The organism is Mesorhizobium sp. B2-8-3 (assembly GCF_006440815.1).
GTDB lineage: Bacteria > Pseudomonadota > Alphaproteobacteria > Rhizobiales > Rhizobiaceae > Mesorhizobium.
In genome coordinates, this window is record NZ_VFTW01000012.1 from 56,068 (window position 1) to 112,959 (window position 56,892).

Annotated in this window: 52 protein-coding genes and 1 other RNA gene; 12 read left to right on the forward strand and 41 right to left on the reverse strand. The window is 64.4% G+C overall.

The genetic code is table 11. The features are described 5' to 3' along the window. The first annotated feature begins 1 nt into the window (after position 1). From FJ418_RS18675 to FJ418_RS18685, 3 genes are all read left to right on the forward strand, one after another. Entirely contained in the window at positions 2-586 is a 585-nt protein-coding gene (locus FJ418_RS18675) for an SCO family protein (protein ID WP_140868034.1), read from the forward strand. Then, positions 586-1,458, forward strand: coding sequence for a 50S ribosomal protein L11 methyltransferase (locus tag FJ418_RS18680; protein ID WP_140868189.1), 873 nt, complete (start codon positions 586-588; stop codon positions 1,456-1,458). Before FJ418_RS18675 ends, FJ418_RS18680 begins: the two co-directional genes overlap by 1 nt. Before the next feature lie 99 nt (positions 1,459-1,557). Then, positions 1,558-3,402 carry an aminopeptidase P family protein gene (locus FJ418_RS18685; RefSeq protein WP_140868037.1) on the forward strand — a complete coding sequence of 615 codons (1,845 nt, stop codon included), beginning with the start codon at positions 1,558-1,560 and terminating at the stop codon, positions 3,400-3,402. 125 nt (positions 3,403-3,527) lie between these two features. Here FJ418_RS18685 and FJ418_RS18690 read toward each other — a convergent pair whose 3' ends face one another. From FJ418_RS18690 to FJ418_RS18740, 11 genes are all read right to left on the reverse strand, one after another. Continuing rightward, a complete protein-coding gene (locus FJ418_RS18690) occupies positions 3,528-3,824 on the reverse strand; it encodes an AzlD family protein (RefSeq protein ID WP_140644085.1) in 297 nt (98 codons plus the stop codon). After that, on the reverse strand, positions 3,821-4,549 hold the full coding sequence (locus FJ418_RS18695; protein ID WP_140868040.1) for an AzlC family ABC transporter permease: 729 nt from the start codon (positions 4,547-4,549) through the stop codon (positions 3,821-3,823). The genes FJ418_RS18690 and FJ418_RS18695 overlap by 4 nt, the downstream gene beginning before the upstream one ends. Positions 4,550-4,773: 224 nt before the next feature. Beyond that, on the reverse strand, positions 4,774-6,168 hold the full coding sequence (locus FJ418_RS18700) for a glutamine synthetase family protein (protein ID WP_140868043.1): 1,395 nt from the start codon (positions 6,166-6,168) through the stop codon (positions 4,774-4,776). A gap of 29 nt (positions 6,169-6,197) precedes the next feature. Further along, positions 6,198-7,295: a branched-chain amino acid ABC transporter permease gene (locus FJ418_RS18705; RefSeq protein WP_246683112.1), complete on the reverse strand. Its 1,098-nt coding sequence runs from the start codon at positions 7,293-7,295 to the stop codon at positions 6,198-6,200. Between the two features lies 1 nt (position 7,296). Beyond that, on the reverse strand, positions 7,297-8,196 hold the full coding sequence (locus tag FJ418_RS18710) for a branched-chain amino acid ABC transporter permease (RefSeq protein ID WP_140868046.1): 900 nt from the start codon (positions 8,194-8,196) through the stop codon (positions 7,297-7,299). Positions 8,197-8,203: 7 nt separating this feature from the next. Next, a complete protein-coding gene (locus tag FJ418_RS18715; RefSeq protein ID WP_140868049.1) occupies positions 8,204-8,908 on the reverse strand; it encodes an ABC transporter ATP-binding protein in 705 nt (234 codons plus the stop codon). A gap of 15 nt (positions 8,909-8,923) precedes the next feature. Next, complete coding sequence (locus tag FJ418_RS18720; RefSeq protein WP_181166989.1) at positions 8,924-10,078, reverse strand: ABC transporter substrate-binding protein; 1,155 nt, start codon at positions 10,076-10,078, stop codon at positions 8,924-8,926. 19 nt (positions 10,079-10,097) lie between these two features. Then, the gene (locus FJ418_RS18725; protein ID WP_140868055.1) at positions 10,098-10,844 is read right to left on the reverse strand and encodes an ABC transporter ATP-binding protein; all 747 of its coding nucleotides are present in this window, start codon (positions 10,842-10,844) and stop codon (positions 10,098-10,100) included. Positions 10,845-10,975: 131 nt separating this feature from the next. Next, entirely contained in the window at positions 10,976-11,560 is a 585-nt protein-coding gene (locus FJ418_RS18730; RefSeq protein ID WP_140868058.1) for an XRE family transcriptional regulator, read from the reverse strand. Between the two features lie 71 nt (positions 11,561-11,631). Further along, the gene (locus FJ418_RS18735) at positions 11,632-12,429 is read right to left on the reverse strand and encodes an N-formylglutamate amidohydrolase (RefSeq protein WP_181166990.1); all 798 of its coding nucleotides are present in this window, start codon (positions 12,427-12,429) and stop codon (positions 11,632-11,634) included. Positions 12,430-12,448: 19 nt separating this feature from the next. After that, positions 12,449-13,858 (reverse strand): aldehyde dehydrogenase family protein, encoded by a 1,410-nt coding sequence (locus FJ418_RS18740; RefSeq protein ID WP_140868063.1) that lies wholly within the window; start codon positions 13,856-13,858, stop codon positions 12,449-12,451. A 171-nt stretch (positions 13,859-14,029) separates the two neighbouring features. On the opposite strand from FJ418_RS18740, the gene FJ418_RS18745 reads away from it, so the two are divergent. Beyond that, entirely contained in the window at positions 14,030-14,788 is a 759-nt protein-coding gene (locus FJ418_RS18745) for an SDR family oxidoreductase (RefSeq protein ID WP_140856597.1), read from the forward strand. A 26-nt stretch (positions 14,789-14,814) separates the two neighbouring features. On the opposite strand, the gene FJ418_RS18750 is transcribed toward FJ418_RS18745, so the two are convergent. The 21 genes from FJ418_RS18750 to mraZ form a co-directional block, all read right to left on the reverse strand. Continuing rightward, the gene (locus FJ418_RS18750) at positions 14,815-15,507 is read right to left on the reverse strand and encodes a TIGR02453 family protein (RefSeq protein WP_140856599.1); all 693 of its coding nucleotides are present in this window, start codon (positions 15,505-15,507) and stop codon (positions 14,815-14,817) included. Beyond that, positions 15,507-17,714, reverse strand: a complete 2,208-nt coding sequence (ligA, locus tag FJ418_RS18755) for an NAD-dependent DNA ligase LigA (RefSeq protein ID WP_140868066.1) — start codon at positions 17,712-17,714, stop codon at positions 15,507-15,509. The genes FJ418_RS18750 and ligA overlap by 1 nt, the downstream gene beginning before the upstream one ends. Before the next feature lie 132 nt (positions 17,715-17,846). Then, entirely contained in the window at positions 17,847-19,520 is a 1,674-nt protein-coding gene (gene recN, locus FJ418_RS18760) for a DNA repair protein RecN (protein ID WP_140868069.1), read from the reverse strand. 8 nt (positions 19,521-19,528) lie between these two features. Next, positions 19,529-20,398: an outer membrane protein assembly factor BamD gene (locus FJ418_RS18765; protein ID WP_140705943.1), complete on the reverse strand. Its 870-nt coding sequence runs from the start codon at positions 20,396-20,398 to the stop codon at positions 19,529-19,531. A gap of 201 nt (positions 20,399-20,599) precedes the next feature. Next, complete coding sequence (gene lpxC / locus FJ418_RS18770; RefSeq protein WP_140644063.1) at positions 20,600-21,547, reverse strand: UDP-3-O-acyl-N-acetylglucosamine deacetylase; 948 nt, start codon at positions 21,545-21,547, stop codon at positions 20,600-20,602. 375 nt (positions 21,548-21,922) lie between these two features. After that, entirely contained in the window at positions 21,923-23,584 is a 1,662-nt protein-coding gene (gene ftsZ, locus FJ418_RS18775; protein WP_140856605.1) for a cell division protein FtsZ, read from the reverse strand. A gap of 67 nt (positions 23,585-23,651) precedes the next feature. Beyond that, positions 23,652-24,959, reverse strand: coding sequence for a cell division protein FtsA (ftsA, locus tag FJ418_RS18780; protein WP_140644059.1), 1,308 nt, complete (start codon positions 24,957-24,959; stop codon positions 23,652-23,654). After that, entirely contained in the window at positions 24,956-25,900 is a 945-nt protein-coding gene (locus FJ418_RS18785; RefSeq protein WP_140784089.1) for a cell division protein FtsQ/DivIB, read from the reverse strand. The genes ftsA and FJ418_RS18785 overlap by 4 nt, the downstream gene beginning before the upstream one ends. Beyond that, a complete protein-coding gene (locus tag FJ418_RS18790) occupies positions 25,888-26,814 on the reverse strand; it encodes a D-alanine--D-alanine ligase (RefSeq protein ID WP_140868072.1) in 927 nt (308 codons plus the stop codon). The genes FJ418_RS18785 and FJ418_RS18790 overlap by 13 nt, the downstream gene beginning before the upstream one ends. A gap of 312 nt (positions 26,815-27,126) precedes the next feature. Continuing rightward, positions 27,127-28,092, reverse strand: coding sequence for a UDP-N-acetylmuramate dehydrogenase (gene murB / locus FJ418_RS18795; protein WP_140868075.1), 966 nt, complete (start codon positions 28,090-28,092; stop codon positions 27,127-27,129). After that, on the reverse strand, positions 28,089-29,495 hold the full coding sequence (gene murC / locus FJ418_RS18800) for a UDP-N-acetylmuramate--L-alanine ligase (protein WP_140856612.1): 1,407 nt from the start codon (positions 29,493-29,495) through the stop codon (positions 28,089-28,091). Before murC ends, murB begins: the two co-directional genes overlap by 4 nt. Beyond that, entirely contained in the window at positions 29,492-30,616 is a 1,125-nt protein-coding gene (gene murG / locus FJ418_RS18805; RefSeq protein ID WP_140856614.1) for an undecaprenyldiphospho-muramoylpentapeptide beta-N-acetylglucosaminyltransferase, read from the reverse strand. The genes murC and murG overlap by 4 nt, the downstream gene beginning before the upstream one ends. Before the next feature lie 6 nt (positions 30,617-30,622). After that, a complete protein-coding gene (gene ftsW, locus FJ418_RS18810; RefSeq protein ID WP_140644047.1) occupies positions 30,623-31,774 on the reverse strand; it encodes a putative lipid II flippase FtsW in 1,152 nt (383 codons plus the stop codon). Continuing rightward, on the reverse strand, positions 31,774-33,177 hold the full coding sequence (gene murD, locus FJ418_RS18815; RefSeq protein WP_140868078.1) for a UDP-N-acetylmuramoyl-L-alanine--D-glutamate ligase: 1,404 nt from the start codon (positions 33,175-33,177) through the stop codon (positions 31,774-31,776). The genes ftsW and murD overlap by 1 nt, the downstream gene beginning before the upstream one ends. A gap of 9 nt (positions 33,178-33,186) precedes the next feature. Next, positions 33,187-34,269: a phospho-N-acetylmuramoyl-pentapeptide-transferase gene (gene mraY / locus FJ418_RS18820; protein ID WP_140784095.1), complete on the reverse strand. Its 1,083-nt coding sequence runs from the start codon at positions 34,267-34,269 to the stop codon at positions 33,187-33,189. Between the two features lie 27 nt (positions 34,270-34,296). After that, positions 34,297-35,730 (reverse strand): UDP-N-acetylmuramoylalanyl-D-glutamyl-2,6-diaminopimelate--D-alanyl-D-alanine ligase, encoded by a 1,434-nt coding sequence (locus FJ418_RS18825; RefSeq protein ID WP_140868080.1) that lies wholly within the window; start codon positions 35,728-35,730, stop codon positions 34,297-34,299. Further along, entirely contained in the window at positions 35,727-37,181 is a 1,455-nt protein-coding gene (locus tag FJ418_RS18830; protein ID WP_140868083.1) for a UDP-N-acetylmuramoyl-L-alanyl-D-glutamate--2,6-diaminopimelate ligase, read from the reverse strand. The genes FJ418_RS18825 and FJ418_RS18830 overlap by 4 nt, the downstream gene beginning before the upstream one ends. Positions 37,182-37,235: 54 nt before the next feature. Next, positions 37,236-38,960, reverse strand: a complete 1,725-nt coding sequence (locus FJ418_RS18835) for a penicillin-binding protein 2 (protein ID WP_140868086.1) — start codon at positions 38,958-38,960, stop codon at positions 37,236-37,238. Further along, positions 38,957-39,352, reverse strand: coding sequence for a hypothetical protein (locus FJ418_RS18840; RefSeq protein ID WP_140657445.1), 396 nt, complete (start codon positions 39,350-39,352; stop codon positions 38,957-38,959). The genes FJ418_RS18835 and FJ418_RS18840 overlap by 4 nt, the downstream gene beginning before the upstream one ends. Positions 39,353-39,356: 4 nt before the next feature. Next, complete coding sequence (rsmH, locus tag FJ418_RS18845; protein WP_140784098.1) at positions 39,357-40,373, reverse strand: 16S rRNA (cytosine(1402)-N(4))-methyltransferase RsmH; 1,017 nt, start codon at positions 40,371-40,373, stop codon at positions 39,357-39,359. Then, the gene (mraZ, locus tag FJ418_RS18850) at positions 40,370-40,828 is read right to left on the reverse strand and encodes a division/cell wall cluster transcriptional repressor MraZ (RefSeq protein WP_140644023.1); all 459 of its coding nucleotides are present in this window, start codon (positions 40,826-40,828) and stop codon (positions 40,370-40,372) included. Before mraZ ends, rsmH begins: the two co-directional genes overlap by 4 nt. 396 nt (positions 40,829-41,224) lie before the next feature. Between mraZ and FJ418_RS18855 the strand changes: the two genes are divergently transcribed. Next, complete coding sequence (locus tag FJ418_RS18855; RefSeq protein WP_140868089.1) at positions 41,225-42,340, forward strand: cystathionine gamma-lyase; 1,116 nt, start codon at positions 41,225-41,227, stop codon at positions 42,338-42,340. Between the two features lie 9 nt (positions 42,341-42,349). Here FJ418_RS18855 and FJ418_RS18860 read toward each other — a convergent pair whose 3' ends face one another. The 7 genes from FJ418_RS18860 to FJ418_RS18890 all read right to left on the reverse strand — a co-directional run bounded on the left by FJ418_RS18860 (position 42,350) and on the right by FJ418_RS18890 (position 46,318). Next, positions 42,350-42,643 (reverse strand): type II toxin-antitoxin system RelE/ParE family toxin, encoded by a 294-nt coding sequence (locus FJ418_RS18860; RefSeq protein WP_140868093.1) that lies wholly within the window; start codon positions 42,641-42,643, stop codon positions 42,350-42,352. Further along, positions 42,640-42,924, reverse strand: coding sequence for a type II toxin-antitoxin system ParD family antitoxin (locus FJ418_RS18865; RefSeq protein ID WP_140630896.1), 285 nt, complete (start codon positions 42,922-42,924; stop codon positions 42,640-42,642). The genes FJ418_RS18860 and FJ418_RS18865 overlap by 4 nt, the downstream gene beginning before the upstream one ends. A gap of 153 nt (positions 42,925-43,077) precedes the next feature. Then, positions 43,078-43,474, reverse strand: an RNA gene (gene rnpB / locus FJ418_RS18870) — RNase P RNA component class A. Between the two features lie 125 nt (positions 43,475-43,599). Continuing rightward, positions 43,600-44,304 (reverse strand): transglycosylase SLT domain-containing protein, encoded by a 705-nt coding sequence (locus tag FJ418_RS18875; protein WP_140868196.1) that lies wholly within the window; start codon positions 44,302-44,304, stop codon positions 43,600-43,602. Positions 44,305-44,480: 176 nt separating this feature from the next. Next, on the reverse strand, positions 44,481-45,257 hold the full coding sequence (locus tag FJ418_RS18880) for an N-acetylmuramoyl-L-alanine amidase (protein WP_140644013.1): 777 nt from the start codon (positions 45,255-45,257) through the stop codon (positions 44,481-44,483). Beyond that, positions 45,254-45,973: a DnaJ family molecular chaperone gene (locus FJ418_RS18885; RefSeq protein ID WP_140644011.1), complete on the reverse strand. Its 720-nt coding sequence runs from the start codon at positions 45,971-45,973 to the stop codon at positions 45,254-45,256. The genes FJ418_RS18880 and FJ418_RS18885 overlap by 4 nt, the downstream gene beginning before the upstream one ends. A 132-nt stretch (positions 45,974-46,105) precedes the next feature. Further along, positions 46,106-46,318 (reverse strand): hypothetical protein, encoded by a 213-nt coding sequence (locus tag FJ418_RS18890; RefSeq protein ID WP_027168700.1) that lies wholly within the window; start codon positions 46,316-46,318, stop codon positions 46,106-46,108. A gap of 176 nt (positions 46,319-46,494) precedes the next feature. Here FJ418_RS18890 and FJ418_RS18895 point away from each other — a divergent pair, with 176 nt between their 5' ends. After that, positions 46,495-50,142: a hydantoinase B/oxoprolinase family protein gene (locus FJ418_RS18895; protein WP_140868096.1), complete on the forward strand. Its 3,648-nt coding sequence runs from the start codon at positions 46,495-46,497 to the stop codon at positions 50,140-50,142. A gap of 765 nt (positions 50,143-50,907) precedes the next feature. On the opposite strand, the gene FJ418_RS31970 is transcribed toward FJ418_RS18895, so the two are convergent. Further along, entirely contained in the window at positions 50,908-51,063 is a 156-nt protein-coding gene (locus FJ418_RS31970; RefSeq protein ID WP_181166991.1) for a hypothetical protein, read from the reverse strand. A gap of 316 nt (positions 51,064-51,379) precedes the next feature. On the opposite strand from FJ418_RS31970, the gene FJ418_RS32580 reads away from it, so the two are divergent. The 5 genes from FJ418_RS32580 to FJ418_RS18915 all read left to right on the forward strand — a co-directional run bounded on the left by FJ418_RS32580 (position 51,380) and on the right by FJ418_RS18915 (position 54,316). Beyond that, a complete protein-coding gene (locus FJ418_RS32580) occupies positions 51,380-51,511 on the forward strand; it encodes a hypothetical protein (RefSeq protein WP_281407577.1) in 132 nt (43 codons plus the stop codon). A gap of 127 nt (positions 51,512-51,638) precedes the next feature. Beyond that, positions 51,639-52,937 carry a DUF3419 family protein gene (locus FJ418_RS18900; RefSeq protein ID WP_140868099.1) on the forward strand — a complete coding sequence of 433 codons (1,299 nt, stop codon included), beginning with the start codon at positions 51,639-51,641 and terminating at the stop codon, positions 52,935-52,937. Continuing rightward, positions 52,934-53,599 (forward strand): class I SAM-dependent methyltransferase, encoded by a 666-nt coding sequence (locus tag FJ418_RS18905; RefSeq protein WP_140868102.1) that lies wholly within the window; start codon positions 52,934-52,936, stop codon positions 53,597-53,599. Before FJ418_RS18900 ends, FJ418_RS18905 begins: the two co-directional genes overlap by 4 nt. Positions 53,600-53,702: 103 nt before the next feature. Next, entirely contained in the window at positions 53,703-53,999 is a 297-nt protein-coding gene (locus FJ418_RS18910; protein ID WP_140784107.1) for a type II toxin-antitoxin system RelE/ParE family toxin, read from the forward strand. An 8-nt stretch (positions 54,000-54,007) separates the two neighbouring features. Further along, a complete protein-coding gene (locus FJ418_RS18915) occupies positions 54,008-54,316 on the forward strand; it encodes a HigA family addiction module antitoxin (protein ID WP_140657469.1) in 309 nt (102 codons plus the stop codon). A gap of 25 nt (positions 54,317-54,341) precedes the next feature. Here FJ418_RS18915 and FJ418_RS18920 read toward each other — a convergent pair whose 3' ends face one another. Beyond that, entirely contained in the window at positions 54,342-55,724 is a 1,383-nt protein-coding gene (locus tag FJ418_RS18920; protein ID WP_140868105.1) for a serine hydrolase, read from the reverse strand. Positions 55,725-55,956: 232 nt separating this feature from the next. Here FJ418_RS18920 and FJ418_RS18925 point away from each other — a divergent pair, with 232 nt between their 5' ends. Next, complete coding sequence (locus tag FJ418_RS18925) at positions 55,957-56,748, forward strand: GH25 family lysozyme (protein ID WP_140868108.1); 792 nt, start codon at positions 55,957-55,959, stop codon at positions 56,746-56,748. Positions 56,749-56,892: the final 144 nt, after the last annotated feature.

A 56,892-nucleotide genomic window follows, 5' to 3' on the forward strand; every position in this document is an offset into this window, starting at 1 on the left:
GATGATGCGTTCAATCCTGGTCGGCATTCTCGTCCTGATGGCGGCGGGTATCGGCTGGCTGACATTCGACTGGTACCGGGGCCATTATGGCGGCGAGCCCTTCGGCGCGCCCTTCACGCTGGTCGACCAGAAAGGCGCGCCGATCACCGAAGCGGCGTTCAGAGGGCACCCGAGCGTCGTGTTCTTCGGCTTCACCCATTGCCCGGAAGTCTGCCCGACGACCCTGTTCGAGCTGGCCGGCTGGCTGAAGACGATGGGCGACAGCGGCAAGAACCTCAACGCCTATTTCGTCACCGTCGATCCGGAGCGTGACACGCCGCAGACGATGAACACCTATGTCAGCAACTTCTCCGACCGCATCACCGGCATCACCGGCGATCCGGACAAGTTGCATGCCATGGCCAAGGCCTTCGGCATCTACTGGAAGAAGGTCGACACAGGCGACGGCGACTACACGATGGACCATACGGCTTCGGTGCTGCTGCTCAATGCCAAGGGCGATTTCGCCGGCACCATCGCCTATGGCGAGAGCGCCGACACCGCTGTCGCCAAGCTGAAGCGGCTGGCAGCGGGCGGGCAAACATGATGAGCCAGACCCGGCTCCATCTCACTGCCAACAAGGTCGAGGCCGACCGCATCTTCGCGGCGCTCGACGCCGCTTTCGAGGATGACGGCCTGCCGATCGCCGTGCTGGAGCTCGACGAGGACAACGACATCCACGAAGTTTCGCTCTATGCCGATGGCGACGTCGATCCCGTCGAAGCGCGGGTCAAGGATCTCCTCGCCGGTCTCGGACTGCCGAAGCCCGTCGCGCGCGAGGTCCTTCCCGACGTGGACTGGGTGTCGCGCTCGCTGGAAGGCTTGAAGCCGGTGTGCGCCGGCCGCTTCCTGGTCCACGGCTCGCACGACCGCGCCAAGCGCCACGCCGGCGACCTCGCCATTGAGATCGAGGCCGGCCTTGCCTTCGGCACCGGCCATCACGGCACCACCGCCGGCTGCCTCGAAATGCTGGAGCAGGTGGTGCTGCGCGAGCGGCCGCGCAACGCGCTCGACCTCGGCACCGGCAGCGCGGTGCTCGCCATCGCGCTCGCCAAGCTCGCGCACATCCCGGTGCTGGCGACCGACATCGATCCGGTCGCCATCCGCGTCGCCGCCGCCAATGCCCGCCTCAACCATGTCAAGGCGCTGGTCGAGACGGTGACGGCGCCCGGCTTCCACAATCCGATCTTCGCCAGGCGCGCGCCTTTCGACCTCATCGTCGCCAACATCCTGGCCCGGCCGCTTATGCGGCTGGCGCCGGAGATGGCCAAGCATATCAGGCTCGGCGGTTCGCTCGTGCTCTCCGGCATCCTCGACCGGCAGCGCGACGCGGTGATCTCGGCCTATGTCGGCCAAGCCTTCCGCCACGTCCGCACGCTGCATCGCGAGGGCTGGGTGACCATCCACCTCAAGCGCTGAGCCTGGCAAAATCTAGCCTGTCTGGCCCTGCCGAAATCGATTCCGGTTTGAAGGTCTATGCGCTACGCTCTCGGCTCGCATTCGAGGGAGACGCCAAAAATGTTCCAGACCTTTGATTCCGCTGGCGATCCGGCCGTCGGCAAGCCGCGCGTGGCGCTGCTGCGGCGATGGCTGTCCGAGAACGGCCTCGACGGCTTCATGGTCCCCCGCGCCGACGAGCATCAGGGCGAATATGTCGCCGACCGCTCGGCGCGGCTGAAATGGCTGACCGGCTTTTCCGGTTCGGCCGGTGTCGCCATCGTGCTCCGCGACCGCGCCTTCATCTTCGTCGACGGCCGCTACACGCTGCAGGTGCGCAACGAGGTCGACCTTTCGATCTTCACCATCGAAAGCGTCATCGACAATCCGCCGGCCGCCTGGATCAAGGACAATCTCGGCAAGGGCGCGAGGCTCGGCTTCGACCCCTGGCTGCACACGATCGGCGAGATCAAGGCGCTCAAGGCATCGGCCGAGCAGTCCGGCGCTACTCTGGTGCCGCTCGACAAGAATCCCATCGACATCATCTGGAAGGACCAGCCGCAGCCGCCGCGCGCGCCTGTCGAGATCCATCCGCAAAACCTCGCCGGTGAGCTCGCCAAGGACAAGCTGGCTCGGCTGGCGGGCGCGATCGGAAAGGACGGCGCCACCCACGCAGTGCTGACCGATCCCTCTTCGATAGCCTGGGCCTTCAACATCCGTGGCGGCGACGTGCCCCATACGCCGCTGGCACTCGGCTTCGCCATCCTCGCCGCCGACGGCAAGCATCAGATCTTCATGGACCAGCGTAAATTCCCTCGCCAGGTCGCGGCCTACCTCACGCAGTTGGCTGACCTGCACGATCCAGGCGAATTCGAAGCCGCGATCATCGAGCTCGCCAAGGGCGGCGCGAAAATCGCGCTCGATCCTGTGCTGGCGGCGGACAAGCTGAGGATGCTGGTCGAGGACAATGGCGGCACCGTCGTGTTGGCCGCCGACCCGGCGCGCATACCGCGTGCCACCAAGAACCAGGCCGAGATCGCCGGCAGCCGCGCCGCGCATCGCCGCGACGGCGCCGCGGTCGCCAAGCTGCTCTGCTGGCTGGATCGCCAGAAGCCCGGCTCGCTGGACGAGATCGCCGTCGTCACCAAGCTCGAGGAAGTGCGCCGCCAGACCGGCGAGGAAACGCAGATGCCGCTGCGCGACGTCTCCTTCGACACGATTTCCGGCGCCGGCCCGAACGGCGCGATCATGCATTACCGCGTCTCGCGCGCCACCAGCCGCAAGCTTGAAAGCGGCGAACTGTTCCTGCTCGATTCCGGCGGCCAGTATCAGGACGGCACCACCGACATCACCCGCACCGTGCCGATCGGCCAGCCGACCGAGGAGATGCGCGAACGCTTCACCCTCGTGCTGAAGGGCATGATCGGCATCTCGACGCTGCGTTTCCCTGCCGGCACGCGCGGCTCGGAGATCGACGCCGTCGCCCGCGTGGCGCTGTGGAAGCATGGCTGCGACTTCGCCCACGGCACCGGCCACGGCGTCGGTTCCTACCTTGCCGTGCATGAAGGGCCGCAGCGCATCGCCCGCACCGGCACCGAAAAACTGCTGGCCGGCATGATGCTGTCCAACGAGCCGGGCTATTACAAGGAAGGTGCCTACGGCATCCGCATCGAGAACCTGATCCTGGTGACGCCTGCGGAGCAGATCGAAGGCGGCGACACCGCCATGCACGGCTTCGAGACGCTGACCCTGGCGCCGATCGACAAGCGGCTCATCCGCAGCGACCTGCTGCACCGGGACGAGCTGCAATGGCTCGACCGGTATCACGCCTGGGTTCTGGCCGAGATCGGCCCGATGGTCGACGGCGAAACGCTGGCCTGGCTGGAAAAAGCCACCGCGCCGCTGCCGCACGACGCGAAGATTTGAGAACAGCCTCTCTCTCCCCCGTTCACCGGGAGAAATGCCCGGTTCACCCTCCGTAGCTGCAGCGCCGCTGCTGCGGAGGACGGCCAGCGCAATGAGGGGCAGCGCCAACCATTCAGGATGGAAAGCTAACCCATAAACTGGCGCGCGATAATCAACACCGCCGCGCCGGCCAAAAACATCGCCATCAGGCCGCCACGCAGCGATACCAGCACGGTGACGATCAGCGCCGCCCATTCGGCCGGTCCGGCATGCAGCAGTTCCGGCGCGACGAGCGTCGTCAGCACCGCCGCCGGCACGGCGTTGAGCCCGGCCTCGACGCGCGGATGGATGGTCTCGAAGCGCGAGATGACGAGATGGCCGCCGACACGGGTCAGATAGGTGGCGACGGCGCCGGCGAGGATGATCCAGAAGGTGGTGCTCATGGCCGCTTGCCCACGCCGCTGTGGTGTGGCGGCAGGATCACCGCCAGAAGGACGCCGGCGACCGCGCCGATCGAGACATGCCAGGGCGAGCCGACGGTTTTGTAGGCGATGATCGAGGCGACGGCGCTGGCGGCGACGACGGGCGCCCAGAGCGGCCGCTTGCGGAAGCCAAGCACCAGGCCGAGGAAATAGATCGGCAGCAGGAAATCGATGCCCAGCGCATGCGTATCCGGGATCATCTTGCCGAACACAGCACCCAAGCCGCTTTCGATCACCCAGAACACGTAGACCGGCAGGCCGAGACCCAGATACCAGACGAAACCGACGGGACGGCCGGACTCGGCCCTTGCCTCCGCGATGGCATATTGCGGGTCGGTCAGGATGAAGTAGCCGAGCGCCTGCTGCAGCACGGGCCAATGCGCGATGCGCCTGCCGATGCCGGCCGAGTAGAGCACATGGCGGAAATTCACCGCGAAGATCGACAGCACGATCAGCCATGGCGCGACATGCTGGCCGAACAATTCGATGCCGACCATCTGGCTGGCGCCGCCATAGATCATGGCGCTCATCAGAAAAGCTTCGAGCACGGAGAAACCATTGTCGACGGCGATCGCGCCGAACAGGATCGCGAACGGCGCCGAGGCGACGACGACCGGCATCGACAATCGCACGCCGTCCCAGAAATCGCCGCCGGTCCTGCCTCCGGAGATTGCTTCCGCCGCCATCAGCCGCTCCTTAAGCATGTCGCCCAGAAGTGCGCAGCGGTTCTGGGACAACGACATGCATCAACCAAAGACTTAACGCGCGCCGCCTGAATCCGCTCAACGAGACGCGCTTTAAGAGCGGCCTCATTTAGGGAGCGTCGCCTTGCTTGTCACACCAATTCGCTTGACCCAGCGATCAGCGGAACTGATCGCCGGGTTGCCAATCGCCGGAAATTCCTGAGCGTTCAGCTGACGAAATAGCGCTGCCATTCGAAGTCGGTGATGTGCGAGGCTTGCCAGGCATCGAACGCCGCCTGCTCGGCGTGGCGGCTCTCGGCGTAATTGTCGCGGAAAGCCTCGCCGAAAGCTTCGGCGCAGAAGTCGGATGCGGCGAAGGCTTCGATAGAAGCGTTAAGCGTGCGCGGCAGCTTCGGCTTGTCGAGATTGGCCAGATTGGATGTCACCGGCACCTCAAGCGGCAGGTCCTTTTCGATGCCTTCGCAGCCCGCCGCCAGGATCGCGGCGATCGACAGGTAAGGATTGACGTCGGCGCCCGGCGCGCGGTGCTCCAGCCGGCAGGCTGCGTCGTTCGGCGTGGTGATGGCGCGGATCGGCGCGGTGCGGTTTTCGAAACCCCAGGCGACGTCTTCCGGCGACCACGCGCCGCGGTCGAAGCGGCGATAGGAATTGACCGTCGGCCGGAAGAAAATATGCGTCTCCTGCATGCGGTTGAGCACGCCGGCGAGGAATTTTTCGGCGACCGGCGTCAAGCGGTTGGGGCCGGCCGCGAAGGCCGGCTTGCCGTCCCGCCACAGGCTGACATGGTGGTGCGCGCCGCAGGCGCTTTCCTTGCCGGGCGGCTGGAAGCGCGTCATGAAAGTCGCGACCAGCCCGCGCTCGGCGCATAGCTCGCGCAGATGCAGCTTGGCCCGCATCGCGGCATCCGCCGCTTCCAGCGCGCTCGTCGGCGTCAGCGCGTATTCATACATGCCGTAGCCATATTCGGTGACCAGCGAAGCGATGCCGATGCCGATGCTTTTCATGCGCGTGATGAACTCGGCGGCGAAATCCTGGTAGTCGCCGCTGCGCACGAGATCGTAGTTGATCAGCGAATGGCCCCACGGCTTCAGCTCGCGGTAGCGGCCGGCGCGCATCAGGTCGTGGTCGGCGTGGAAAATGCCGAACTCGTATTCGAGCGCGAATTTCGGCTCGTAACCGAGCGCTCGCGCACGCTCCTCGACGCGGGCCAGAACGCCGCGCGGATCATACGGGCAGACGGAACCGTCGAGCATGTAGGAGCGCGTGATGGCCGAGGCGAATTTCGGTTTCCAGCCATGCTGCACCACCGTGTCCGGATCGATGAGCCCCTTTATGTTTGGAAAGCCGTTCTCCTCATTGGCGCTCGGCGAGGCGAAGGCGACGTCGCCCATCGGCTGGCCGTCGCCATGGGTGACGCAATAGAGGATGGCGTTGATCGACTCGCCATAGGTCGAAAGCTTCAGCGGCGCGATCTTGGAGCGCACGACGCCTGACGTGTCGACCGTGTGCACCTCGACGAACTCGACGCCGCGCGACGCGAGCTCGGCCTGCAGCGCTTCGAGCTTCGGCGCATACTCCGCCACCCTGTCCTCAAATTCCACGTTCAACCCTCCACCAGGAAATGACGACGCTATTTGGCGCTGCGCCGGAAAAGAAGCGACAGCAGCTCGTCGAGCTCGTGCCGTCCGCTGATGCCGCTCGGCCGGAATGCCATGCAGAGCACGATGACCACGCCGAGCGCCACGCCCGAGAGCCCCAGCAGCTGCGGCATTTGGATGCCGGCGATGGTCACGCCGGACTCGATGCTGCGGATGAATTCCAGCCCGATCGAAAGCACGATGACGCCGGTCACCGCCCCGGTCACCGTTGCCATGCCGCCAAGGATCAGCATCGCCAGCGTGTTGAAGATCATCTGGAAATAGAACAGCTTCGGACTGATCGTGCCGGCGAAATAGGCGTAAAGCACGCCAGCGAGGCCGCAGATCAGTGCCGACAGCACCCACGACATCAGCCGCAGCTTTTTCGCGTCGATCCCGAGTGCCGCCGCTGCCTGCGGGCTTTGCGCGCTGGCTCGCAGCTGCAGGCCCCAGCGGCTGTCCTTGAACAGCCGCGCCGCCACGATCGCCACCACCGCGAAGACCAGCATCCACGGCAGGCCGACGACTTTCGGAATGCCGAAGAAGGCCTGGTTGCCTTTGAACAGATCAGTCCAGTTGAGGAACACCGAGTGGATGATGATCAGCAGCGCCAGGCTGACGATGGTCGCCGCGACTCCCGACAGCCGGCTGATCACCTTGCCGCTGACCAGCGCCACGATGCCGACGACCAAGAGCGCGATGAGCGCCGACGAAACCGGATCGAGCTCCAGCGTCGCAAAGCCGAACGGCGCGTTGGGGATCGACAGCTTCTTCATGGCAAGCGGCGTCGACAGGATGGCGACGCCATAGGCGCCGAGCCCGACAAAGGCGCTGTGGCCGAGATTGGCGATGTTGGAATTGCCCATGAACACTTGCAGCCCAACCACCACGATCAGGTTCACGAAGGCGCCGAGCGCCAGGAAGGTGTAGTAGGTCGGCGCGAAATTCAGCACCAGCAGGCCGATCGCCAGCACCGGCAGCGCCGTCACCAGCCCGCCGATCAGCGAGCGGAGGACCGCGTTGCCGGGCCGCGCGGTGGCGGCCGGCGCAGCCATCTGGTCGACAGCCTGCGAGAGTTCGGAGCCTGTCACGTCAGATCTCCTTATCGCCGAGTTCGATGCGCTGGCCGAGCAGGCCTTCCGGACGGTAGACGAGCAGAGCGACGATGATTGCGTAGGTAAGCGCGTCCCTGAAGCCCGCATATTCCTGCGGCAAGGCAACGAGCAGGCCAACTTCGATGAAACCGAGCAGCATGCCGCCCACCGCCGCGCCCGGCAGCGAGCCGAAGCCGCCGATGACGCAGGCGACGAAGGCCTTCAGCACCAGGCCGAAGCCGAGATCCGGCGAGACGCTGCCGCGCCGCGCCAGGATGAAGACGGCGGCGATGCCCGCCAGCGCGCCTGAAATCGCGAAGGCCGTGGCGATCACCCGGTTTGCCTTGATCCCCATCAGCCGCACCGTGGCGAAATCGCGCGAGGCGGCGCGGATGGCGAGGCCGAGCGTCGAGCGGTTGAGGAAGAGCACCAGGGCAAGGATGGTCAGGCCCGACACGATCAGTTCCATCACCTGCAGCGACGACACGGCGAACGGGCCGAAGAACCACATCTGGTTCAAGCCGTTGAGGATCGAGACCGACTGCGGCTTGGGCGAGATCAAAAGCATGAAAAGGTTCTGCACCACGATCGAAACGCCGAAGGCGGTGAGCAGCCCGGTCGTGGTCGGCGCGTAGCGCACCGGACGGAAGGCGACGCGCTCGAACACGACCGCCGCCAGCGCCGCCATGCCCACGGCAAGCAGCACCGCCACGTAGGGCGAGGTCAGCCCGAGCGCCGCGGCCAGGAACACGCTGTAGGCCGAGACGCCGATGATCTCGCCATGCGCGAAATTCACCAGGCCCATGATCGAGAAGACGACGGCCAACCCGAGCGCCACCAGCGAATATTCCGCCCCAAAGGCGAGCGCGTTCAGAAGCTGCTGCAGAGCGTAGTCCATGTCGCCGCTACCCGCCGATATAGAGGTTGAACAGGCCGTGCTCGTCGGCGAGCCTGGCCGGCGGTCCGTCATAGCGCAGCGTGCCCGAGCTCACGACATAGACGCGGTCGGCGAAGCGCAGCGCCTGCTTGGCGTTCTGCTCGACCACCAGCAGCGTCAATCCTTGCGCCTTGAGTTCGCCGATGAAATCGAAGATGCGCGCCACGATCTTCGGCGCGAGCCCCAGCGACGGCTCGTCGAGCAAAAGCAGCTTCGGCCGCGACATCAGCGAACGGGCGATCGCCAGCATCTGCTGCTCGCCGCCCGACAGCGTGCCGGCTGCCTGGCCGTAGCGTTCGGAAAGCACCGGGAACAGCGCCAGGTACCGCTCGATGTCCTGGCGCACACCAGCGGGGTCACGCCTTGTCGCCGCCCCCAGCCGCAGGTTCTCGCCGACGCTCAGGTTGGAGAAGATGTGCCGGCCTTCCGGCGTCGAGGTCAGTCCGGCGCGGATGCGGTCCTCGGTACGGACATGCGAGATGTCCTTGCCGTCGAGGACGATGCGGCCCGAAGCCGGCGTGACCAGGCCTGTCAGCGCGTTGATGGTCGAGCTCTTGCCGGCGCCATTGGGACCGAGCAGGGCGACAAGTTCGCCCTGCCCGACCTCGAGCGACAGCTCGCGCACCGCCGCGACGGCGCCGTAGCGCACGACGAGCTTCTCGACCTTCAGCACGTGTCCCTGCCCTGCCTAGTTCAGCGCCGGAACGAAGGTCGGCGGCGCGTCGGTGATCAGCACCCGCTTGCCGTCGGCAAAGCCCATCACCGGAACGGCCTTGACCGGATAGCCCTTCTTCTCGGCAAAGGAGATCGTCGGCGCCGTCGTGCCCGGATAGCCGCCTGGTGCGCGGATCGCCTCGCGCAGGGCTGCGGGCTCGACGGTGCCGGCTTTCTTCGCCGCTTCATAGCTGATCTGCACCATGTCGGCGCCAAGCGCGTCGAAGATGCCGTTGATCTTGTAGCCGTCGGCCTTGCACTGGGCGAGGAACTTGTCGATCGGACCGTCGACGCCGGTCGCGCCATGGGTCGCGAACATGACCTTTTCCAGCGACTTCGGATCGCCGACGGTGCCTTCCAGCGACTTGTCGTCGAAGGCGTCGCAACCGGCCACCCAGCCGTCATAGCCGTTGGCGCGCAGTTGCCGGATCAGGATGCCGACATCGGGCAGCACGGCGCAGATATGGATCGCGTCCGGCTTCTGCGGCAGCGCCTTGATGCTGGCGATCTGCGGCGACCAGTCGGTGGTGCCATAGGAATAGTTGAACTTGCCGACAACCTTGCCGCCGAGATGCTCGAACACCTCGCCGAACCACTCCGGCAGTTTCTCCGAGTACGAACCGGCATCGGGCGACACCATCAGCGCCACGGTGCGCGCGCCCTTGCCGTAAAGCGCGTTGGCGGTGGCCGAGGCGTTGATCGGATCGGGCACGGCGCCGGCGATGAAATTGTCGAGACCGGCCTGCTGCATCTCGAGCTGCGTGTTCGGCGCCGAGAACACGGTGGCTCCGTAAGGCTGAGCGGTCTGCGCCATCGGGATCAGCGCATCCGGAAACGGCACACCGGTGATGATCTGCGCGCCGGCATCGAGGAACTTCTGTCCGAGCGAGACCGAAAGCTGCGGATCGGAGCGGTTGTCCTCGATCATCAGTTCGACCTTGGGATCGGTCGCGCCCGCAGCCTTGTTCAGCCTGTCGGCCATGCAGCGCGCACCCTCGGCCTCGCTGTAGGGCGCGTAGGCGCCGGTCATGGCGACCGCAAGCCCGATCTTGAGATCGGCCGCGCCCGCGTGCCCTGCCTGCAACAGCCCGGCGGTCAGCACCGCGGCTCCCAGCAAAATCTTTTCCATTCTACCCTCCTTCCTCTCACTACGGTTGTTCTTCCGGGCCTTCAGCCATCTCCGACTGCCCGACATAGACCTCGATGACGCGCTGATCGCGCCACACGTCTTCCGTCTCGCCCGAAGCGATCACCTGCCCCTGGTCCATCACGCAAAGCCGGTCGCAGAGCCGGTTGATGAAGCGCAGGTCGTGGTCGATGACGATGGTCGCGCAGCCGGCGTCGCGGCGGATGCCTTCGATCGCGACCGCCAGCGTTTCCGACTCGGCGTCGTTGAGGCCGGCCGCCGGTTCGTCGAGCAGCAAGAGCGACGGCCCCAGCGCCAGCGCGCGGGCGATCTCGAGCCGGCGCTGGCTGCCATAGGGAAGCGTGCCGGCCGGGCTGTCGGCGAAGCCCGCCAGCTCATATTGCTGCAGCAACTGGTCGACGCCGATCCGAGCGGCGGCGTCGGGGCGCACGGCGCGGCAGGTGATATGCGCGACCTCGACGTTCTGGCGTACAGTCAAATCCTTGAACAGCCTGATGGTCTGGAAGGTGCGGCCGACCCCTGCCCGCGCGCAATGCTCCGGGCCTCGCCCGGTGATCTCCTCGCCCGCCAGGCGCACGCTGCCACTGTCCGGCTTGAGCACGCCCGAGATGGCGTTGACGAGCGTCGACTTGCCGGCGCCGTTCGGACCGATGAGGCCGAGGATCTCGCCGGCCTCGCAGGTCAGCGAGGCGTTGCGCAGAGCCTGCACGCCTCCGAATGTCTTGCTGACCGCCTCAACCGACAGCATCGGTCATCTCTCCCATTGCCGGCCGCTGGCTGTTCTCCTGTCGGCCGTCAAAAGGATGCTAGTCCCCTGACTTTTCCAGAACAAGCATTTTTTTCCATTTTAGAAAAATTCTTGAAGTCCCGGCCCGTCGATCAGGCGCCTGCTCCCGGCGGCAGCCCGTCGCGCGGCACGGTGTTCGACATCAGCATGATGACCGGCTCGTCGCCGAGCGCGACATAGGCGTGCTGCATCTCGCCGTCGAACAGGATGCTGTCGCCGGGCTGCAGCACAGTCGGGTCGTAGTGGAGCGTATGCAGTTGCAGGCTGCCGCTCAGCACATGGATGAACTCTTCGCCCGAGTGGCTGCGCCAGCCGCCGTTTTCCTCGAAGTTCCTGGCACGCAGCGTGACGCGCCAGAAAATATTGGTCTTGTCGCGGAAATCGCTGCACAAGACCTCGAATTCCATCGCGTTGCCTTCATGCAGAATGCCGCTGCCGGCGCGCGTGATCGAGCGGCGCGCCTGCGGTCCGGACTTCGGACTGAACAGGAACGAGGCCACCGGCACATGCAGCACGCCGGCGATCATCAGCGCGATGTCGACGGTCAGCCTGGCCTTGCCGTTCTCCAGCTTCGACAGCTGCGAAACGGAAAGGCCGGAGCGCTCGCTGAGATCGCGCAAGGTGATGTTCTGCTGCTTGCGCGCGTCGCGGATCTTGCTGCCCACATTGCCTTGCATCGTCCACGCCCTTGGCTGTCGTGTTTCCAATTCGACAAGCTCTAGCGTTCCGCTATTTGAGCGTCCAGCCTTTAGACGGTTACGGCTGATTGCGGCCATAGGGACATCGCGACGGTGGAAAAGGCATCTTCGAGAAGACGGCTGATGCGTTCGAAAGTTTCCGGATCGGCAAGCAGGTCGTTGCGCACTTCGAGGTAGAGGCAGGGCCGACCCTGCTGCAGCCCATGCCGGTTCAGCGTGTAGCCGACGGCCTGGCGCCAGTCGTAAGGTTCGTTGTCGCCGACCCCGAAGCCTGCTGCCGCGCCCTGGGTCCTGAGCGTTTTCAGCACCGAATTGACGAAGGGCGACTGTTCCCGCCACAGCACGCCGATATCGACATTGCGCTTCACCCCGCCCATCACCGGCGTGAAGGAATGCACAGAGATCAGCGCCCGGCAGCCTGCGGCGGCATCGATGATCGCCCGCTCGACCGGCGCCCAGGCGACGAGCTTGCGCAGCCTCGCATCCGCGGCATCGACCGCCAGATTGCCCGGCACCGGGATGCCGCCGAGATCCGGCCGCATGAAATCCCACTCATCCGCGGGCCGGTTGTAGTCGAGGAACAGCCGCGAATAGCGCGCGATCACGGCCGGCGCCCGCAGCGTTTGCGAGAGCCGCCGCGTCAGCGCATCGACGCCGATGTCGACCGCGAAATGCGTGTCGAGATAAGGTCCTGCCAGGCCAAGATCGCGCCACGGCGCCGGCACGGCGTTGCCGGCATGCTCGGCGATCAAAAGATAAGGGTTGGCCGCTTCCGGCAGCAACCGTTCCACGCCGGCGGCGGCAAGCGCCGCTACAGCCGCATCGCCAAGCTTTTCAAGGTCCCGCACGGCCGGATGCCGTTGGCGATCAGGCGATGATGGAGCGGACATGGTACGCCTTCGCCGCCGTCGCCTCGATCAGGCCGGCACGTCCGTTGGTGCGCCCGAGACCGGAATTCTTGATGCCACCCCAGGGCAGGTAAAGGTCGGCATGGTCGCAGCGGTTGAGATAGACCGTGCCGGCCTCGACCTCGTCGAGCAGCGCCACGCCGCGCTCGACGTCGCGCGTCCAGATCGAGGCGCTGAGACCGTAGTCGCTGTCGTTCATCAGCCGTATCGCTTCGTCGTCGCCGCTGACCGCCTGAACGCAGGCCACCGGCCCGAACAGCTCGTCGCGCATGATCTGCATGCCATGATCGACGCCGGTAAGCACTTCGGGCGCGACATAGGCGGTCCCGAGCCTTGCCGCCTTGAGTGCGCCATCCTGCGGCATCAGGCGCTTCGCCCCTGCCCGCACCGCGCTTTCGGTAAGGCCGCGGATGGTGTCGGCCGCAATCGCGCGCACCACCGGACCGACCATCGGTTTTTCGCCGATCGGATGGCCGATGGACCATTTCGCCGTCTCGGCGACCAGCGCCTCGACGAAACGGTCATGGATCGACCGGTCGACATAGATACGCTCGACCGAGCAGCAGGACTGGCCGGCATTGGAATAGGTTCCCTCGGCAATCAGCGGAACCGCCGCTTCGAGATCGGCGTCGGAGCGCACATAGGTCGGATCCTTGCCGCCGAGCTCGAGATGCACCTGGGTGAAGGTGCCGGCGGCGGCCGCATGCACGCGGCGGCCGCCATTGACCGAACCGATGAAATTGACGGCGTTGAAGACGCCGGAGGCGATCAGCCGCTCGGCGTCCGGATGGTCGAGATGCAGGCTCTGGAAGACGCCTTCCGGTCCGCCTGCGGCGCGGAACGCCTCTTCGGCCAACTCCGCGATCAGCGGCGTCTGCGGCGAATGCTTGAAGATCACCACATTGCCAGCCGCAAGCGGCGACGTGACCAGATAGCCGAGCATGGCTGTCGGGTAGTTCCAGGCGCAGATCGACAGATGCAGGCCGCCGGCCATCGGCTTGGCGTAGCGGCGGATATTCTCGTCCGACGGAAAGGGCATGTCGGCCAGCGTGTCGGGCGCGGCACCAGCAAGTAGCTCGCCGATCAGCGCCAGGCGCGGCGTCTCGTCGGCCTGCCACAAGGGCCTACCGATCTGCCATGCCACCGCCTCGGCGAGCGGGGCGGCGCGCGCCTTCATCTCCTCGCCGAAGCGCAGAAGGATCGCCAGCCGCTCAGCCAGCGGCGTGCGCCGCCAAGCCGGCAGCGCCGCGCGAGCCCGGGCGACGGCCGCCGCGATCGCGGCGCCGTCTGCATAGGGACGCGTGGCGTAGATCGAGCCGTCGACAGGAGAGGTCACCGAAAAAGTCCGCGCGCCGGAATGCAGGTTCATGGTCTTGAAATCCACCCGATAGGAGAGCCGTCAATCGCCGCACGATATCGCGATTTTCCATTTTGGCAAATTTTTTCGAATACGGCTTGATGGATTTTTGGCTCGCCCCTATTGTCCGGCTGTCGCGTCCTGGCGCAAAACGCGTCTCTGGCGCCAACAAGAGAGGGACAGATGGTCGTCTATGATTTCACCGGCAGGCATGCGGTCGTCACCGGAGCGGGCGGCGGCATGGGCGAAGCGATCGCGCTGGCGCTGCTCGATGCCGGCGCCTCCGTCACCGCCATCGATATCAAGCCACGCCCAGCCTCGCTTGCCGCCTATGACGACAGGTTGACCTTCGCGCAGGGTGATTTGACCGACGCCGCTTTCGTCGAACAGGTCATCGGCACCGCCGGCCGCGAGCGCGGCGGCATCGACTATCTCGCCAATGTCGCCGGTGTGCTGTGGTTCGGCCGCGACAAGTCTGCGCTCGATATGGACCTCGATGTCTGGGACCAGGTCTTCAACATCAATTTGAAATCCTTCGTGCACACCGCACGCGCCGTCGTTCCTTACATGCGTTCCGGCGGCCGCGGCGGCGCCATGGTGCATTTCTCCACCATCCAGTGGTATCGCGGCGACCCGAACCCGCAGGACGCCTATCAGGCCTCGAAGGCCGGCGTGTGCGCGCTGTCCAAGTCGCTCGCCATGCAGCTTGCCGGCGAACGCATCCGCTCGAACGCGATATGCCCCGGCATGGCGCTGACGCCGCTGCAGGCGCGCTGGGACACCGAGGAGAAGCGCGCCGCCGTGGCGAGCTATGCGCCGCTCGGCCGCATCGGCACGCCGCAGGACATGGCAAACGCGGCGCTGTTCCTGTTCTCGGATGCCGCGAGCTACATCACGGGTATCGAACTCGCCGTCGACGGCGGCCTGCTGATGCGGATGTAAACCCTGACGGCCGCCGGACGACGGCGTCAAGCCGCCACGGCCGTGCCCTGGATCGCCCTGCCCCAGTCGAGCAGCGGCCTGGCGCCAAGCGTGAAATCGACGAGATCGTCGACCAGCGCCGGCGAATGGATCGTCGACGGATCGATGTCGTGCCGGACGACGAAATGCCGGTTGCGCACCGCCTGGGCGAGATCCTCGTCGCCGACATCCTCGAAACCGCGCGGCGCGCGCTTCAGGCGGTCTTCAGCATCGAGTGCCAGGCCGGCCTTCTCGAGCGACGAGACCATGCCGCGGAACGCGGCCGGCTTGGTCACGATCGCCTTGCGCATCGCCTGCAGCAGCTCGGGCGCCGGCTGCCACCAGGCCACACCGGCAAAGCAGCGCTCCAGCCCGATATGCACATAGAAGACCCCTTGCGACATCTTGCTGCCGTCGGGCGAGAGGATCGCCGACAGGTGCCGGTTGTAGGGCCGCTTGTCCTTTGCGAAGCGCACGTCGCGATTGATGCGGAAGAGCGATTTCTTGCGGTCGCCGCGCAGACCGAGCTTGGCCGCCTCGAATCGCTCGCTGAGCGCCTCGACCAAATCGCAGAACGGCCCGTGCAGCTCGCTGTCGAAGAGTTCGCGGTTTTCCTGGAACCACTCGCGGCTCTGGTGGAAGTCGAGCGCCTTGAAGAACGGAATGGCCTTCTGCCCAAAACCCTTGAACGCGCCAGTCATCAGCCGGCCCTACCGATGCGCTGCAGCCAGGTATCCTCGTCGATCACCTCGATGCCGAGGTCGCTCGCAGTTTTCAGCTTCGAGCCGGCGCCCGGACCCGCCACCACCAGGTCGGTCTTGGCGGAAACCGAGCCCGCGACCTTGGCGCCGAGCCGCTCCGCCATCGCCTTGGCTTCGGATCGCGTCATCTTTTCCAGCGAGCCGGTGAACACCACCGTCTTGCCGGAGACTTCGCTGCCGGCCGAGATTTCCATGACGTAGGGTTTCGGATGAACCTGCGCGAGCAAGGCATCCAGCACATCGTCATTGCGCTCATTGCCGAAGAAGTCGCGCAACGCGTTGATCACCGTGTCGCCGATGCCGTTGATCGACGGGAAGACGGTGTGCGGATCCTCCGCCTTCGCCGTCTCCTTGCCGACGCGGATCAATTCCTCGATGGTCGAGAACTGGCGGGCAAGCACGGCCGCGGTCGTCTCGCCGATATGGCGGATGCCGAGCGCGAAGATGAAGCGGTCGAGCTCCGGCTCGCGGCGCGCGTCGATGGCCGAAAACAGCTTGTCGAGGCCTTCATAGTTGCGCTCCTCGACGCTGCGCACATTCTTGCGCGTCTTGCCCGAGGCTTCCTCGCGCAGCCGAGCCTGCTCCTCGCGCCGCTCGGCCAGCGCCTTGGTGACGGCCGGGCGGCGATCCTTCAGCGTGAAGATGTCGGCGGCCGTCTTCACCAGCCCCGAATTGAAGAAGAGGTCGATGTTTTCCGCGCCCAAGCCCTCGATATCGAGCGCGCCGCGCGACACGAAGTGGCGCAGCCTCTCCACGGCCTGCGCGGCGCAGATCAGCTCGCCGGTGCAGCGCCGCCGCGAATCCTCCTTGCCCGTCTTCTCGTTGATCTCGCGCGTCGCCGGCGAGCCGCAGACCGGGCAGGTATGCGGGAATTCATAAGGCACCGCGCCGGCCGGCCGCTTGTCGATGACGACGCTGACGATCTGCGGGATGACGTCGCCTGCCCGCTGGATGACCACCGTGTCGCCGATGCGCACGTCGATACCGTCGCGGATCGGCTGGCCGTTGCTGTCGAAACCCTTGATGTAGTCTTCGTTGTGCAGCGTGACGTTCTCGACCACCACGCCGCCGACTGTGACCGGCGCCAGCCGCGCCACCGGCGCCAGCGTGCCGGTACGGCCGACCTGGATGTCGATCTTCTCGACCGTCGTCATCGCCTGCTCGGCCGGGAATTTGTGGGCGACCGCCCAGCGCGGCTCGCCGGTGACGAAACCCCAGCGGCGTTGCAGCTCCAACTGGTCGACCTTGTAGACGACGCCATCGATGTCGTAGCCCAACGAGGAGCGCTGCTCCTCGATGCGATGGTAGTGCGCGATGAGTTCGTCGATCGACTTCGCCCGCACCATCAGCGGGCTGACCTTGAACCCCCACTCGGCGAATTTCTGCACCGAATCGTACTGGGTGGGAGCCGGATCCGCCGTCGTATAGCCCCAGGCATAGGCGAAGAATTTCAGATTGCGGCTGGCGGTGACCGACGGGTCCTTCTGGCGGAGCGATCCGGCAGCCGTATTGCGCGGATTGACGTAATCTTGGCCGCCGACGGCCGCCGAGCGCTGCTTCAGCGCCTCGAATTCGGCATAGGTCATGTAGACTTCGCCGCGGATTTCGATCGTCTCCGGCCAGCCCGACCCCTTCAGCGTCTTCGGGATGTCGGCAATCGTCTTCAGATTGGCGGTGATGTCCTCGCCGACGGCGCCGTCGCCACGCGTCGCGCCCTGCACGAACACGCCGTTCTCGTAACGCAGTGAAGCCGACAGCCCGTCGATCTTCGGCTCGGCGGTGAAGGCGATATCGAGATCCTTGTCGCGGTCGAAGAAACGCCGGCCGCGCTCGATGAAATCGGCAACGTCCTGGTCGGTATAGGCCTTGGCGAGGCTGAGCATCGGCACCGCGTGCCGCACCTTGGTAAAGCCCTCCGCGGGCGCGGCGCCAACCCGCAGCGACGGCGAATCCTCACGTATCAGGCCAGGAAAATGCTCTTCAAGAGCGAGGTTGCGCCGCCGCAGCGTGTCATATTCGGCATCGGTGATCGTCGGTGCATCCTCGGCATGATAGCGCCGGTCATGTTCGGCGATCTCCGCCGCCAGCCGCTTCAGCTCCTCCGCGGCCTCGCCTTCGGTCAGCGATTCGACTGGTTTTTCCGACATGCATTGATCCCTGGATTGTGGCGCGCCACTATAAATCAGGATTCGCTGCGAGGGAGTCGGGTTGCGAAGAAATCATTGCTGAACAGCGGGATGCAGCCATCTGCTGACTCAGCCTGCCAGCGTCCAGAAATCTTAAGCCGCGGCGGTATTCTCGCGCAGCAACCGCTCCGCGGCGGCGCGGGCCTCGTCGGTGATGGTGGCGCCGGCCAGCATGCGCGCGATTTCTTCCTGGCGCGCGGCGCGGTCCATTTCGACAATACCGGTGGCCACACGCTCCTTGCCGCCGGATTTCGAGATCAGGAAATGCGTCGCGGCGCGTGCCGCGACCTGCGGCGCATGTGTGACCGAAAGCACCTGCACCCGCTTCGACAACCGCGCCAGCCGCTGGCCGATGGCGTCGGCCACCGCGCCGCCGACACCGGTATCGATTTCGTCGAACACCAGGGTCGGCGCCGAGCCGCGATCGGCAAGCGCCACCTTCAGTGCCAAAAGGAAGCGCGAGAGCTCGCCGCCCGAGGCGACTTTCATCATCGGCCCCGGCCGGGTGCCTGGATTGGTCCGCACCCAGAATTCGACCTGGTCGATGCCTTCTTCCATGCGGCTTTCGGCATCGCTTCCCATCTCAACGATGAACTCGGCCCGCTCGAGCTTGAGCGCCGGCAGTTCCGCCATCACCGCCTTGGTCAGTCCCCCAGCCGCCGCATGGCGCAGCGACGAAAGCTGCGCCGCGGAAATATCGTAGGCCTCGCGCGCCTCGGCGGCCTGCTTGGCCAGCGCGTGCAGCCGTTCCTCGCCGGCATCGAGATCGGCAAGATCGGCCACCATCGTGTCGCGCAGTTGCGCCAGATCGTCGACCGCGACACTGTGCTTGCGAGAGGCGGCGCGCAGCGCAAACAGACGCTCTTCCGCCTTCTCCAGACGCTGCGGATCATATTCGGTGGCACGAAGCGCTGCTTCCACGCCAGACTGCGCGGCGTCGAGCGAGATCATCGCTTCATCGAGCGATTTGACCACATCGTCGAGCAGGCCGGGCGCTTCGCTGGACTTGCGCTGCAGTCGCCGCAACAGGCTGGCGAGCTGCGGCAAGGGCGAGGACGGCCCCGACAGCACATCCTGCGCATCATGGATTTCGGTGGCGATCTTTTCGACGCGCATCATCGTCGCGCGCAATTCCGCAAGCTCCGTTTCTTCGCCCGGCTGCGGGTCGAGCTTTGCGAGCTCGGCGACGGAAGCGCGCAGATAATCGGCCTCGCGCGCCGCCGCCTCGACCTTGGCACGATGCCGCGAAAGCTCCTGCTCGCAGTTTCGCCAGTACCGCCAGGCTTCGCCCGTGCCGCGCACGGCGCCCAGATGGCCGCCGAAACTGTCCAGCAATTCACGATGCGCGCCGGGATCGACCAGCGCCCGCTCATCATGCTGGCCGTGGATCTCAACCAGCGCGCGGCCGACATCGCGCATCAGGGTGACGCTGGAGGGCTGGTCGTTGACGAAGACGCGGGTGCGGCCATCGGCCGTCTGCACGCGGCGCAGGATGATGTCGCCATCGTCCTCGATATCGTTTCCGGCGAGCAACGCGCGTGCCGGATGGTTGCGCGGCACGTCGAACACGGCGATGACCTGGCCTTGCGCGGCGCCATGGCGGACGAGCGAGGCATCGCCGCGGGCGCCAAGCGCCAGCGACAACGCATCGAGCAGGATGGATTTGCCGGCGCCGGTTTCGCCGGTCAGCACCGAAAGCCCAGGCAGGAAGTCGATATCCAGCTTCTCGATCAGGACGATATCGCGGATCGACAGTCTGGACAGCATCGCAAGCTTCAGGCGCCGGTGATCAGCTTCCCGGCCTTGGAAATCCACGACCCGGCATTTTCGCGCGGTTCAAGCCCGTTGCTCTGCAGGAGCTTGTAGGAATCCTTGTACCACGAGCTGTCCGGATAATTGTGGCCGAGCACCGCCGCGGCCGTCTGCGCTTCCGAGGTCAGGCCCATCGCATAGTAGGACTCGGTCAGCCGCGCGAGCGCCTCCTCGACATGGCGGGTGTTGGAATAGTTTTCGACCACGGTGCGGAACCGCTTCACTGCGGCGATGTATTCGCGGCGCTCGAGATAGTAGCGGCCGATCTGCATCTCCTTGCCGGCGAGCTGGTCGTTGGCGAAGCGGATCTTGTCCTTGGCGTCGCCGACATATTCCGAGTTCGGCCAGCGCGTCACCAGATCCTGCATGGTCTGGATGGTCTGGCGCGCTTCCTTCTGGTCCTGGGTGACGTCCTTGATCTGCCGATAGTAGCAGAGGCCGATGATGTACTGCGCGTAAGCCGCGTCGTCGGTCGAGGGATAGAGGGTCAGGTAGCGCTTGGCCGAACCGATCGCCTCGTCATAATTGCCGGCGCGGTAGTCGGCGAAAGCGCCCATCACCATCGATTTGCGGGCGAATTCGGAATAGGGATGCTGGCGGTCGACCGCGTCGAACTTCTTGCTCGCCTCGTCGAGGCGGCCGGCATTCATGTTGGCCAGGCCCTGGTTGTAGAGAACGTCGGCCGGCTCGGTCTGGTCGACATAGGTCGCCAGGTTGACATCCTTCTCGGAGGACATGCAGGCCGACAGCACGAGCGCGGGAGCAATCACCGACAGCGCCAGCAAAACACCCCGACGCGGCGTTGCCGATTGACCAACTCGCGAAAAAAACATGTTTGGATTCCGCCCCTTCGGCGTCGTTTCGGTCCGGGCCGAAGCCTTAAACCATTATCCCCTTGCCCGGCAACGCTATGTCCGGCCAATCGCACATTTTTGTGGCAAGCCCACGCTATGGCCAAAGCCGCGCGTTTTGGCACCCCTGTGATGCAGCCATGCAACACAAGCCTGACCACAAAGCCAGAAAACGGTTAAAAATCAGATCACCCAGGGTGCGTAGACCGGCCGGCTGACGGCGATCATCTCGGCGACGCGGCCGCGCTCGCGGCGCCTCGTTTCGACGATCTCGAAGGCCGTGTGGTCGGAAAGCAGCCGGCGTAGCGCCGAGGCGTTCATCCGGTGGCCGCCGCGATAGGAGCGGAAGCAGCCGATGAAGCGCGCGCCGGCCAGCGCCAGGTCGCCCATCGCATCGAGCGTCTTGTGGCGGGCGAATTCGTTGGGATAGCGCAGCCCGCCGACATTGATGACGCGGTTGTCGTCGCCGATGACCAGCGAGTTTTCCAGCGAGGAGCCAAGCGCGTAGCCGGCGGCCCAAAGCCGCTCGACGTCTTTCATGAAGCCGAAGGTTCGCGCCCGCGCGATGTCGCGGCGGAAGATGTCGGGATTGATGTCGGAAGCGAATTGCTGGCGGCCGATCGCCGGGCTCTCGAAATCGATCTCGATCTCGAATCGCGTGCCGTCATAGGGGCGGAACTCCGCCCAGGACGCACCGGCTTCCACCCGCACCGGCTTGACGACGCGGATGTAGCGACGCTTCACCGCCAGCGTCTCGATACCGGCCTGGTCGATGGCTTCGACGAAGGCCATGGCGCTGCCATCGAGGATAGGGACTTCCGAACCGTCGATTTCTATGATGAGGTTGTCGATGCCAAGACCGAACACGGTGGCCATCAGATGCTCGACGGTGCCGATATGCTCGCCGGTCGGATCGCCAAGCATGGTGCATAGATCCGTGGCGCCGACTTCGGCGACCAGGGCGCGGAATTCTCGGGCTTCGCCGCCGTTCGAAAGATGGAAGACGATGCCCGTGTCGGCGTCGGCCGGCAGGAAATGAACGGTGACGGTTTTGCCGCTATGAACGCCGATGCCAGCCAGCCTCGCGCGCGATTTCACTGTCGTCTGATAGTCGTGCAAGAGTAACCCCATACGCCCAAAATGCCTGCGTCCGCTCCATCGGCCTTGGGTATCTTGCAGCCAGTCGAATGGTCTGGCGCTCGCACAAAGGCGGCAAAATAGTCAAGAGCATGCGGCTCTGTGTGATCGGCAGGCAGGGCTACTCCCCGAATCCCGGCAAACCGACTTTAGTCCGTGGCGAAGATAATGGCCCGCTTTGGAGACTCCAAATCACGGTTTCTTTCCCCGTGTAACTGCGGGACTGTGTCAGAAGCAGCTCATAAGCCGCTGTTTTCAATTAATTTTATAAAAGCAACAGGCAGACGATACCTCGTCTGCCTGTTAACAACCGTTATATATCGTTAACGATCGGCGGCCCGTATCGACGATCGGCGGTCCGCCGTATTGTCAGTTGGCCTGGCGGCGCAGGAAAGCCGGGATTTCCAGCTGGTCGTCTTCCTGGACAGTGCGGGCCTGCGGTGTCAGCCGGCCCTGATCGTCGAGCTGGCCGCGACGCGGCGCGTAGAGCTGCGGATCCTGGCTGGCGAGACGGCGCATCTCGGGCGCGGCCTGGCGCAGCTTCGGCTCGCGCGGCTGCGCCGGCTGGAGCCGGGCCGGCTCTTCCTCGCGGCGGGTCAGGCCGTTGGTCAGCCGCTTGATCAGCCCCATCGGACCGCTGTTCTCATGGTCCGCCGGACGGGCCTTGGCTTCGACTTCAGCCCTTACCACCGGCGGAAAGTCCTCCACGCGCGGCATGCGCTGCGGGGCAGCGGCCATCGGCTGCGGCATCTCGCGCTGCGGCGCGGGCTGCTGCATGACCTGCTGCGGTACCACCGGCTGCGGCTGCGGCTGGGCCGGCGGGGCCTGGAAGATCTTGCTCTGCGGCCGAAAGTCGTCGACCGGCGCGGGGCGCGGCTGTGCCATGGCGGCAGCATTCGCCTCGGCAAGCTGGATCGCCTCGGCGACCGGATCGGCCGCGCGCGGCTCATAGGCCTGCGGCTGAACCGGCGCGGGACGAATTTCGGCAACCGGAGCCGCCGCCGGGCGGGCGGCCGGCTTCTGCGGCGCGCGGATCGAGATCGGCGCAGCCGCGATTTCGGCCGCCGACTTGTCGATGCCGGTGGCCACGACCGACACGCGGATCACGCCTTCCAGCTCTTCGTCGAAGGTGGCGCCCAGGATGATATTGGCGTCCTGGTCGACCTCCTCGCGGATGCGGGTCGCTGCCTCGTCGACTTCGAACAGGGTGAGGTCGCGGCCGCCGGTGATCGAGATCAGCAGGCCCTTGGCGCCCTTCATCGAGGTCTCGTCGAGCAGCGGGTTGGCGATCGCGGCTTCCGCCGCTGCCATCGCGCGGCCCTCGCCCGAAGCCTCGCCCGTGCCCATCATCGCCTTGCCCATCTCGCGCATCACCGAACGGACGTCGGCGAAGTCGAGATTGATCAGGCCTTCCTTGACCATCAGGTCGGTGATGCAGGCGACGCCCGAATAGAGCACCTGGTCGGCCATGGCGAAGGCATCGGCGAAGGTGGTCTTGTCATTGGCCAGCCTGAACAGGTTCTGGTTGGGGATGACGATCAGGGTGTCGACGCATTTCTGCAGTTCCTCGATGCCCATGTCGGCCGTCTTCATGCGGCGCTGGCCTTCGAAATGGAACGGCTTAGTGACGACGCCAACGGTGAGGATGCCCTTCTCGCGCGCCGCGCGGGCAACGACCGGAGCAGCGCCCGTGCCGGTGCCGCCGCCCATGCCGGCGGTGACGAAGCACATATGGGTGTTGGAGAGATGATCGATGATCTCGTCGATGCACTCTTCCGCCGCCGCGCGGCCGACTTCCGGCTGCGAGCCGGCGCCGAGGCCTTCGGTGACATGCGCGCCGAGCTGGATCAGCCGCTCGGCCTTCGACATGGTCAACGCCTGCGCGTCGGTGTTGGCCACCACGAACTCGACGCCGCGCAGGCCGGCTGTGATCATGTTGTTCACGGCATTGCCGCCGCCGCCGCCGACACCGAACACGGTGATACGGGGCTTAAGCTCGGTGATGTCCGGCTTCTGCAGATTGATGGTCATTGTCTCCGTCCTTTGCCTTTCCCGCCGCCTCGCCGCTGCGGCCGCCTATGGGGCTGTCCCCGTCAAATTAAAAACTGTCTCTCAACCACTGACTCATGCGATGCAGTTTTCCGCCCGTCCCGGTCATCCTGAAACCGGAAAGTCCTTTCGCCGAATGGCTCTCGAAGCTCGCCATCTGCGGATAGATCATCAGTCCGACCGGGGTCGAGAACGCCGGTCCCTTGGCCGCCTCAGGCAGGCCCGCGACGCCGAGCGGCCGGCCGATGCGCACATTGCGCCCGAGGATGCGGCGCGCCGCTTCCGGCAGGCCGGCGAGCTGGCTGGCGCCACCGGTGAGCACGACGCGCTTGCCGACGGCATTGCCGTAGCCGGATTTGTTCAGCCGGTCGCGCAAAAGCTCCAGTGTCTCGTCGATGCGGGCGCGGATGATGCGCGTCATCACCGAGCGCGGAATCTGCAGCGGCACATCGCCTTCCTCGCCGATCGGCTGGATCGAGACGAGGTCGCGGTCGTCGGCGCTGCCGGGCAGCGCCGAGCCATGCATGACCTTCAGCCGCTCCGCGGCATCGAGCGAGGTCGAAAGGCCCTTGGCCATGTCGAGCGTCACATGGTTGCCACCGATGGCGATGGCGTCGCCGTGGACGAACTTGCCTTCCGAGAACACCGAGATGGTCGTCGTGCCGCCGCCCATATCGATGCAGGCGGCGCCCATTTCGAGCTCGTCGTCGACCAGCGAGGCAAGTCCGCTGGCATAGGGCGTCGCCACCATGCGCTCGACCGACAGGTGCGAGCGGTTGATGCAAAGCTCGAGGTTGCGCATCGGCGCGGCATCGCCAGTCAAGACATGCATGTCGACGCCAAGCGCATCGCCCACCATGCCGCGCGGGTCGCGTATGCCGCGCTCGCCATCGAGCGAGAAACCGACGGGCAGCGAATGGATCACCTCGCGCTCGGCCCGCAGCGCCTGCTTGGCACCGGCGGCGAGCACCCGCTTGATGTCGACTTCCTCGACCTGATGACCGCCGAGATTGATCGTCGCCGAAAAGGCTTCGCTCTTCAGCCGGCCGGCCGTCATGTTGACGATGAGGGAATCGACCGTAAGCCCGGCCATGCGCTCGGCCGCATCGACGGAGAGGCGAATCGCATGCTCGGCGCGGTCGAGATCCACCACCACGCCGGACTTCACGCCTTGCGACTTCTGGTGGCCGATGCCGATCACCTGGATGCGATGCGAACGCCCACGCAGAAGCTTGCCGTCCTCGTTCGGCTTGAGCTTCGCCACGACACAGCAAACCTTGCTGGACCCGACATCGAGCACCGTGAGCGTGCCCGACCGGCGCGAAGAAGCGTCACCGCTGCCGCCAAGCCAGCTCATATCTTTCTCTCCACCTTGCGCTTGGCCAGGTTCTTCGGCTTTTCGCTGAGCGCGGCTTCGCGCTGCGTCGCTGCTTCCGGCGAAAGCTCCACGACCAGCCTGTCGGGGAGCCGCATGTCGACGGCGGCGATGTCGCGGGTCAGCAACCCGTTGTCATGGTCGAGCTTGACGAGCTCGGCGATCGCCTGGTCCTCGCCGTCTTCCGGCAGCTTGATCGTGATGCCGTTCTCAAGCCTCAGGTCCCAGCGGCGCTCGCCGACACGGATGTAACCTTTGACCCGCGCCGCCAGCGCGGGGTAGCGCTCGATCTTGGCGAGAAAGGCCGGCGCCATCGCCGGCGCGCCCGTGCCGATAATCAGCGGGAGCAGCGCCTGCTTGCCACCCGAGAACGGCGCGATCATCTCGCCCGACCGTTCGATGACAGAAACCGAGGTGCCCTGCTGCCAAAGCGCGAAGGGCTGGCGCTCCTCGATGCGCACTTCCAGCGTATGCGGGTAGATCTTGCGCACCGCGGCACCCTCGACCCATGGCAGCGTCGCGATGCGCTCGCGCGCAGCCTCGGCATCGAAGCCGATCAGCGAGGTCCAGCCGTCGAGGCCCAGCCGGTCCAGCACATCGATCTCGGACGTCTGGCGATTGCCGACCACCTTGATCTGGTCGACGGCAAAACCGGTGCGGGCCGTGATGCCCTGCACGATGCTGTCGGTGTAGCCGCCAAGATAGGCGCCATAGGCGCTGCTGGATGCGATCAACGCGGCGGAAAGGATCGCCGCCGAAAAGCGCGGCGCCTCATACTCGCCGCCGCACAGGCGCGCCAGGACGCGCATCGGCCGGCGGAGCTGACGCGGCAATACGAAACGGTCGAATGACAGCGACATGCCGAACAGCGCGAAACCAGCCGCGCCACCGCCATTACCCTGTCCCCACCTCAACGCAGACACGAAGCGTCCTCCACCATCCAACTCAACAAATCGCCGAACGAGTGCCCCGCTTGCGCGGCGATTTCAGGCACCAGAGACGTCGGCGTCATGCCCGGCTGAGTGTTGACCTCGAGCCAGACAACCTCGCCGTTTTCGGAGTGACGGTCGTCGTAACGGAAGTCCGATCGGGAAACGCCCCGGCAACCAATGGCAAGATGAGCCTTGAGCGCCAGTGTCTGTATTTTTTGGTAAATATTCGGTGAAATTTTAGCAGGGATTTCGTGTTTTGATCCGCCGGGAACATATTTTGAATCGTAGTCGTAGAAGGAATGCCCGGTCGGAATGATCTCGCAGACGCCGAGCGCCACGTCGCCCATCACCGCGCAGGTCAATTCGCGCCCATGGATGTAGCGCTCGACCATGACGGTCTCGCCATATTGCCATTCGGTCGAACCGATCACCTGAGGCGGATGCGACTGCCCCTCATGCACGATGACCACGCCGAAGCTCGATCCCTCATTGACCGGCTTGACCACATAAGGCGGCCTCATCGGATGCTTGTTCTGGACGGCGAAGCGATTGACCACCTTGGATTCCGCGACCGGAATGCCGGACGCCTTGGCAATCTTCTTGGCCAGCTCCTTGTTCATGGCCAGCGCCGAAGCGAGCACGCCCGAATGGGTGTAGGGAATTCCGAGAAATTCGAGAATTCCCTGAATGGTGCCGTCCTCGCCGAACGGACCATGCAGCGCATTGAAGGCGACGTCGGGTTTGAGCTCGGCAAGCACAGACCCGACATCGCGCGAAACATCGACACGGGTGACGTGATAGCCTTCATTCTCGAGCGCATCCGCACACGCCTTCCCCGAGGACAGAGACACGGGCCGCTCCGAGGAGAATCCACCCAGGAGGACAGCCACATGCTTGTTCTTCATTCCCGTCATCCCCTCTCACGCCGGGTCTGCAACCGATATTCCCGCACCGTATTTCCAAACATTGAGTCCGAGTCTTCCGGCAGGTTGCCCCCCCAGACGGAAAACGCGGATTCACGCGTCGAACGACTCAAATCAGGAAACGCTTTAGGGTAGAGAATCAGAGAGTTGATTCGCTGGCAAGTGCCTATGATTCCGAGAGATTCACTTTCCGCGAAAACAGCCGCAAAAAGTGAATTGTGAGTCTTTAAGGCAACGGTTTGCGGCCATTTCAGACTGCTGGAAGTTCAAGTATCACATGAACTTCAGCCCAAGCTAAAGAAGCTGCCCGAGGAACTCCTGCACCGCATGGCCGGGGCGGAAATTGCCGAGGCGCTTGATCTCCCAATGCAGCCGGATGCCGGAGTTCTCGAGCACCCGCGCCCGGACTGTCTCGCCGAGATATTCGAGGTCGTAGCCGGTGGCCGTGCCGGTGTTGATCATGAAGTTGCAATGCATCGGCGACATCTGCGCGCCGCCGATCATCAGCCCGCGGCAGCCCGCCTTGTCGATTTCCTTCCAGGCCGAGGTGCCTTCCGGATTCTTGAAGGTCGAGCCGCCGGTTTTCTCGCGGATCGGCTGCACGGTCTCGCGGTGGTTCTGCACGGCATCCATCGCGGTCTTGATCGCGGCCTTGTCTTCCGGAAACCCTTCGAAAATAGCTGAGGTGAAGATCAGGCCGGAAGGCGCGGATGAGTGGCGATAGGCATAGCCCATATCGTCAGTGAGCAGCGTATGGAGATTGCCCTTGCGGTCCAGCGCCCTCACCTCGACGACCCGCTCGCGGGTCTCGACACCGTTGGCGCCGGCGTTCATCCTGAGCGCGCCGCCAATGGCGCCGGGGATGCCGTGGTAGAAATGGAAGCCGCCGATACCGGCCTCGTGGGCAACCGCTGCGAGGCGCTTGTCGGGCGTAGCAGCGCCCGCCTTGATGCCGATCGACGAAACAACTTCGGCCTCACCAAAACCCTTGGCCGTGAGCCTGATGACGAAGCCCGGAATGCCGCCGTCGCGCACCAGAAGGTTCGAGCCGACGCCGACCACCGTGACCGGCACCTCTTCCGGCACCGCGCGCAGGAAGGCCGCCAGGTCTTCCTCGTCGGCCGGCTGGAACAGCGCCTCGGCCAGGCCGCCGGCCCGGAACCAGGTGATCTTGTCCATCTCCGCGTTCGGCATGATACGGCCGCGCAGGCCGGAAAGCTTGTCGCCGAGCTTGTCGATCAGGTCCTGGCCACGCATCATGAGGGCATCCCACCCAGTTCCTTGGGCAGCGCATAGGCCCATTGCGTGATGTTGCCGGCGCCGAGGAAGACGACAAGGTCGCCGGGCTTGGCAAGCTCGCGAATGAGTGGCGCGATCGCCGCCGCGCCATCGATATAGCGCGCGTCGCGATGGCCGCCCGAGCGGATGCGCGACACCAGCGCGTCGGAGGTCACGCCTTCGATGGGCTCTTCGCCTGCCGCATAGACCGGCGCCACCATCACTGTGTCGGCGTCGTTGAAGCAGACAGAGAATTCCTCGAAGAGATCGTGCAGGCGGGTGAAGCGATGCGGCTGCGCGATGGCGATCACACGCCCCTTGGTCGCGCTGCGCGCGGCCTTCAGCACCGCCGCGATCTCGACCGGATGGTGACCGTAATCGTCGAACACCTCGACGCCGTTCCACGAACCGGTATGGGTGAAGCGCCGCTTGACGCCGGCGAAGGACGACAGGCCCTTCTTGATCGCCTCGGCCGAGAGACCAAGCTCATGCGCGACGGCGATCGCCGCCGTCGCGTTGGAGACGTTGTGCTGGCCCGGCATCGGCAGATGCAGGTCCTTTATCGAAGTCGTGCCCCGCCCCTTGCGATCGCGGATCACGACATCGAATTCGGAGATCGCGCCCTGCATCCGGTGGTTGGTGAAGCGCACATCGGCCTGCGCGTTCTCGCCATAGGTGATGACGCGCCGGTCCTCGATGCGGCCGACCAGCGCCTGCACTTCCGGGTGGTCGGTGCACATCACGCCGAAGCCGTAGAACGGGACGTTCTCGACGAACTGGCGGAAGGCCTCGCGCACCTTGTCGAAGCTGCCATAGTGGTCGAGATGCTCGGGATCGATGTTGGTGACGACGGCGATGTCGGCCGGCAGCTTCAGGAAGGTGCCGTCGCTCTCGTCGGCTTCGACCACCATCCACTCACCATCGCCCATGCGCGCATTGGTGCCGTAGGCGTTGATGATGCCGCCGTTGATGACGGTCGGGTCGAGCCCGCCGGCCTCGAGCAGCGTCGCCACCATGGAGGTGGTCGTCGTCTTGCCATGCGTGCCGCCGATGGCAACGGCCTGACGGAAGCGCATCAGTTCGGCCAGCATCTCGGCTCGGCGGACGATCGGCAGCAACTTTTCGCGCGCGGCTTTCAGTTCCGGGTTGGATTTCTTGATAGCGGTCGAAACGACCACGACTTCGGCGTCGCCGAGATTCTCGGCCTTGTGGCCGACGAAGCATTCGATGCCCTTGTCGCGCAGCCGCTGCACATTGGCGCCGTCGGTCTGGTCGGACCCTTGCACCTTGTAGCCGAGATTGTGCAGCACCTCGGCGATGCCGCTCATGCCGATGCCGCCGATGCCGATGAAATGCACAAGGCCGATCGTCTGCGGCATCTTCATGCGCGCGTCCTCCTGTAGTCCGAAACCGTTTTGCCGGACGCAATAGCCTCTGTCAGATCGGCGAGCAACTGCGCCGCGTTCGGTTTCCCGGCCGAGCGGGCGGCGGCGGCCATGGTCGCCAGCCGGTTCGGAGCCTTCATCAGCCCACCGACCAACTCGGCGATCCGCTCCGCCGACAGCGTCGATTGCGGGTGGAGTTCGGCCCCGCCGGCGGCGGCAAGGGCCGCGGCATTCGCCGCCTGGTCGTGATCGAGCGCATGCGGATAAGGCACCAGCAGCGCCGGCCGGCCGATGACGGCGATTTCCGAAACCGTCGAGGCGCCGGAGCGCGACATCACCAGATGCGCCGCCCCCATGCGCGCCGCCATGTCGGTGAAGAAGGGCGAAACCTGGACGTCGACGCCGAGTTCGGCATAGGCGGCCTTCACCCGCGCCACATCCTCGGCGCGCGCCTGCTGGGTGATCGCCAGCCGTTTGCGCAGGTCTTGCGGCAAAAGCGCGATCGCCGCTGGAACCGCATCGGAAAAGAACTGCGCGCCCTGGCTGCCGCCGAACACCAGGAAACGGAACGGCTCGCCCTCGTTCGGTACCACGTAAGGCGTCTTCGCCGCCTCGAGGACCTGCGGCCTGACCGGATTGCCGGTGGTCACCGTCTTTGCGCCGTCAGCGCTGGCGCCCTCCGGCAGGAAGCCGCCGGCAATCGCATCGACGCGGCTGGCAAGCGCCTTGTTGGCGCGGCCCATGACGGCGTTCTGCTCATGGATCAGCGTCGGCACTCTTCGCCTTGTCGCCGCATAGAGCGGCGGCAGCGTCGGATAGCCGCCGAAGCCGACGACCGCCTCCGGCTTGATCCTGGCGATGATCCTTCCCGCTTCGCGCACGCCCTGCCAGATTTTCCAGAAGGCCGAGATCACGGCGACCGGATTCCTCGATCCCAGCGTCGCCGAGGCGATCGCGTGGATGTCGGCGGCGGGAAACTGGCCGGAATAACGCTCGGCGCGACGGTCGGTGGCGAGATGCACCTTCCAGCCGCGTTCGATCAGCTCATGCGCCAGCGCCTCGGCCGGAAACAGATGTCCGCCCGTTCCGCCGGCTGCAAGCAGGATCACACCCTTTGCCATCCTGCCTCATTCCGCCGGCATTGCGCGCTGCGAGAGGACGAAGCCCATCTGCTTGCGCTTTTCCGGACGCTTGCGCGTCAATGCGAGCACCATGCCCATCGAGACGGCAATGGCGATCTGCGAGGACCCGCCATAGGAAATGAAGGGCAGCGTCATGCCCTTGGCCGGCATCAGCTGCAGGTTCACGCACATGTTGATGGCCGATTGCAGGCCGAAGACGGTGACGAGGCCGCCAACCGCGTAGCGGGTGAAATCGTCCTGCTCCTTGAGCGCGATGCTCAATCCGCGCAGCACGATGAAGGCGAAGATCGACATGATGAAAAAACACATGATGAGCCCGAACTCCTCGCCCGCGACCGAGAAGACGAAGTCGGTATGAGCATCCGGAACAATGCGCTTGACGGTTCCTTCGCCCGGCCCAACGCCGAACCAACTGCCGTTGATGAGTGCCTCGCGGCCCATGTCGACCTGAAAGGTATCGCCTTCGCCGGTCAGAAACTTGTCAATGCGCAAGGCAACGTGCGGGAACACCGAATAGGCCGCGAACAGGCCGCTCGCCCCGATGACGCCGAGGGCCATGATCCACAGCCACGGCAGGCCGGCCATGAAGAACATGACGCCCCATGTGCCGGTCACCAGCATGGTCTGGCCGAGGTCGGGCTGAGCGACCAGGAGAGAGACCACCAGCACAAGCAGCAGGAGGGCGAACAGGTTGCCGGGAATATCGGGCTGGCGCTTATGCTCGGCAAAGAGCCAGGCGCAGATGACGACGAAGGCCGGCTTCAGGAACTCGGATGGCTGAATGGAAAGCCCGGCGAGCGACACCCAGCGCCGCGCCCCCTTCACCTCGACGCCGACGTAGAGCACCGCCACCATCAGCACCAGCATGATGCAGAGCATCACCAGCGACATGCGCCGTATCTGCCGCGCCTCCAGGAAGGAGACCGCAAGCATGACGATCAGCGCCGGGATGGTGAAGATGACCTGTCTGGTGGCGAAGTGAAAGCTGTCGAGGCCGATACGCTCGGCCACCGCGGGGCTCGCCGCGAAGGACAAGATAATGCCAAGCCCCATCAGCGACAGGAACGCGGCCAGGAACCAGCGATCGATCGTCCACCACCAGGTTGCGACAGGACTTTTGTCGAGACGGCTTTGCATCAACGTGGCCCTCCGATGGGTTTCACACCATCTATAGCAGTCGCAGCTTGCCTGAAGGCTTCGCCGCGAACTTCGAAATTCTTGAACTGGTCGAAACTGGCGCAGGCCGGCGAAAGCAGCACCACGGCCTCGCCGCCGGTGTCCTTTGCCGCGTCGGCGGCGGCATGCTCCACCGCCGCCGCCAGCGTTCCGGATATCTCGTAAGGCACCGTCTCGCCGAGCGTCGCCGCAAAGGCGGGCGCCGCCTCGCCGATCAGATAGGCCTTGGCGATGCGCGGGAAGAAGCCGCGCAGCGGCTCGATGCCGCCTTCCTTGGGCAGGCCGCCGGCGATCCAGTGGATACGGTTGGCGAAGCTCGATAGCGCGGGCGCTGCAGCATCGGCATTGGTCGCCTTGGAATCGTTGACGAACAGCACATGGTCCTTGCGGCCGACCTGCTCCATGCGGTGCGCCAGCCCGGGGAAGCTTTCGAGCCCGGCCTGGATCTCGCCGAGATCAAGCCCGACCTTCAGGCAGGCGACAACGGCGGCCAGCGCATTCTGCGCATTGTGCTGGCCGCGCAGCGAGCCGATGCCTTCGAGGAAGGCGACGCGGCTGTAGCGACCATGCACGGCTTCCATCAGATTGGTGCCGTCGGCGAAATAGCCGTCGGTCAGTGGCAGGCGCTTGGAAATGCGGATGACCTGCCGGCCGGCGCGCTCCAGGCGGTCGGCGATCTGGGCGCACCAGGAATCGTCGACGCCGATGATCGCGGTGTCTGAGCCGGCGACCAGCCTTTCCTTGATCGAGGCGTAATGCGCCATCGTGCCATGCCGGTCGAGATGGTCCGGCGTCAGGTTGAGCAGGATGCCGGCGGTCGGATTGATCGAGGGCGCGAGATCGATCTGGTAGGACGAGCACTCGACCACATAATGCCGTGTCGGCTCGGGCGGATCGAGCGTCATGATGGCACGGCCGATATTGCCGCCCATCTGCGTGTCGCGGCCCGCCGATTTCAGGATATGCGCCGTCAGCGCCGTCGTCGTGGACTTGCCGTTGGTGCCGGTTATCGCGACGAAGGGTGCTGCCGGCGCGCGGCTGATGCGCTCGCGGCAGAACAGCTCGATATCGCCGATGACCTCGACGCCGGCACCGCGCGCCAGCTCCACCGTCCAATGCGGCTTAGGATGTGTCAGCGGTACCCCTGGCGACAAAACGAAGGCGGCGAAGTGCTGCCAGTCGGCGGCGTGCAGATCGCCGGTCGCAATCCCCGCGGCCGCCGCCTTGGCGACGCTGTCCGGATTGTCGTCCCACGCCAGCACCTCGTCGCCCCCCGCGATCAGCGCATGCGCGGTGGCGATCCCCGAGCCGCCAAGCCCGAAGAGCGAAACGCGTTTGCCTGAAAAGGAAAAGGCGGGGATCAAGCGGGTGTCCTATCTCAGCTTGAGGGTGGAGAGGCCGACCAGCGCCAGGATGACGGCAATGATCCAGAAGCGGATTACCACCTGGCTTTCGGTCCAGCCGAGCTTTTCGAAATGGTGATGGATCGGCGCCATCAGGAAAACGCGCTTGCCGGTCATCTTGAAGTAGCCGACCTGGATGATGACCGACAGGATCTCGACCACGAACAGGCCGCCGACGATGACCAGCACGATCTCGTGCTTGGTGGCGACCGCGATGGTGCCGATCAGGCCGCCCATCGCCAGCGAGCCGGTGTCGCCCATGAAGATCGCGGCCGGCGGCGCGTTGAACCAGAGGAAGCCAAGGCCCGCGCCGATCACCGCGCCGAGCACGACAGCGAGCTCGCCGGTGCCGGGAACGAAGTGGATCTGCAGATATTCGGCGAAGACCGCGTTGCCCGAAAGATAGGCGATGACGCCGAAGGACGCCGCCGCGATCATGATCGGCACGATCGCCAGGCCGTCGAGGCCATCGGTCAGGTTCACCGCATTGCCGGCGCCGACGATGACGAGGCAGGAGAACGGGATGAAGAACCAGCCGAGGTTGATGAGGAATTCCTTGGCGAAGGGGAAGGTCAGCGACGACGAGAACGGCGCCTGGCCGTTGTGCATGATCACCCACGCGGCGATTGCCGCGACGATGAACTCGATCGCCAGCCTCGCTTTGCCGGAGAAGCCCAGATGCGACTGCTTGGTGACCTTGAGATAGTCGTCGTAAAAGCCGATCGAGCCGAAGCCGACGGTGACCAGCAGCACCACCCAGACATAGATGCTGGACAGGTTAGCCCATAAGAGCGACGAACCGATGATGCCGGACAGGATCATCAGCCCGCCCATGGTCGGCGTTCCGGCCTTCTTGAAATGGGTCTGCGGGCCATCGGCGCGGATCGGCTGGCCCTTGCCTTGCCGCAGGCGCAGCGAATTGATGATCGTCGGCCCGAAGATGAAGACGATCAGCGCCGACGTGATCAGCGCGCCGCCGGTGCGAAAAGTGATGTAGCGGAAGACGTTGAAGAACGAGATTTTGTCCGCGAAATCGACGAGCAATGTGAACATGGTTTTTTCCGTCCCCCGGAGCCCGACCTAGGTCGGCTTAATGTTTGTGGCTTCCGCCGGAAATTTGCCGAGCAATGCCTCGACCAGCTTTGAAAACCCGATGCCTTTCGACGATTTGACCATCACCACGTCGCCGGGCCTGAGCGCGGAGATCACGATCGGCTTCAGTTCTTCCGCTTCCGATCGATACTCGGTTGCGATGTCTGACGGCAGGACGTCGGCCAGCGCCTGCATTTCCGGCCCGCCGAGAAAGACGTTGCGCGTGCCTGTGCCGACGATCAGCCCGGCAAGCGCCGCGTGGAGCTTGGCCGAATGGCTGCCGAGCTCCAGCATGTCTCCGAGCACCGCGATGCGCCGGCCCTCGCCCGAGACAGGCGTAGCGTTGAGCAGCGCCATGGCCGCCGCCATCGACGCCGGATTGGCGTTATAGCTCTCGTCGATCAGCGTGATCGGCCCGTTGGGATGATGCAGGACATGGCGCCGGCCCCGTCCGCGCTCAGCCGAAAGATCCGCAAGCGCAGCCGCGACCTTGTCGAGGTCTGCACCGACCAGTTGCGCGGCGCCGAGCACCGCCAGCACGTTCTGCACGATATGGCGGCCAGGCGCCCCGACACGGGCGATCAGATCCTTCTTGCCGAGCTTGACGGCGATGTCGGAATGGTCGGCATGAAGCTCGCAGCCGACAAGGCGGAAGGCCGAACGGGGATTTTCGCCGAAGCCGAAGACATGCTCGACTCCCGCCTCTTTCGCCATTTTCCCGAGCAGCTTCCAGCGTGGATCGTCGCGGTTGAGCAGCGCGGCGCCGCCGGGCTCGATCCCCTCGAAAATCTCGCCCTTGGCCGTGGCGATCTCGTCGAGATTCTTGAAGAAGCCGAGATGGGCGGCGGCGATGATCGTCACGATGGCGACATGCGGCCTGACCATCTTGACCAGCGGCCTGATCTCGCCCGGATGGTTCATGCCGATCTCGAAGACCGCGTAGTCGCAGTCCTGCGGCATGCGCGCCAGCGTCAGCGGCACGCCCCAATGGTTGTTGAACGACTGCGCCGAGGCGTGCACCTTGCCAACCGCCGACAGCACATGGCGCAGCGCTTCCTTGGTGGTCGTCTTGCCGGCCGAGCCGGTGACCGCGATGATCCTGGCCTTCGAGCGGGCGCGGGCGGCCACACCGAGCTTCTCGAGAGCCGCAAGCACGTCCTGCACGACGATCATCGGCGCCGTCAGCCGACCGAGCGAAGGCAACTTGCCCTCGGCGACGACCAGCACGGCCGCTCCGGCCTTGACCGCGGCTGTCGCGAAATCATGGCCGTCCATCGCCTCGCCCTTGATGGCGAAGAAGGCGTCTCCGGGCGCAAGGCTGCGGCTGTCGATCGAAATGCCGGTGATGCCTTCCGGCAGCGAGCCGATCGGCCTGCCGCCCATGGCTTCGACCAGCGCTTCCGACGTCCACAGCAAACTCATGCGACGCGCTCCTTGAGCGCCTCGCGCACTTCCTCATGGTCGGAGAAGTGGAAGGTTTCGGTGCCGACGGTCTGGCCCTCCTCATGCCCCTTGCCGGCGACGATGAGCGTATCGCCGGCGCGAAGCATCGCAACCGCCTCGTGGATTGCCTTGCGGCGATCGCCGATCTCGATGGCGCCCGGCGCCGCTGCGAGGATCGCCGCGCGGATCGTTTCGGGCACTTCCGTGCGTGGGTTGTCGTCGGTGACGATGACGATATCGGCGAGCCGCGTCGCGATCTCGCCCATGATCGGCCTTTTTCCCCGGTCGCGGTCGCCGCCGCAGCCGAACACCACGACGACGCGGCCCGTGGTGAAAGGCCGGACCGAGGTCAGCACATTCTCCAGCGCATCGGGCTTGTGCGCGTAGTCGACATAGACGGGGGCGCCGGCGGCGGTGGTGCCGACGAGGTCGAGCCGGCCCGGCGCGCCCTGCAATTTTTCCAACGCCGCCAGGGCTTTGCTTGTCGGCGTTCCGGTCGAGATGGCAAGGCCGGCCGAGACCAGCGCGTTGGCGATCTGGAAATCGCCGGCCAATGGCAGGTCGACCTCGTGCAGCACGCCATCCGCCACGACCTCGGCGCGCTGGCGATGGCGCTCATGCTCGACCCGCTTGAGTGTCAGGAAATCGCCATGACGACCGACGGTCAACACCTTCAGGCCCGCCGCCTTTGCGGCCTTGATCGTGGGCTCCGACCACGGGTCGTCGGCAAAGACGATCGCGGGGGCGGCCTTCGGCAGCAACGTGTCGAACAGGCGCAGCTTGGCGCGGTGATAATCCTCGACCGTCGGATGATAATCCATGTGGTCGCGGCCGAGATTGGTGAAAGCGCCGGCCGCCAGCTTCACGCCGTCGAGGCGGCGCTGGTCGAGACCGTGGCTCGAGGCTTCCATCGAGGCGTGGGTGACGCCTGCATCCGCCAGTTCCTTGAGCAGTCGGTGCAGCGCCACCGGATCGGGCGTCGTCAGTGAGCCATATTCGTTGCGGCCGGGCGCAACGACACCGGTCGTGCCGATCGAAGCGGCGGCAAAACCCGCCTGCTCCCAAATCTGGCGGGTGAAGGCCGCGACGGATGTCTTGCCGGCGGTGCCGGTGACGGCAACCATGGTCTGCGGCTGGCGCCCGAAGAAGCGCGCCGCGCTGAGCGCCAGCGCCAGGCGCGGATCATCGACGGCGAGAACCGGGACCGACAGGCCGGAGACGGTCGTGCCCCGGCCGGTGACGATCGCCGCGGCGCCTCGGGCCGCGGCATCAGCCGCATAGGTCGAGCCGTCGGCCTTGCTGCCGGCAAGGGCGAAGAAGACGACGCCGGTCTTGACCGAGCGGGAATCGGAGGAAAGTCCGGTCACCTCCAGATCGCGGGAAGCTGTTCCCTCGACAGGCAGGACACCGGCTAGATCTTTTAGATGCATTGAGTCCCGTTCACCGCAACAAAATAGCGCGCAGTTGCCGGCGCGCCCCAAGAATCACTGATAGGAAACCAGCGTTGCACCATTTTCATGGCTGAAATCTGGCTTCACGCCAAGCATGGCCGCTGAGCGCCTGATGATGTTGCCGGCCATAACCCCCGCATTGTTGGCGGCAACGTCCGTCATCCCGGGCTTTTCCGGATGCGGGGCGTCGGCGATCGTGAACACCAGAAATTGCGGATCGTCCATCGGGAAGGCGGCGACGAAGGTGTTGAAATTCAAGTCCTTGGAGTAGCGGCCGTTGATGACCTTCTCGGCCGTTCCGGTCTTGCCGCCAACGCGGTAGCCGGGGACCCTGGCATTTCTGGCCGAGCCCTTCTCGGCGTTGAGCGTATAGAGGTAGCGCATGCCTTCGACCGTCTTGTCGCTGACCACTTTCTTGGCCACCGCCATTGCATTCTGCTCGCTGCGCACCAGAAATGTCGGCTCGATCAGATAGCCCTGCATCAGCGCCGCGCAGCCGACGGCAGCCTGCAGAGGCGTCGTCGACACGCCATGGCCGAAGGCGATGGTGAACGAGTTGACCTGTTTCCAGACCTTGGGTTCGGTCGGGCGGGCGACTTCCGGCAGTTCGGTCTGCATCCTGTCCAGAATGCCGAGGCGGTGCAGGAATTCGCGGTGCCCCTCGATGCCGACGAGTTCGGCCTCCCTGGCCGACCCGATGTTGGACGAATAAAGGAACACTTCCGGCAGCGACAGCACCCGGTTCTTGCCATGGAAATCGTGGATGGCCTGATGGCCGACCCGGATCGGATGCGACGCGTCGAAGCGACTGTTCATCGTCGCCTTGCCGGAATCGAGCGTCATGGCCGAGGTGAAGCTCTTGAAGGTCGAGCCCATCTCGTAGAGACCGGCCGACATACGGTTCAGCCGGTCTTTTTCCTGGGCGTTGTAAGGATTGTTCGGGTCGAAGTCCGGCACCGAGGCCATGGCCATCACTTCGCCCGTCTTGATGTTCAGCACGACGGCGCCGGCGCCCAGTGCGCGATAGCGCTCCAGGCCGGCGGCGATCTCGTCGCGCACCACATGCTGGACGCGCAGATCGATCGACAGCTTGACCGGCTTGAGATCCTTGGCCACCGCGAGCCCCGACGCCTGCAGGTCGCTCAGCCCCTGCTCGTCGATATACTTCTCCATGCCGGAGATGCCCTGGTTGTCGATGTTGGTGAGGCCGACGATGTAGGACGAGGTCTCGCCGCTCGGATAGAAGCGGCGCTTTTCGGTGCGGAAGCCGAGGCCGGGGACACCCAGCGCCATGATGTCGGATTGCTGCTTCGGCGTCAGCTGCCGCTGCAGCCAGACGAAGCCGGCGCCGCTCTTGAGCTTGCGATAAGTCTGCTCGTAATCGATCTCCGGCAACACGGTCGACAATTTCTCGATCGCTTCGTCGGCGTCGACGATGCGGCGAGGCTCGGCAAACAGCGACGCCGTCTTGATGTCGGTCGCCAGCACCTCGCCATTGCGATCCACGATATCCGGACGCGATGCCGTGACCCGGTTCTCCGGGCCGCCGGAAAGATCGGGATTCTGCATGCCGAGATAGACGAGCCTGCCGGCAATGGTCGAATAGATGGTGAAGAACACCGCCATCGTCATGACGATGCGCGTCCTTGCCTTGCCGCCAGTCGCCTTGCGCGCGGCGTCGACGACGATCGAGCCATCCTCAGCCTGCTTCTTCCGGCGCTTCAGCAGGTTGCCGATCCTTGGAAGCCCACCGATCATTGAACGGTGCTCCCGGTGACCACCGGATCCTTGTCTTCAGATGGCTCCTTCCCGGAATTGTCGGCCATGCCGCCAAGCCGCTGCGAAGAGAGGTCCTCGATGGTCAGGGGTTTCACGGGGATGTCGTCGAGGCTGCCGATCTGGTGCGCGTTGACCGGTTCGAGCCCGAGCTGGCTCTTATAGACATCGGCAAGCTTCTGCAGCCGCGACGGCTGCGTGAGCAGGCTCCAGTCCGCCTTGAGGAGATCGATCGTCTCCTCCTCGTAGTGGATCTGCGCCTGGATCTTCTGCACAGCCGCCTGTTGCTCTTCGGCTTCGCGCTTCGTCTTGTAGGTCAGGGCGGCGGCCGAGACCATGACGGCGATCAGGACTATGTCGCTGGTACGAAACACGTGCTCACCTCTCTCCCGGCCGCTCGACGGCGGGAAGCTTTGGAAGGCCGAAAATCGAAAAGTCGCCGGCGCGCGCCGGGGCATCGGTGCGTATCGCCGCGCGCAGCCTGGCCGAGCGCGCGCGCGGATTGGCCTCCGTCTCGGCCTCTCCCGGCGTCACGCCGCCGCCGGCCTTGCGGAAGGTGGCAATGCGCACGGGCGCGTCGGGCATATGCCGCGAGCCGCTGGCTGCTTCGGAACGGTCGGCGATGAAGCGCTTGACGATGCGGTCTTCCAGCGAATGGAACGTCACCACGGCGAGCCGTCCGCCGGGTTTCAGCGCCCGCTCGGCGGCCAACAGCGCTCTTGCCAACTCGCCAAGTTCGTCATTGACGAAGATGCGCAGCGCCTGGAAGACGCGCGTGGCCGGATGGATCTTGTCCTTCGGCCCTCTTCCGATATGCGTTTCGATGGCGTCGGCGAGATCGAGCGTGCGCTCGAAAGGCCTCTTCTCGCGCCGGCTTTCGATCATGCGCGCGATGCGGCCGGCATGGCGCTCCTCGCCGAGAAAGCCGAAGATACGCGCAAGGTCGCCCGCCTTGAAGGTGTTGACGACATCGGCGGCGGAGAGACCCGCCTGCGCCATGCGCATGTCGAGCGGCCCGTCGGCGCGAAACGAAAAGCCGCGCTCGGCTTGGTCGAGTTGCATGGAGGAAACGCCGATGTCGAGCACCACGCCATCGGCGCTCTCGACATGCTCGTCCAGCGTCGAGAACGGCGCCTGGACAAGTCTCAGCCTGCCGCCGGCCTGTCGTTCGAGCGCCCTGCCCGCCGCGATTGCGTCCGGGTCGCGGTCGATGGCAACGACGGAAGCGCCGCGATCGAGGATGGCGCTGGTGTAGCCGCCGGCGCCGAATGTCCCGTCGACGATCGTCTCGCCGGCCTTCGGCGCAAGCGCGTCGAGCACCTCGGCAAGGAGGACCGGAATGTGACGGGCCAGTCCGCCAACGGCGTGAGGGTCATCGCCGTGGCCAGCCATCATTCCGATCGCTCCCCGGGCTTCGTCCCCTGCCGAAGCTGCAAAAGCCTGGCCCGCGCCTGCGCCCCATAGGCGGCAAGCCGTCCCGGCTCCCAGACTTGAAAGAAATTGCCGCGGCCGACAAAGGCCACCTCGTTCGATATGCCCGTGTGCTCGCGGATGAAATCGGTCATGGTGATTCGGCCGTCCTGGTCCAGCTTCAGAAACGTCCCGTCGCCATGGCAGAAGAACGACATGTCGTCCGCCGTCTGCAGGAACGGGTCCTCCAGCGCGATCCGCTGCTCGTAGCGGTCGAGCAGGTCGAGCCCACCGACATCCATCGCCGACAGGTCCAGGCAGCGCAGCGCGTAGAGTTCCGAATAGCCGCGTTTCTGCACCACGGCGCGGAAATGCGCCGGAACGGACACCCGTCCCTTCGCATCGATCCTGCTCACCGTGTTCGACAGAAACCGGTCCAATAGACTCTGCAGCCGCTGGCGCCGCTGCACCCCTCATGTTGTTCTCCGCGCCCTTGCCGCGCTTGCGGCAAATCGCTTCATTCACCGGGGCGAAAACCGACAAACGCGCAGCCGCCGCGGCTGCCCGATTGGCGTACGCTTCACCCTGACGCGGAACGAAAGCTTGATGATGCGAATGGGATATCATGGGGTACTATGGGCGTCAACGGGAATAGGTATCACAAACACGCGCACTACAACCAGAAAGCGCAGGCTGAAGGCACGTCTCGTCTTTATCGTCTATTAAGCCTAACGAAGCGTTTAGAGCCCTCTGGCCCAAAAAGACGCGGCTTGATGCGCACAGCCGGCGCGCATAGCGTCGGTTGAGGTTTTCTGCCCTAACCAAGGATCCAACTGATGTCCGACACTGCGAAGTCACGCGCCGCGACACTTGCCCATCTGCGCAGCGCCGATTTCGCCAAGGGCGATCCCATCCCCTTGCCGCTGACCATGGCTTCGATCTTCCACGCACCGGGCGACGCGACCGGCTTCGATCAATACGGCCGCTTCAGCAACCCGACCTGGCATGCGGTCGAGCATGCGCTTGGCCATCTGGAAGATGCGCAATGCGTTGCCTTCCCGTCGGGAATGGCCGCGATTTCCGCGGCTTTCTTCGCGCTCGTCAAATCGGGCGACCGCATCCTCTTGCCGTCGGACGGCTATCACACGACGCGCGCGCTGGCCGAGCGTTTCCTGAAATCGCTCGGCGTCGCCTATGACGTGAGGCCCACGGCAAGCATGCTCGATGGCGGCTTCGCCGGCTACCGGGCGGTCTTCGTCGAAAGTCCGTCGAACCCGCGGTTGGACATCTGCGACATCACCGCCGTCGCCAAGGCCGTGCATGCGCAAGGAGGCACCTTGGTCGTCGACAACACGACCATGACGCCCTTCGGCCAGCGCCCGCTTGATCTTGGCGCCGACATCGTGGTCTCTGCCGACACCAAGGCGATCAATGGCCATTCCGACGTGCTCTTCGGCCATGTCGCCAGCCGCGATCCCGACATTGTCGCCAGGGTGAAGGATTGGCGCGAGACGGCCGGCGGCATCCCCGGCCCGTTCGAGGCCTGGCTCGTGCATCGCGGCCTCGAAACGCTGGAAGTGCGTTTCGACCGCATGTGCTCGTCGGCCGAAACGATCGCGCGCCGCCTGAAGGACCATCGCGCCGTCAGCGGCCTGCGCTTTCCGGGACTCGAAGGCGATGCCTCGCACAACCTGGCGCGCGCCCAGATGGAGCGCTTCGGCTTCCTGATTTCCTTTGAACTCGCCTCCGAGGAACAGGCCGAGGCGTTCATCGACGGCTGTCGGCTTATCGAAGCGGCAACGTCCTTCGGCGGCGTGCACACATCGGCGGAGCGGCGCTCGAAACGCGGCGATGCCGTGCCGCCCGGCTTCGTTCGCCTGGCGATCGGCTGCGAGCCGGTCGAGGAACTGTGGCAGGCGATCGAGGCGTCCCTGGACAAGATTGCAAGCTGAGCAGATCTGTCACGGGTTCACATCATCCGCTTCGATCTTGCGTCGACCGTGTAACACGCGGACAATCTCGATCGCATCCTGATCGACCCGGTACAAGGTAAGGTATTCGCCAACCACCAGATGGCGGATACCGGGCGCGATATCGTCGCGTGGAGCACCTGAAAAAGGATGCGGGCCGAGCAAGCTCCACCTCCTCTCCATGGCGTCTACGAACCGGACCGCGGCATTGGGACTATGGCTGGCGATGTAGTCGCCGATGTCTTCGAGATCGACCGCCGCTTGAGGAAGCAGCCGATATCTCACTCTTCGAAGCCTTTCGCTTCAGCCATCTTGCGATATTTGGCACGCGCTCGTTCGATGACCGACGGACCGTCGAGGGCCGGCCCGCTGTCGATCCCCTCCTGCACCAGTTTCCGCAGCTCTTCGACGCTGTAGCCGAGCAGATCGCGCCGCTCCTTCCATTGCCTGAGCGCATCGCGGATCACTTCGCTGGCCGAGGCGTATTCGCCAGCCGCGACCACATCGTCGACCGCGGCTGCCAGCTCCGGCGAAAGTGTGATGCTGCGTTTATCGACCTGGCCCATGATGCGCTCCTGCTCTCCCTTTATGGTACGATTTAATCGCACTAGCTTCAAGGAACAGGTCATCGCGTTCAGGGCGATTGCGCCTCACCTTGAATCAAAAGGCACGCCTTCCGGCGTAACCTTCTGATTTCGTGCCGCTACCGCGATTTGAAAAATGCCAGCTGGCCTGTAAGCCGGGTTCTGTATGGCCCTCGCCTTGCGGCGAGAACGTGGCGGCCATTCATCTTGGGCGCATGTTGCCATGCGCCTCACGCAACCTACCCGGACGGTGGGCCGGAAACAGCCCTCGAAGGTTTCCCCTCGCACCGCCCCTATTCGGTTTTGCTCCCGGTGGGGTTTGCCCTGCCGCTTCTGTTGCCAGTCGCGCGGTGGGCTCTTACCCCACCCTTTCACCCTTGCCCCGGCCAATGCCGTGGCGGTTTGCTTTCTGTGGCACTTTCCCTGGGGTCGCCCCCGCCGGCCGTTAGCCGGCACCGTGTCTCCATGGAGCCCGGACTTTCCTCACCCGCAACCTTTCGGTTCTCGCGGGTGCGGCCGCCCGGCCAGCTGGCAAGCGCGTATAAAGGGATTCCCGCCCGAAAACGCAAACGAAAAAGCGCCCGGATGCGCGGCGGTTGGGACAACGACGTGCATGAAGCCGATACGCGTTGCCCAAATCCACTTCGGCAGGCCGGCTTAAGCCGGCGAACCCAGCGCCGCCATCTGCACCTTCACCTTGCTGCAATAGGCGGCCGAAACCGGATTCATCCGCCTTGCGCCGTGACCGGCATTGTATTTCAGGATTGTGCCGCAGGTGGTGCCGCCGCCGAGACCCTGCGCCATCGCAAGATACTTCATGCCGAATTTGATGTTGGTGTCGGGGTCGAACAGTCCCTTGGTCGAACCGGTATAACCCATCATGCGCGCCGTGGCCGGCTTGATCTGCATGAGGCCGATCTCGCCGGCGCTTCCGACCATGCTCGGCCTGTAGTTGCTTTCGATCTTGATGACGGCTTTGGCCAGCGACACCGGCACGCCGTAGCTTGCGGCATAGCGGGCAACGATCGCCGAATATTGGCCGCCGCCGGCCGCGGCGGGCGCCGCCAGGGCGATCTTGCCGGTGTTGATAGAAGCGGTCGTGGTGAGATCGATCGCCTTTCTGCCGCGTTTGGCACGCTTAGCCGTCGATTTCCCCGCCCTAGTCGCGGCGGCTTTCTGCACCTTTGCCGGGGCTCTCTTGATCTTTGGCGTTTTGCTGCCCGGTACAGCCTTGCTCGTTATGGGGGCAGCGGCAAGGCCATTATCCGCCCGAAGGCTTAAAGGGGCGCTGCTTGCCGGATTGAAGGCAAAACTTATCACTCCGGCAGCAACAGCTGCCGCTACAACGGTCAATTTTTGCATGTAGTCCTGTTCTGTTAGAACCGCGCGAAGAATTTCGCGCAGCTGTGCCAATTCAACATCGGAACATCCGGGGGGATAGATGCCCGACGACTTGCGGGAGAGGCATTTGAAGGCGGAATTGGCGGCAATGAAGGCGACGCAATTCACTTTAAATGACAGATTGTAATTTAAGGAACTTATCGCGACCCCTTGGCGGGGGCTGCCTTTACGGAAGCGACGAGCCTTTCCAGCGTGCGGAGCGTCGAATTGTCCGCTGCACCATCCACCAGCCGCCGCCGGAAATGTCGCTGGAAGGCCGCTACCACGATTTCCGTCCGCTTGTCGTAGATACCCGACATCTCGACGCCATAGCCATAGAGCGCCAGCATCGACTGCAGCGCCTCGACATCGGCGCCGGTATCACCGGCCTTGAGCGCGGCGCCGGGCTTTATCGGCGCCGCCGGCACGAGGTGGCCGACGCCCGCCACGAACAGCGCCTTCCACGGAAATTTTTCGCCAGGGTCGACCTTGCGGCCCGGGGACACGTCCGAATGCGCGAGCACCCTTGCCGCGGGGATCGAATAACGGCTCACGATGCCCGCGCACAACTCGACCACGGCATCGATCTGTCGCTTCGGAAAAGCCTTGTAGCCCAGCGAATGCCCGGGGTTGACGATCTCGATGCCGACCGAACAGGAGTTGATGTCGGTACGCCCGAGCCAGGAACTCTTGCCGGCATGCCACGCCCGGTCGCTCTCGCGTACCATCTGGACGATGCGGCCGTCCTCATGAACGAGATAATGCGAGGACACTTCGCTCGCCGGGTCGCATAGCCACGCCTCGGCGCCGGCGCCGCTTGCCATGCCGGTATAATGCAGCACGATCATGTCGGGTCGAAGCGTCTCGCGGCGCGGACCGAAATTCGGCGACACCCGGACCTCGGCGCCTGGCTGGTCGGGCAGGAACCCGCTCATACGTGTCTGAGGCCCCGCTCGATCATCTCATAGGCGGCGTTGATCGCCGCGACCCTGGTCGTGGCGATCTTGATGAATTCCTGCGGCAAGCCGCGTGCGATCAGCCTGTCGGGATGATTGTCCGAGATGAGCTTGCGGTAGCGTTTCCTGATCTCCTCGAACGGCTTGCCGCGCTCGATGCCCAGAATGACATAGGGGTCGGCGGCGCCGAGATCGACGTGCCGCGACAAGATCGCTTCGTAATGCGCCTCGTCGATCCGGAAGATCTCGGCGATGCGATGCAGGAACTGGCCCTCATGCTCATGAATGAGGCCATCCGCCTTGGCGATATGGAACAGGCCGTCGAGGATATCTTCCAGCATCATGCAGTTGGCATGGCCGGACCCGCAGAGCTGCGCCATGCGCTGGGCATAGATCTCGAAGCCGGCGACGTCCTGCTTGGCGATGTTGTAAAGCCGCGCCACGTTGCGTGTCTCGCTCGGCGGCACTTCGAAGATTTCCTGGAAGGCGCGCACCTCATCCTGCGTGACGATGCCGTCGGCCTTGGCCATCTTGGCCGAGAGCGCGATCATGGCCACGGAGAAGGCCACGCGCCGGCGCAGGTCCGGATCGCCCGAAAACACGGTGCGCACGGCTTCCACGACATCCGCGACGCCCGAGGACGCCGACGACGAAACACGAGCGATGAAGTCGCCAAGACGGTCCCAAATCGACATGCCGGCTTCATAGTGCGAACCGGGCGGTTCTATCAAGCCTGGACGATGCCGCAGGCGATCCGCTGCGCGGGATCGAGGGCGAAAAGGGAAGGCCGGCAAGGCCGGCCTTCCTCGATATTGTCTGTCAGGCTCTTACTGCGCAGGCGCGGCAGGAGCCGGATTTGTTGCCGGAGCCGGTTCAGCGGGCTTCGAAGCGTCGGGCGAAGCCGGCTTCATGGGCTGCTCGTTGGCCGGCGGATTGGTGCTTTGCGTGGTGGTATTGTCGGTGCCGGTGCCACTGTCGCTGCAAGCCGCGACCCCCAGCAGGGCGAGCGCCGAAACAGACGCCAGAATGAGCTTCTTCATGATATCTCTCCTTCAACAGACGCTCACATTTCGGTGAGCGGTCGCAAGGGAAATGCGTCAGCAGGCCCGCCGGTTTCGTAACGTTGCATTTCCATGTGTAACATCAACTTGCGATTGCTGGCGCCGAAATCCCGAACTAACAGAACATACGCTCGAAGACATGATGGATAAGCAAAATGCCGGCAGCCACGGGGACTGGGAAATGGGACTTCTGGATCGACCGCGGTGGCACCTTCACCGACGTCATCGGCCGTGACCCGCAAGGCCGGCTGCATCCCCGAAAACTCCTGTCCGAAAATCCCGAGGCCTATGCGGACGCCGCCATCCAGGGCATCCGCGACCTGTTGGGGTTGAAAACCGGCGCCGCCATTTCCGCAGACGCGATCGGCGACGTCAAAATGGGCACGACCGTTGCCACCAATGCGCTGCTCGAGCGCAAGGGCGACCGCGTCCTGCTGCTCATCAGCAAGGGTTTTCGCGACGCCTTGCGCATCGCTTACCAGGCGCGGCCGGACATCTTCGCCAAGGAGATCATCCTGCCGGAGCAGCTTTACGAGCGCGTCATCGAGATCGACGAGCGCGTGCGCGCCGACGGCTGCGTCGAGCGCCTGCTCGACATCGCGGCCTGCCGCCCGGCGATCGAACAGGCCAAGGCGGACGGCATCGACGCGGTCGCCATCGTCTTCATGCATGCCTGGAAATATCCCGACCACGAAAAGGCCGTGGCCAAGGTTTGCCGCAAGATCGGCTTCAGCCAGATCTCGGTCTCTCATGAGGTCTCGCCGCTCATCAAGCTGGTCGGCCGCGGCGACACCACCGTGGTCGACGCCTATCTGTCGCCGATCCTGTCGCGCTATGTGCAACGGGTGGCCGGCGAACTTGGCGCCGGACCGCGCCTGATGTTCATGATGTCGTCGGGCGGTCTTACCGCCGCCGACCTGTTCCAGGGCAAGGACGCGCTGCTGTCCGGCCCGGCCGGCGGGGTCGTCGGCATGGTCGAGACGGCGAAGCTCGCCGGCTTCGAAAAGGTCATCGGCTTCGACATGGGCGGCACCTCGACCGACGTCGCACATTATGACGGCGAATACGAACGCGCCTTCGACACCGAGGTCGCCGGCGTGCGCATCCGCGCGCCGATGATGCGCATCCACACGGTCGCCGCCGGAGGCGGCTCGATCCTGCACTATGAAGCGGGCCGCTTCCGCGTCGGCCCGGATTCCGCCGGCGCCAATCCCGGCCCCGCCGCCTACCGGCGCGGCGGTCCGCTTGCCGTCACCGACGCCAACGTCATGCTCGGCAAATTGCAGCCCGATTTCTTCCCGGCGATCTTTGGCGCGGGCCAGGACCAGCCGCTCGATGTCGGCACGGTTGGCGAAAAATTCGCCGCACTTGCCGCCGAAATCGGCGACGGCCGGACGCCTGAGGCGGTGGCCGAAGGTTTCGTCACCATCGCCGTCGAGAACATGGCCAACGCCATCAAGAAGATCTCGGTGCAACGCGGCTACGACGTCACCGAGTATCTCCTCAACTGCTTCGGCGGCGCCGGCGGTCAGCATGCTTGCCTGGTTGCCGATGCGCTCGGCATGGAAGCCGTGCTCATCCACCCCTTCTCGGGGCTGCTTTCCGCTTATGGCATCGGCCTCTCGTCGGTCTTCGCCTCGCGCCAGCAGGCGCTGCTGGAGCCGCTCGCGGACGCATCCAGGCCGGCGATCGAAAATCTCATAGCCGCCCTGCGCGGGGTTGTGGTCGCCGAACTTGTGTCTCAGGGCATCGCCGAGAGCGGGATTACCGCCAGGCCGATCCTCCAGATCCGCTACGATGGCACCGACACGGCTCTGCCGGTGAATTTCGAGCACGGCTCGATCCTGCGGGCGAAGGACGATTTCGAGGCCGCGCACAAGGCGCAGTTCGGGTTCGTCTATGAAAACAAGCCGATGATTATCGAGGCTGTAGGGGTGGAGGGCAGCGATGCCGGCGGCGCGGGCCGCGCGGAAACCGAAGCGGAGTTGCAGGATCTTGCCGTTGTTCCTTCCGAGAAGCGGAAAATATTCGCCGAAGGCGAATGGCGCGAGGCCGGCGTCTTTCGTCGCGAAGCCCTTAGGCAGGGCAGCAAGGTTGCCGGCCCAGCCCTGATCATCGAACCCAACCAGACCGTTGTTGTCGAACCGGGCTGGCAGGCCGAGATCACCGCAAAGGACCATATTCTCCTGCGCCGAACGAGCAAGAAACGACGGCAGGCCGCACTCGGAACCGAGGCCGATCCGGTGATGCTTGAGGTCTTCAACAACCTCTTCATGTCGATCGCCGAGCAGATGGGCGTGACGCTGCAGAACACCGCCTATTCCGTCAACATCAAGGAACGGCTCGATTTTTCCTGCGCCGTGTTCGACCGCCATGGCGCACTGGTCGCCAATGCGCCGCACATGCCGGTGCATCTGGGCTCCATGGACCGCTCGGTCGAAACCGTCATCCGCCTGAATTCGGGCGACATCCATCCCGGCGACGTCTTCGCCCTCAACGCGCCCTATAATGGCGGAACGCATTTGCCCGACATCACCGTGGTGACGCCTGTCTTCGACGATGCGCGCAAGGAGATCCTATTCTGGGCGGCCTCGCGCGGCCATCACGCCGATGTCGGCGGCACCGCGCCCGGCTCGATGACGCCGCTTGCGACTACGGTCGATGAGGAAGGCGTGCTGTTCGACAATTTCCGTATCGTCGACCGCGGCCGCTTCCGCGAGACGGAGCTGGAGACGCTGCTGACCGACCACCCCTACCCCGCGCGCAATCCGGCCCAGAACATCGCCGACCTGAAGGCACAGATCGCCGCCAACGAAAAAGGCGTGGCGGAGCTGCGCAAGATGGTCGCGCATTTCGGGCTCGACGTCGTCGAGGCCTATATGGGCCATGTCCAGGACAATGCCGCCGAGAGCGTGCGCCGCGTGATCGAGCGGCTCCCCGACAGCGCGGCATATGAATACCCCACCGACACCGGCCAGGTGATCAGGGTGAAGATCACCGTCGACCGGCAAAAACGCGAGGCGACCGTTGATTTCACCGGCACGTCGCCGGTGATGAAGAACAACTTCAACGCGCCGGAGCCGGTCGCCCGCGCCGCCGTGCTCTACGCCTTCCGCGTCATGGTCGAGGACATGATCCCGATGAATGCCGGGTGCCTGAGGCCGATCAACATCGTCATCCCCGAAGGCTCGATGCTGAAGCCCGCCTACCCGGCCGCCGTTGTCGCCGGCAATGTCGAGACCTCGCAGCACGTCACCAATGCGCTGTTCGGCGCGATGGGTGCGATTGCCAACGCGCAAGGCACGATGAACAACCTCACCTTCGGCAACAAGAAATATCAGTATTACGAGACGATCTGCTCCGGCTCGCCGGCCGGCCGGATGAATTCGGGACGCGGCTTTGCCGGCACGTCCGGTGTCCATACCCACATGACCAATTCGCGCCTCACCGACCCCGAGGTGCTGGAACTGCGCTTCCCCGTCGTATTGGAGGACTTCCACATCCGCGAGGGCTCCGGCGGCAAGGGCAAGTGGAACGCCGGCGACGGCACCAGGCGCACCATCCGCTTCCTCGAAAAGATGGAATGCGCGATCCTGTCCTCGCACCGCAACCGGCCGCCCCAGGGCCTCGACGGCGGCGGCGATGGCGAGGCGGGCTCGACCAAGGTCAGGCGCAATGACGGATCGGTCGACATCTTGAAGGCCTGCGACCAAACCACGCTCGATGCCGGCGAGGCCGTCATCGTCACCACGCCGACGCCGGGAGCACTCGGAAATGTAACGCGCAAGATCGGATGGCATTAGCCGGCGATGGCCGGGAAAGGTGAGAAACGCCGGGATCAGCCGCGCAAAGCCGCAGAATGTGTAACGCGCAAGATCGGATGGCAGCGGCGGGGGTTTTCCGGGATCAGGTGGTATTAGGTGGGACTAGCCGCGCAAGGCTATGAAAAGACAAAGCTTTGCCGTGAGCTGCCGGGAGCGGAAAGCGTGGTAACAAAAGGTGACCGTTGCGCAACTTCATTTGGCACCAAATCGATTTAAAGCAGAAGCCAGCGGCGGCGAAGGGCCAATGGGAGAAAAAATGGCCGAGTGCGGCTAAGCCCTGTTGAAAAAAGAGAAAATCGGCGCGGAAGAGGACCAAAACCACCCAAAGAGCTACCAGAACGGCCTGGGAATTCTGGCGCGACGCAAGAGTTCTCCGAAATGCCTTCGGAGTTCGGAAAACCAGCCCACAAAGATGACGTAAGCCATTGAAATAAAAGGATACAACGATCCTAATAGCCTCGGCAACAAAGGAGCCGAACTCCGAACGGAACTTTTGCGCGAAATCCGCATCACCAAGTGTGTCTGTCGGTATGATACCGACGGCTCGATCACCGTGCCGACAGAGGCGTTCCCGCGGAGCTAGTTCCAAGAGACCCGGACGAGGCCATGGAAGTTTTCTGCCTGCTCAATGTTGCGCTTCAGGTGTTTCCATTGTCGGCCGTCGTTGGCAAGGCCGTCCCAGATGAAGAACACCGCGATTGCAGCGACGATCAAAAGAATTGGTCGCATCGGTCACCTACCGGTCTACGCCGGCTGAAGCTGCCCGACCGAGTGCTCGCGCATCCTCAACACGAACAGCCGCATCGCGGCGAACGGCGCCATGACGATAATCGCCATCGCGATGTTGACCAGGACCGACAAGAAACAGAATGCGCTGGGCATGTAACAAACGGCGTCCATGTGACCTACCCCTTTCCAACCACCATCACTCCTGGTGGTCCTCCTCCGCCCGCTTTCCAAGCATGATCCCGCTTTTGGTGAAATGCAAGCTATCGCTAATATGAAGGACTATCGGATCAAATTGGCGCACGTGGACGCAGCGTAAGCGTTTCCCGGCCTTAGCTCACGGACGCACGACTGATACGGACCGAAATAGATGAACATAGCGGTGGCAATCACTATCGCCGCAGCGATTATCAACGCCCCCTTGATCGTGGAGTTCATCTTGACAGATCTTTCCATGCCGTCGCGGTGACCCTGACATCCAACCAGGCTCTTGGCAAACGATCGCGACGACGCCGGCGGCCACAGCAGGCAAAACCTGCGGATCGATGCCGGCGCGACAGTCACCAAGGACAGCACGGCGGAGATGCGCCGGCAGGCCGCTAATGGGGCCGATCTCGGCTGATTTCGGCCCCTTTTTCAAAAAAATTGGTGCCAAGTGAAGTTGCACGGAGGTGCCAAGCGATTTTGCGCGCTACAAAAAGCGTGAAATCAACGTCAGCTTGCCGTCAACAGGCTGTCACCTGCCTGTCATGCCGCTGCGCTACCCGCTTGCGCCAACGCAAATGGGGAATCACCTTGCCATGTCGGATGTTTCCGGAGAACTCGTTTATCGTCGAGGCAAGGAAGTCGGAAAGGCTGTCTACCAGAACCGGGCATTGTCGAAGGACGGCATTTCCGAGCGGTTGTTCGCCTTTCTGTTCTCCGGCCTCGTCTATCCGCAGATCTGGGAAGACCCGGATGTCGACATGGAGGCCATGCAGCTCGGCGCGGGCCACCGCATCGTCACAATCGCCTCGGGCGGCTGCAACATTCTGGCCTACCTGACCCGCTCGCCGGCCAGGATCGATGCCGTCGATCTCAATGCCGCGCACATCGCGCTGAACCGCATGAAGCTGGAAGCGGTGCGCCACCTGCCGTCGCAGGGCGATCTCTTCCGCTTCTTCGGCGCCGCCGGCACCAGCCACAATTCCGACGCCTATGATCGCTTCATCGCGCCGCATCTCGATGCGGTCAGCCGCCACTACTGGGAGCGCCGCAGCTGGCGCGGTCGCCGCCGCATCTCGGTCTTCGACCGCAACTTCTACCAGACCGGCCTGCTCGGCCTCTTCATCGCCATGGGCCATCGCGTCGGAAAGCTGTTCGGTGTCGACCCGGCCGGCATCATGAAGGCCGAGAACATCGGCGAGCAGCGCCGTTTCTTCAACGAGGAGCTGGCGCCCGTTTTCGACAAGAAGCTGTTGCGCTGGGCGACGTCGCGGAAAGCCTCGCTGTTCGGCCTCGGCATCCCGCCGGCCCAGTACGATTCGCTGATCACCTCCGGCGACGGTTCGATGGCGAGCGTGCTCAAGGCGCGCCTGGAAAAGCTCGCCTGCGACTTCCCGCTCAAGAACAACTATTTTGCCTGGCAGGCCTTTGCCCGACGCTATCCGCAACCGGGCGAGGCGGCGCTGCCCGCCTATCTGGAACAGAGCAACTACAAGACGATCCGCGACAACATCGACCGCGTCGCCATCCACCACGCCAACCTGATCAAGTTCCTGGGTGCCAAGGACGCCGGCAGCGTCGACCGCTTCGTGCTGCTCGACGCGCAGGACTGGATGACCGACGACCTGCTCAACGCACTGTGGACCGAGATCACCCGCACGGCTTCGGCCGGCGCCCGCGTCATCTTCCGCACCGCGGCCGAGCCCAGCCTGCTGCCCGGCCGCGTCTCCAGTTCGCTGCTCGACCAGTGGACCTACGAGAGCGATGCCTCGCGCGAATTCTCCGCAAAGGACCGCTCGGCGATCTATGGCGGCTTCCACCTCTACGTGAAGCGCGCCGCATGAGCACGACGGAGCTGCCTGCCAGCCATGCCGAACTGATGGACGGCGTCTACCGCTGGCAGCGCCACATCTACGACCTGACCCGCAAATACTACCTGCTCGGCCGCGACCGGCTGATCGACGGGCTGGACGTGCCGCAAGGCGGCACCGTGCTGGAGCTCGGCTGCGGCACCGGCCGCAACATCGTGCTCGCCGCCCGCCGCTACCCGGACGCCCGCTTCTTCGGTTTGGATATCTCGACCGAGATGCTGGAGACGGCGAACGCGACCGTCGCTCGCGAAGGTCTCACGGACAAGGTCAACCTCGCACGCGGCGACGCCACCGATTTCGACGCCAAGGCTCTTTTCGGCATCGAGCATTTCGACCGGGTCTTCGTCTCCTATTCGCTGTCGATGATCCCCGGCTGGGAGAAGACCGTATCGGCTGCCCTCGCCGCGCTTGCGCCCGGCGGCTCGCTCCATGTCGTCGATTTCGGCCAGCAGGAAGGCCTGCCACGCTGGTTCAGGGCGTTGCTGCGCGGCTGGCTGCGGAAATTCCATGTCACGCCGCGCGCCTCGCTGCGCGACGTGCTTGAATCGGAATCCGAGCGCACCGGCGCAACCTTCCGTTTCAGAACGCTTTATCGCGGCTATGTCTGGCTGGCGGTGATCAAGATCGCCCACTGAATTTCGCAATTTGAGGCGCCTGTGGCTGTATCTAACGCAATTAACTGAACAATTGCACCCATGACCCAAGGAGTGGTACACTGACCCTGCTTGGAAACATGTGATGATCGTTGGATTTAGAGATGGATGGCTGCGAGCCTTCTTCGTGGATGATACCCACTCCCGCAACATTCCGTCCGATCTCGAAAGCCGCTTGTTTCGCAAGCTCCAGATGATCGACGACGCTGCTACCGACCAGGATTTGCGAGTGCCGCCCAGCAACCACTTCGAAAAGCTGCGCGGCAATCTCGAAGGCTTTCATTCCATACGGGTCAACAAGCAATGGCGGTTGGTTTTCCGCTGGGATGGCGGCCGGGGTGAGGCGTCGGACATCTACTTGGACGACCACAGCTATAAGTGAGGTGAGACATGTTGATGACCGCACGCAAGCCCGCAACGGTTGGGGAAATCCTCACGGAAGAATTCATGCAGCCGCTCGGTCTGACGCAGGCCGCTTTGGCCGAGGCGATGGGAGTCCCGCGCAAGCATGTGAACGAATTGTGCAACGATCGCCGCAGCATTACCGCAGCGACCGCGCTCATTTTGGCGCGGGTGTTCGGCAACAGCCCGGATTTCTGGCTGAACGTCCAGCGCCGCAGCGATCTTTGGCAAGTCATGAACTCGCCTGACGAGCGGGCGCGCGTGGATCGCGCCAAACCTTTGCCGACCGCCGCATAGAGGCCGGCGATTGACCGCCACGCCTCTAATGGAGCGCTTTTGCGAGCGCCCCAACCATCGCTTGTGGACGATAACCGAACTTGCCCGGCGTCAATCCAAGCCGCACCACCACCAACTGCTCCGACGGAATGATGGTCACCGTCTGGCCGTCATGGCCCTCCATCCAATAGGTGTCCTTGGGCAGGCCTGCAGCGACGCCTGCGCCGGGATTTTCCTCATCGCCCGGGCCTTCGATCCAGACCTGGCCTTTGCCGTATACCTTTGAAGCCGGCGCGGGCTCGCGCATCCAGTCGACGAAACCGGGGGGCAGGATCTGGTTTCCGTTCCAGACGCCCCCTTGCAGCAGGAACTGGCCGAATCGCGCCCAGTCATGCGCCGTCGCGTAAAGATAGGACGAGCCCACGAAAGTCCCCTGCTCGTCGGTCTCGAGCACCGCGCTGTGCATGCCGAGCGGCTCGAATAGCGCCGTGCGCGGCCAGGCCAGCGCCTTGGCCTTGTCGCCGACCGCGTCCTGCCACAGGCGCGACAGCATCACCGCGGTGCCGCTCGAATAGGAAAACACCTTGCCGACCTCGCCGCTCAGCGGCTTGGTCTCGGCGAAGCCTGCCATGTCCGGCTCGAGATAGAGCATGCGCGTCACGTCGGCGACGTCGCCATAATCCTCGTTGAATTCGAGCCCGCTCGACATCGCCATCATGTCGGCAAGGCTGATGGCGGCTCGCCCATCGGCCTTCCACGGCGCGAACAGGCCGTTCTTGTCGACAGCCATCTTGCCGTCCTTGACCAGCGTGCCGACGATCGCGGCATTCACCGTCTTGGTCATCGACCAACCGAGCAGCGGCGTCTTGGCCGAAAAGCCCTCGCCATAACGCTCGGCGACGACACGCCCGTTTTTCACCACAACGATCGCTCGCATACCCGTGCCTGCCATGGCGGCATCGTCGACGATCTTCGCCACGTCCGGATTCTGGGAAGCGTCCACGCGCTCGCCATCGGGCCAAAGCGCGTCCGGCTGCGCCGGCGTGGAGGCCGCGGCGCGCAGCGACGTCTGCCTTGCCTTGCCGGTGTCACCATCGGGAAGCGACGCGCAGCCGACGCCGTCGCGCTCGACCGCGACGCTCTTGCCCAGAACCCAGAACAGGCCGGCCGAAACCAGCCCCCTCTCCTTGTCGACGGAGACCTTCATCAGCTTGAGCAGCGGATGGCCCGGCGCCTGCACGTCGACAGCCAGCACCTGCTTGGCGTCGCGGCCGGCGATGAACACGTTCGAGCACACGATCTTGGCCGAATAGCCGGAACCGACACGGATGAGTTCCGGCGGCGCGAAATAAAGCCAGGCAACGAGCGCGACCACGGCCAGGATCACAAGGCCAAACAGCCATTTGATGAACTTCACGACAGCCCGCATCATTTCCGCCCTTTGGAGTCTTCGGCTCGATTTATGTCATCGATTTGCCGCCATTGCTTCCGCAAAATCATCGGTGTTGTCGAGCGCCGTCAATGGATTATCAACCATGTTCGGCGATCAACGGACGAGCCGGATAGTCTCGTGGGGCGACAATCCGGAAGGGGCTTGCGCAAGCGACCACCACCAGTGAAGGACCCATCAGCGGCCGGCTGAACCCGGCTTGGGAAATGCCATGCGCCGTCTTGCGGCCATCCTGATGCTTACGCTGCTGGGCGCTTGCTCCACGGTGGACGATCTTTCGCCATTGTCGCCGTCTACGCAGACGGTGGCCGTGCGCGCGCCCAAATTCGAGGATTCAAAGCCGCATGAATGGGACAGCGGCGCGCCGTGGAATTACGCCATCCACGGCACGGATGTCTCCAAATACCAGACCTCGGTCGACTGGCCGATCGCCAGGGCCAGCGGCATCTCCTTCGCCTTCATCAAGGCGACGGAAGGCGGCGACCGCTTCGACGAATATTTCAACGAACACTGGTCGCGCACCAGGGCCGCCGGAGTTCCGCGCGCGGCCTATCATTTCTTCTATTTCTGCACGCCGGCCGAAACCCAGGCGCGCTGGTTCATCGCCAATGTCCCAAGGGACCCGTCGGCGATGCCGCCGGTGCTCGACATGGAGTGGAACCCGAAATCGCCGACCTGCAGGCTGCGCCCCGATCCGGCCACTGTGCGCAGCGAAATGACCGTCTTCCTGCAAATGGTCGAGCGCCATTACGGCAAGAAGCCGATCATCTACACCTCGCTCGACTTCTTCGACGACAACCAACTGGCGACATTCCGCGGCTATCCCTACTGGCTGCGCTCGGTCGCAGGCCATCCGCGCGAGAAATACGGCAGCCACCCCTTCACCTTCTGGCAGTACACCGGCACCGGCATCGTACCCGGCATGACCGGCAAATCCGACATCAACGTCTTCAACGGCTCGGAAGCCGCCTGGAAGAAGTGGCTGCGGCAGAACACCCGTTGACATCGGCCGCCCCGCCTGCTTTTCGACACGGCGGGCGGCGAAACATGCAACCGCTGGTAATCCGGAGCGGCGTATTCACGCGAGTGCCTGGCGCGGCTCCTGGGCTTTGAAATCCTCGCATGCGCCTGTCCGATCCCGTCCGGG

What these genes read in the sequence shown, in the direction of transcription:
- FJ418_RS18675 (WP_140868034.1), top strand. Translation starts at nt 2, where the DNA reads ATGATGCGTTCAATCCTGGTCGGCATTCTCGTCCTGATGGCGGCGGGT.
- FJ418_RS18680 (WP_140868189.1), top strand. Translation starts at nt 586, where the DNA reads ATGAGCCAGACCCGGCTCCATCTCACTGCCAACAAGGTCGAGGCCGAC.
- FJ418_RS18685 (WP_140868037.1), top strand. Translation starts at nt 1,558, where the DNA reads ATGTTCCAGACCTTTGATTCCGCTGGCGATCCGGCCGTCGGCAAGCCG.
- FJ418_RS18690 (WP_140644085.1), bottom strand. Translation starts at nt 3,824, where the DNA reads ATGAGCACCACCTTCTGGATCATCCTCGCCGGCGCCGTCGCCACCTAT.
- FJ418_RS18695 (WP_140868040.1), bottom strand. Translation starts at nt 4,549, where the DNA reads ATGGCGGCGGAAGCAATCTCCGGAGGCAGGACCGGCGGCGATTTCTGG.
- FJ418_RS18710 (WP_140868046.1), bottom strand. Translation starts at nt 8,196, where the DNA reads ATGGACTACGCTCTGCAGCAGCTTCTGAACGCGCTCGCCTTTGGGGCG.
- FJ418_RS18720 (WP_181166989.1), bottom strand. Translation starts at nt 10,078, where the DNA reads ATGGAAAAGATTTTGCTGGGAGCCGCGGTGCTGACCGCCGGGCTGTTG.
- FJ418_RS18725 (WP_140868055.1), bottom strand. Translation starts at nt 10,844, where the DNA reads ATGCTGTCGGTTGAGGCGGTCAGCAAGACATTCGGAGGCGTGCAGGCT.
- FJ418_RS18730 (WP_140868058.1), bottom strand. Translation starts at nt 11,560, where the DNA reads ATGCAAGGCAATGTGGGCAGCAAGATCCGCGACGCGCGCAAGCAGCAG.
- FJ418_RS18740 (WP_140868063.1), bottom strand. Translation starts at nt 13,858, where the DNA reads ATGAACCTGCATTCCGGCGCGCGGACTTTTTCGGTGACCTCTCCTGTC.
- FJ418_RS18745 (WP_140856597.1), top strand. Translation starts at nt 14,030, where the DNA reads ATGGTCGTCTATGATTTCACCGGCAGGCATGCGGTCGTCACCGGAGCG.
- FJ418_RS18750 (WP_140856599.1), bottom strand. Translation starts at nt 15,507, where the DNA reads ATGACTGGCGCGTTCAAGGGTTTTGGGCAGAAGGCCATTCCGTTCTTC.
- ligA (WP_140868066.1), bottom strand. Translation starts at nt 17,714, where the DNA reads ATGTCGGAAAAACCAGTCGAATCGCTGACCGAAGGCGAGGCCGCGGAG.
- recN (WP_140868069.1), bottom strand. Translation starts at nt 19,520, where the DNA reads ATGCTGTCCAGACTGTCGATCCGCGATATCGTCCTGATCGAGAAGCTG.
- FJ418_RS18765 (WP_140705943.1), bottom strand. Translation starts at nt 20,398, where the DNA reads ATGTTTTTTTCGCGAGTTGGTCAATCGGCAACGCCGCGTCGGGGTGTT.
- lpxC (WP_140644063.1), bottom strand. Translation starts at nt 21,547, where the DNA reads ATGGGGTTACTCTTGCACGACTATCAGACGACAGTGAAATCGCGCGCG.
- ftsZ (WP_140856605.1), bottom strand. Translation starts at nt 23,584, where the DNA reads ATGACCATCAATCTGCAGAAGCCGGACATCACCGAGCTTAAGCCCCGT.
- ftsA (WP_140644059.1), bottom strand. Translation starts at nt 24,959, where the DNA reads ATGAGCTGGCTTGGCGGCAGCGGTGACGCTTCTTCGCGCCGGTCGGGC.
- FJ418_RS18790 (WP_140868072.1), bottom strand. Translation starts at nt 26,814, where the DNA reads ATGAAGAACAAGCATGTGGCTGTCCTCCTGGGTGGATTCTCCTCGGAG.
- murB (WP_140868075.1), bottom strand. Translation starts at nt 28,092, where the DNA reads ATGATGCGTGGCCAGGACCTGATCGACAAGCTCGGCGACAAGCTTTCC.
- murC (WP_140856612.1), bottom strand. Translation starts at nt 29,495, where the DNA reads ATGAAGATGCCGCAGACGATCGGCCTTGTGCATTTCATCGGCATCGGC.
- murG (WP_140856614.1), bottom strand. Translation starts at nt 30,616, where the DNA reads ATGGCAAAGGGTGTGATCCTGCTTGCAGCCGGCGGAACGGGCGGACAT.
- ftsW (WP_140644047.1), bottom strand. Translation starts at nt 31,774, where the DNA reads ATGCAAAGCCGTCTCGACAAAAGTCCTGTCGCAACCTGGTGGTGGACG.
- mraY (WP_140784095.1), bottom strand. Translation starts at nt 34,269, where the DNA reads ATGTTCACATTGCTCGTCGATTTCGCGGACAAAATCTCGTTCTTCAAC.
- FJ418_RS18825 (WP_140868080.1), bottom strand. Translation starts at nt 35,730, where the DNA reads ATGAGTTTGCTGTGGACGTCGGAAGCGCTGGTCGAAGCCATGGGCGGC.
- FJ418_RS18830 (WP_140868083.1), bottom strand. Translation starts at nt 37,181, where the DNA reads ATGCATCTAAAAGATCTAGCCGGTGTCCTGCCTGTCGAGGGAACAGCT.
- FJ418_RS18835 (WP_140868086.1), bottom strand. Translation starts at nt 38,960, where the DNA reads ATGATCGGTGGGCTTCCAAGGATCGGCAACCTGCTGAAGCGCCGGAAG.
- rsmH (WP_140784098.1), bottom strand. Translation starts at nt 40,373, where the DNA reads ATGATGGCTGGCCACGGCGATGACCCTCACGCCGTTGGCGGACTGGCC.
- FJ418_RS18855 (WP_140868089.1), top strand. Translation starts at nt 41,225, where the DNA reads ATGTCCGACACTGCGAAGTCACGCGCCGCGACACTTGCCCATCTGCGC.
- FJ418_RS18865 (WP_140630896.1), bottom strand. Translation starts at nt 42,924, where the DNA reads ATGGGCCAGGTCGATAAACGCAGCATCACACTTTCGCCGGAGCTGGCA.
- FJ418_RS18875 (WP_140868196.1), bottom strand. Translation starts at nt 44,304, where the DNA reads ATGCAAAAATTGACCGTTGTAGCGGCAGCTGTTGCTGCCGGAGTGATA.
- FJ418_RS18880 (WP_140644013.1), bottom strand. Translation starts at nt 45,257, where the DNA reads ATGAGCGGGTTCCTGCCCGACCAGCCAGGCGCCGAGGTCCGGGTGTCG.
- FJ418_RS18885 (WP_140644011.1), bottom strand. Translation starts at nt 45,973, where the DNA reads ATGTCGATTTGGGACCGTCTTGGCGACTTCATCGCTCGTGTTTCGTCG.
- FJ418_RS18890 (WP_027168700.1), bottom strand. Translation starts at nt 46,318, where the DNA reads ATGAAGAAGCTCATTCTGGCGTCTGTTTCGGCGCTCGCCCTGCTGGGG.
- FJ418_RS18895 (WP_140868096.1), top strand. Translation starts at nt 46,495, where the DNA reads ATGCCGGCAGCCACGGGGACTGGGAAATGGGACTTCTGGATCGACCGC.
- FJ418_RS31970 (WP_181166991.1), bottom strand. Translation starts at nt 51,063, where the DNA reads ATGGACGCCGTTTGTTACATGCCCAGCGCATTCTGTTTCTTGTCGGTC.
- FJ418_RS18900 (WP_140868099.1), top strand. Translation starts at nt 51,639, where the DNA reads ATGCCGCTGCGCTACCCGCTTGCGCCAACGCAAATGGGGAATCACCTT.
- FJ418_RS18905 (WP_140868102.1), top strand. Translation starts at nt 52,934, where the DNA reads ATGAGCACGACGGAGCTGCCTGCCAGCCATGCCGAACTGATGGACGGC.
- FJ418_RS18910 (WP_140784107.1), top strand. Translation starts at nt 53,703, where the DNA reads ATGATCGTTGGATTTAGAGATGGATGGCTGCGAGCCTTCTTCGTGGAT.
- FJ418_RS18915 (WP_140657469.1), top strand. Translation starts at nt 54,008, where the DNA reads ATGTTGATGACCGCACGCAAGCCCGCAACGGTTGGGGAAATCCTCACG.
- FJ418_RS18920 (WP_140868105.1), bottom strand. Translation starts at nt 55,724, where the DNA reads ATGCGGGCTGTCGTGAAGTTCATCAAATGGCTGTTTGGCCTTGTGATC.
- FJ418_RS18925 (WP_140868108.1), top strand. Translation starts at nt 55,957, where the DNA reads ATGCGCCGTCTTGCGGCCATCCTGATGCTTACGCTGCTGGGCGCTTGC.